Source organism: Curtobacterium sp. USHLN213 (genome assembly GCF_037144815.1).
GTDB lineage: Bacteria > Actinomycetota > Actinomycetes > Actinomycetales > Microbacteriaceae > Curtobacterium.
The window spans coordinates 1-56,470 of sequence record NZ_JBBCYQ010000007.1 but is presented as its reverse complement, the minus strand read 5'-3'; the positions used below and the strand labels follow the sequence as shown (position 1 = coordinate 56,470).

General features: G+C 71.4%; 56 protein-coding genes (2 of these 56 running past the window's edge). 30 read left to right on the top strand and 26 right to left on the bottom strand.

Going from position 1 to position 56,470, the window contains the following annotated elements:
* Positions 1-4: the start of a hypothetical protein gene (locus tag WFH25_RS11035; RefSeq protein WP_336697685.1), read on the bottom strand. 1,019 nt of this gene lie to the left of the window's left edge; only the first 4 of its 1,023 coding nucleotides appear in the window; its start codon is at positions 2-4; its stop codon lies beyond the left edge, outside the window.
* On the bottom strand, positions 1-311 hold the 5' portion of the coding sequence (locus WFH25_RS11030) for a hypothetical protein (protein ID WP_336697684.1). It extends 4 nt beyond the left edge of the window; 311 of the gene's 315 nt are visible here — the first part of the coding sequence; its start codon is at positions 309-311; its stop codon lies off the left edge, out of view. The genes WFH25_RS11035 and WFH25_RS11030 overlap by 8 nt, the downstream gene beginning before the upstream one ends.
* A complete protein-coding gene (locus WFH25_RS11025; RefSeq protein WP_336697683.1) occupies positions 304-897 on the bottom strand; it encodes a hypothetical protein in 594 nt (197 codons plus the stop codon). The genes WFH25_RS11030 and WFH25_RS11025 overlap by 8 nt, the downstream gene beginning before the upstream one ends.
* A gap of 408 nt (positions 898-1,305) precedes the next feature.
* Here WFH25_RS11025 and WFH25_RS11020 point away from each other — a divergent pair, with 408 nt between their 5' ends.
* Complete coding sequence (locus WFH25_RS11020) at positions 1,306-2,106, top strand: hypothetical protein (RefSeq protein ID WP_336697682.1); 801 nt, start codon at positions 1,306-1,308, stop codon at positions 2,104-2,106.
* A 122-nt stretch (positions 2,107-2,228) separates the two neighbouring features.
* On the opposite strand, the gene WFH25_RS11015 is transcribed toward WFH25_RS11020, so the two are convergent.
* The 3 genes from WFH25_RS11015 to WFH25_RS11005 all read right to left on the bottom strand — a co-directional run bounded on the left by WFH25_RS11015 (position 2,229) and on the right by WFH25_RS11005 (position 4,486).
* Positions 2,229-2,996 (bottom strand): YfbU family protein, encoded by a 768-nt coding sequence (locus WFH25_RS11015; RefSeq protein WP_336697681.1) that lies wholly within the window; start codon positions 2,994-2,996, stop codon positions 2,229-2,231.
* Between the two features lie 278 nt (positions 2,997-3,274).
* Positions 3,275-3,679, bottom strand: coding sequence for a hypothetical protein (locus WFH25_RS11010; RefSeq protein WP_336697680.1), 405 nt, complete (start codon positions 3,677-3,679; stop codon positions 3,275-3,277).
* A gap of 78 nt (positions 3,680-3,757) precedes the next feature.
* On the bottom strand, positions 3,758-4,486 hold the full coding sequence (locus tag WFH25_RS11005; protein ID WP_336697679.1) for a hypothetical protein: 729 nt from the start codon (positions 4,484-4,486) through the stop codon (positions 3,758-3,760).
* 180 nt (positions 4,487-4,666) lie between these two features.
* On the opposite strand from WFH25_RS11005, the gene WFH25_RS11000 reads away from it, so the two are divergent.
* The 3 genes from WFH25_RS11000 to WFH25_RS10990 all read left to right on the top strand — a co-directional run bounded on the left by WFH25_RS11000 (position 4,667) and on the right by WFH25_RS10990 (position 10,453).
* A complete protein-coding gene (locus WFH25_RS11000) occupies positions 4,667-6,565 on the top strand; it encodes a hypothetical protein (protein ID WP_336697678.1) in 1,899 nt (632 codons plus the stop codon).
* 253 nt (positions 6,566-6,818) lie between these two features.
* Positions 6,819-7,790 (top strand): HamA C-terminal domain-containing protein, encoded by a 972-nt coding sequence (locus tag WFH25_RS10995; protein ID WP_336697677.1) that lies wholly within the window; start codon positions 6,819-6,821, stop codon positions 7,788-7,790.
* Between the two features lie 65 nt (positions 7,791-7,855).
* The gene (locus WFH25_RS10990; protein ID WP_336697676.1) at positions 7,856-10,453 is read left to right on the top strand and encodes a DEAD/DEAH box helicase; all 2,598 of its coding nucleotides are present in this window, start codon (positions 7,856-7,858) and stop codon (positions 10,451-10,453) included.
* A 170-nt stretch (positions 10,454-10,623) separates the two neighbouring features.
* Here WFH25_RS10990 and WFH25_RS10985 read toward each other — a convergent pair whose 3' ends face one another.
* Entirely contained in the window at positions 10,624-11,004 is a 381-nt protein-coding gene (locus WFH25_RS10985) for a nuclear transport factor 2 family protein (RefSeq protein WP_071295117.1), read from the bottom strand.
* A gap of 145 nt (positions 11,005-11,149) precedes the next feature.
* Here WFH25_RS10985 and WFH25_RS10980 point away from each other — a divergent pair, with 145 nt between their 5' ends.
* From WFH25_RS10980 to WFH25_RS10965, 4 genes are all read left to right on the top strand, one after another.
* Positions 11,150-11,968: an enoyl-CoA hydratase/isomerase family protein gene (locus tag WFH25_RS10980; protein ID WP_071295118.1), complete on the top strand. Its 819-nt coding sequence runs from the start codon at positions 11,150-11,152 to the stop codon at positions 11,966-11,968.
* A 153-nt stretch (positions 11,969-12,121) separates the two neighbouring features.
* Entirely contained in the window at positions 12,122-12,577 is a 456-nt protein-coding gene (locus WFH25_RS10975; RefSeq protein ID WP_254790778.1) for a MarR family winged helix-turn-helix transcriptional regulator, read from the top strand.
* Positions 12,574-13,347, top strand: a complete 774-nt coding sequence (locus WFH25_RS10970; protein ID WP_336697675.1) for an SDR family oxidoreductase — start codon at positions 12,574-12,576, stop codon at positions 13,345-13,347. Before WFH25_RS10975 ends, WFH25_RS10970 begins: the two co-directional genes overlap by 4 nt.
* 11 nt (positions 13,348-13,358) lie before the next feature.
* Positions 13,359-14,636 (top strand): FAD-binding oxidoreductase, encoded by a 1,278-nt coding sequence (locus WFH25_RS10965; RefSeq protein WP_336697674.1) that lies wholly within the window; start codon positions 13,359-13,361, stop codon positions 14,634-14,636.
* Here the strand turns inward: WFH25_RS10965 and WFH25_RS10960 are convergent.
* Entirely contained in the window at positions 14,629-15,459 is an 831-nt protein-coding gene (locus WFH25_RS10960) for a helix-turn-helix transcriptional regulator (protein WP_175473757.1), read from the bottom strand. The two genes, WFH25_RS10965 and WFH25_RS10960, sit on opposite strands and share 8 nt — an antisense overlap.
* Positions 15,460-15,609: 150 nt before the next feature.
* On the opposite strand from WFH25_RS10960, the gene WFH25_RS10955 reads away from it, so the two are divergent.
* Both WFH25_RS10955 and WFH25_RS10950 read left to right on the top strand, forming a co-directional pair.
* A complete protein-coding gene (locus WFH25_RS10955) occupies positions 15,610-16,950 on the top strand; it encodes an MBL fold metallo-hydrolase (protein WP_336697673.1) in 1,341 nt (446 codons plus the stop codon).
* 42 nt (positions 16,951-16,992) lie between these two features.
* A complete protein-coding gene (locus WFH25_RS10950; RefSeq protein WP_336697672.1) occupies positions 16,993-19,194 on the top strand; it encodes a helix-turn-helix domain-containing protein in 2,202 nt (733 codons plus the stop codon).
* A 31-nt stretch (positions 19,195-19,225) separates the two neighbouring features.
* Here the strand turns inward: WFH25_RS10950 and WFH25_RS10945 are convergent, their stop codons facing one another.
* Positions 19,226-20,077, bottom strand: a complete 852-nt coding sequence (locus WFH25_RS10945; protein ID WP_336697671.1) for a helix-turn-helix domain-containing protein — start codon at positions 20,075-20,077, stop codon at positions 19,226-19,228.
* Positions 20,078-20,198: 121 nt separating this feature from the next.
* On the opposite strand from WFH25_RS10945, the gene WFH25_RS10940 reads away from it, so the two are divergent.
* Genes WFH25_RS10940 through WFH25_RS10925 form a run of 4 tightly spaced genes read left to right on the top strand, consistent with a single transcriptional unit; the run spans position 20,199 to position 27,306 of the window.
* A complete protein-coding gene (locus tag WFH25_RS10940; RefSeq protein WP_336697670.1) occupies positions 20,199-22,406 on the top strand; it encodes a helix-turn-helix domain-containing protein in 2,208 nt (735 codons plus the stop codon).
* Positions 22,407-22,466: 60 nt separating this feature from the next.
* A complete protein-coding gene (locus WFH25_RS10935; protein WP_336697669.1) occupies positions 22,467-23,210 on the top strand; it encodes an ABC transporter ATP-binding protein in 744 nt (247 codons plus the stop codon).
* The gene (locus WFH25_RS10930) at positions 23,207-24,541 is read left to right on the top strand and encodes a hypothetical protein (protein WP_336697668.1); all 1,335 of its coding nucleotides are present in this window, start codon (positions 23,207-23,209) and stop codon (positions 24,539-24,541) included. Before WFH25_RS10935 ends, WFH25_RS10930 begins: the two co-directional genes overlap by 4 nt.
* Positions 24,542-24,561: 20 nt before the next feature.
* The gene (locus WFH25_RS10925; protein ID WP_336697667.1) at positions 24,562-27,306 is read left to right on the top strand and encodes an ATP-binding protein; all 2,745 of its coding nucleotides are present in this window, start codon (positions 24,562-24,564) and stop codon (positions 27,304-27,306) included.
* Positions 27,307-27,322: 16 nt separating this feature from the next.
* Here WFH25_RS10925 and WFH25_RS10920 read toward each other — a convergent pair whose 3' ends face one another.
* On the bottom strand, positions 27,323-28,198 hold the full coding sequence (locus tag WFH25_RS10920; RefSeq protein ID WP_336697666.1) for a helix-turn-helix domain-containing protein: 876 nt from the start codon (positions 28,196-28,198) through the stop codon (positions 27,323-27,325).
* A gap of 182 nt (positions 28,199-28,380) precedes the next feature.
* Between WFH25_RS10920 and WFH25_RS10915 the strand changes: the two genes are divergently transcribed.
* On the top strand, positions 28,381-28,929 hold the full coding sequence (locus tag WFH25_RS10915) for an MmyB family transcriptional regulator (protein WP_139199477.1): 549 nt from the start codon (positions 28,381-28,383) through the stop codon (positions 28,927-28,929).
* A 96-nt stretch (positions 28,930-29,025) separates the two neighbouring features.
* On the opposite strand, the gene WFH25_RS10910 is transcribed toward WFH25_RS10915, so the two are convergent.
* Positions 29,026-30,060 carry a zinc-binding alcohol dehydrogenase family protein gene (locus tag WFH25_RS10910; protein ID WP_336697665.1) on the bottom strand — a complete coding sequence of 345 codons (1,035 nt, stop codon included), beginning with the start codon at positions 30,058-30,060 and terminating at the stop codon, positions 29,026-29,028.
* A 230-nt stretch (positions 30,061-30,290) separates the two neighbouring features.
* On the opposite strand from WFH25_RS10910, the gene WFH25_RS10905 reads away from it, so the two are divergent.
* Both WFH25_RS10905 and WFH25_RS10900 read left to right on the top strand, forming a co-directional pair.
* A complete protein-coding gene (locus WFH25_RS10905; protein ID WP_261645759.1) occupies positions 30,291-30,419 on the top strand; it encodes a hypothetical protein in 129 nt (42 codons plus the stop codon).
* A complete protein-coding gene (locus tag WFH25_RS10900) occupies positions 30,416-30,574 on the top strand; it encodes a hypothetical protein (RefSeq protein WP_175473759.1) in 159 nt (52 codons plus the stop codon). The genes WFH25_RS10905 and WFH25_RS10900 overlap by 4 nt, the downstream gene beginning before the upstream one ends.
* A gap of 59 nt (positions 30,575-30,633) precedes the next feature.
* Here the strand turns inward: WFH25_RS10900 and WFH25_RS10895 are convergent, their stop codons facing one another.
* From WFH25_RS10895 to WFH25_RS10885, 3 genes are all read right to left on the bottom strand, one after another.
* Complete coding sequence (locus WFH25_RS10895) at positions 30,634-31,512, bottom strand: aldo/keto reductase (RefSeq protein WP_336697664.1); 879 nt, start codon at positions 31,510-31,512, stop codon at positions 30,634-30,636.
* A 40-nt stretch (positions 31,513-31,552) separates the two neighbouring features.
* A complete protein-coding gene (locus tag WFH25_RS10890; protein WP_336697663.1) occupies positions 31,553-33,721 on the bottom strand; it encodes an MFS transporter in 2,169 nt (722 codons plus the stop codon).
* 122 nt (positions 33,722-33,843) lie between these two features.
* Complete coding sequence (locus WFH25_RS10885) at positions 33,844-34,662, bottom strand: alpha/beta fold hydrolase (RefSeq protein WP_071295132.1); 819 nt, start codon at positions 34,660-34,662, stop codon at positions 33,844-33,846.
* 204 nt (positions 34,663-34,866) lie between these two features.
* Here WFH25_RS10885 and WFH25_RS10880 point away from each other — a divergent pair, with 204 nt between their 5' ends.
* Positions 34,867-35,271: a GlcG/HbpS family heme-binding protein gene (locus WFH25_RS10880; RefSeq protein ID WP_071295133.1), complete on the top strand. Its 405-nt coding sequence runs from the start codon at positions 34,867-34,869 to the stop codon at positions 35,269-35,271.
* Positions 35,272-35,350: 79 nt separating this feature from the next.
* Positions 35,351-35,872, top strand: a complete 522-nt coding sequence (locus WFH25_RS10875; protein ID WP_336697662.1) for a hypothetical protein — start codon at positions 35,351-35,353, stop codon at positions 35,870-35,872.
* Positions 35,873-35,886: 14 nt separating this feature from the next.
* On the opposite strand, the gene WFH25_RS10870 is transcribed toward WFH25_RS10875, so the two are convergent.
* Positions 35,887-36,033, bottom strand: coding sequence for a hypothetical protein (locus WFH25_RS10870; RefSeq protein WP_175473760.1), 147 nt, complete (start codon positions 36,031-36,033; stop codon positions 35,887-35,889).
* Between the two features lie 68 nt (positions 36,034-36,101).
* Between WFH25_RS10870 and WFH25_RS10865 the strand changes: the two genes are divergently transcribed.
* The 5 genes from WFH25_RS10865 (at position 36,102) to WFH25_RS10845 (ending at position 40,847) form a co-directional block, all read left to right on the top strand.
* Positions 36,102-37,676: a cation:proton antiporter gene (locus WFH25_RS10865; protein WP_071303556.1), complete on the top strand. Its 1,575-nt coding sequence runs from the start codon at positions 36,102-36,104 to the stop codon at positions 37,674-37,676.
* Between the two features lie 126 nt (positions 37,677-37,802).
* Entirely contained in the window at positions 37,803-38,684 is an 882-nt protein-coding gene (locus tag WFH25_RS10860; RefSeq protein WP_071303557.1) for an alpha/beta fold hydrolase, read from the top strand.
* 12 nt (positions 38,685-38,696) lie between these two features.
* Positions 38,697-39,434 (top strand): hypothetical protein, encoded by a 738-nt coding sequence (locus WFH25_RS10855; protein WP_336697661.1) that lies wholly within the window; start codon positions 38,697-38,699, stop codon positions 39,432-39,434.
* A gap of 11 nt (positions 39,435-39,445) precedes the next feature.
* Complete coding sequence (locus WFH25_RS10850; protein ID WP_336697660.1) at positions 39,446-40,108, top strand: NAD(P)H-binding protein; 663 nt, start codon at positions 39,446-39,448, stop codon at positions 40,106-40,108.
* Between the two features lie 46 nt (positions 40,109-40,154).
* On the top strand, positions 40,155-40,847 hold the full coding sequence (locus tag WFH25_RS10845) for an SDR family oxidoreductase (RefSeq protein WP_261645752.1): 693 nt from the start codon (positions 40,155-40,157) through the stop codon (positions 40,845-40,847).
* 55 nt (positions 40,848-40,902) lie between these two features.
* Here the strand turns inward: WFH25_RS10845 and WFH25_RS10840 are convergent, their stop codons facing one another.
* Genes WFH25_RS10840 through WFH25_RS10825 form a run of 4 tightly spaced genes read right to left on the bottom strand, consistent with a single transcriptional unit; the run spans position 40,903 to position 43,410 of the window.
* Positions 40,903-41,196, bottom strand: a complete 294-nt coding sequence (locus WFH25_RS10840) for a putative quinol monooxygenase (protein WP_336697659.1) — start codon at positions 41,194-41,196, stop codon at positions 40,903-40,905.
* 15 nt (positions 41,197-41,211) lie between these two features.
* The gene (locus WFH25_RS10835; protein WP_336697658.1) at positions 41,212-41,931 is read right to left on the bottom strand and encodes an SDR family oxidoreductase; all 720 of its coding nucleotides are present in this window, start codon (positions 41,929-41,931) and stop codon (positions 41,212-41,214) included.
* Positions 41,928-42,335 carry a GlcG/HbpS family heme-binding protein gene (locus tag WFH25_RS10830; RefSeq protein ID WP_071295141.1) on the bottom strand — a complete coding sequence of 136 codons (408 nt, stop codon included), beginning with the start codon at positions 42,333-42,335 and terminating at the stop codon, positions 41,928-41,930. Before WFH25_RS10830 ends, WFH25_RS10835 begins: the two co-directional genes overlap by 4 nt.
* Positions 42,336-42,381: 46 nt before the next feature.
* Positions 42,382-43,410 carry a zinc-binding alcohol dehydrogenase family protein gene (locus WFH25_RS10825; RefSeq protein ID WP_336697657.1) on the bottom strand — a complete coding sequence of 343 codons (1,029 nt, stop codon included), beginning with the start codon at positions 43,408-43,410 and terminating at the stop codon, positions 42,382-42,384.
* 142 nt (positions 43,411-43,552) lie between these two features.
* On the opposite strand from WFH25_RS10825, the gene WFH25_RS10820 reads away from it, so the two are divergent.
* Positions 43,553-43,930: a winged helix-turn-helix transcriptional regulator gene (locus tag WFH25_RS10820; protein ID WP_336697656.1), complete on the top strand. Its 378-nt coding sequence runs from the start codon at positions 43,553-43,555 to the stop codon at positions 43,928-43,930.
* Positions 43,931-44,040: 110 nt separating this feature from the next.
* Here the strand turns inward: WFH25_RS10820 and WFH25_RS10815 are convergent, their stop codons facing one another.
* Entirely contained in the window at positions 44,041-45,492 is a 1,452-nt protein-coding gene (locus WFH25_RS10815; RefSeq protein WP_336697655.1) for an amidohydrolase family protein, read from the bottom strand.
* A complete protein-coding gene (locus WFH25_RS10810; protein WP_336697654.1) occupies positions 45,489-46,103 on the bottom strand; it encodes a nuclear transport factor 2 family protein in 615 nt (204 codons plus the stop codon). Before WFH25_RS10810 ends, WFH25_RS10815 begins: the two co-directional genes overlap by 4 nt.
* A 101-nt stretch (positions 46,104-46,204) precedes the next feature.
* Here WFH25_RS10810 and WFH25_RS10805 point away from each other — a divergent pair, with 101 nt between their 5' ends.
* From WFH25_RS10805 to WFH25_RS10790, 4 genes are all read left to right on the top strand, one after another.
* Positions 46,205-46,948, top strand: coding sequence for an IclR family transcriptional regulator (locus tag WFH25_RS10805; RefSeq protein WP_229086713.1), 744 nt, complete (start codon positions 46,205-46,207; stop codon positions 46,946-46,948).
* A gap of 122 nt (positions 46,949-47,070) precedes the next feature.
* A complete protein-coding gene (locus WFH25_RS10800) occupies positions 47,071-49,794 on the top strand; it encodes a LuxR family transcriptional regulator (protein ID WP_336697653.1) in 2,724 nt (907 codons plus the stop codon).
* Positions 49,795-49,932: 138 nt separating this feature from the next.
* Positions 49,933-50,649 carry an alpha/beta fold hydrolase gene (locus WFH25_RS10795; protein ID WP_071295148.1) on the top strand — a complete coding sequence of 239 codons (717 nt, stop codon included), beginning with the start codon at positions 49,933-49,935 and terminating at the stop codon, positions 50,647-50,649.
* 56 nt (positions 50,650-50,705) lie between these two features.
* Positions 50,706-51,542, top strand: a complete 837-nt coding sequence (locus tag WFH25_RS10790) for an alpha/beta fold hydrolase (protein WP_336697652.1) — start codon at positions 50,706-50,708, stop codon at positions 51,540-51,542.
* Between the two features lie 116 nt (positions 51,543-51,658).
* Here WFH25_RS10790 and WFH25_RS10785 read toward each other — a convergent pair whose 3' ends face one another.
* The 5 genes from WFH25_RS10785 to ppk2 all read right to left on the bottom strand — a co-directional run bounded on the left by WFH25_RS10785 (position 51,659) and on the right by ppk2 (position 55,771).
* The gene (locus tag WFH25_RS10785) at positions 51,659-52,423 is read right to left on the bottom strand and encodes a carboxymuconolactone decarboxylase family protein (protein WP_336697651.1); all 765 of its coding nucleotides are present in this window, start codon (positions 52,421-52,423) and stop codon (positions 51,659-51,661) included.
* Positions 52,424-52,521: 98 nt separating this feature from the next.
* Positions 52,522-53,145 (bottom strand): hypothetical protein, encoded by a 624-nt coding sequence (locus WFH25_RS10780; RefSeq protein WP_336697650.1) that lies wholly within the window; start codon positions 53,143-53,145, stop codon positions 52,522-52,524.
* Positions 53,142-53,978 carry an endonuclease/exonuclease/phosphatase family protein gene (locus WFH25_RS10775; protein WP_336697649.1) on the bottom strand — a complete coding sequence of 279 codons (837 nt, stop codon included), beginning with the start codon at positions 53,976-53,978 and terminating at the stop codon, positions 53,142-53,144. The genes WFH25_RS10780 and WFH25_RS10775 overlap by 4 nt, the downstream gene beginning before the upstream one ends.
* Positions 53,975-54,790 (bottom strand): glycosyltransferase family 2 protein, encoded by an 816-nt coding sequence (locus WFH25_RS10770; protein WP_336697648.1) that lies wholly within the window; start codon positions 54,788-54,790, stop codon positions 53,975-53,977. The genes WFH25_RS10775 and WFH25_RS10770 overlap by 4 nt, the downstream gene beginning before the upstream one ends.
* A gap of 72 nt (positions 54,791-54,862) precedes the next feature.
* Entirely contained in the window at positions 54,863-55,771 is a 909-nt protein-coding gene (gene ppk2, locus WFH25_RS10765; RefSeq protein ID WP_070416884.1) for a polyphosphate kinase 2, read from the bottom strand.
* Between the two features lie 141 nt (positions 55,772-55,912).
* Here ppk2 and WFH25_RS10760 point away from each other — a divergent pair, with 141 nt between their 5' ends.
* Entirely contained in the window at positions 55,913-56,317 is a 405-nt protein-coding gene (locus WFH25_RS10760) for a hypothetical protein (protein ID WP_336697647.1), read from the top strand.
* Positions 56,318-56,470 lie beyond the last annotated feature (153 nt).

Sequence of the window (56,470 nt, the reverse complement as noted above, 5' to 3'; positions counted from 1 at the left end):
ACATCCGCAGGCCCCGCCGCTTCGACCCCGCGGCCCACCGCACGAAGCTCGGACAGCACCCCCAGCACCTGCGTCGCTGCGCCGAGTAGCGGGTCAGCAGGGTCAGTCAACGGCGTCCCATTGGGTAGCGTGAACGCCCACCCATCCTCCGTCGTGCGGACGTTGACGGTCCGTTGCAGGATCCGGGACCCGGTCGAGTTCGTGAACGTCATCCCCGCCAACGTCGGCCAGATGACGGCATCGAACTGCGCCGACAACGACAGCAGCCGCAACGGCACCGGCTCGAACCGCGGCGCCCGGCGATCAGGCATCAGCGACCAACCTCGGGTCGTCCTCCGACAGCCGCTCCAAGCCGAGGCCGGACGCGTCGAGGATCGCGTTCTCGGACTCCTCGGTGGCGACGAACGACCCGATCTGCGCGTTGACCGCGACAAGAGTCCCGATCCGACTCCGCGCATCCAGCACCACCGAGGCGACCTCCTCGTCGGTGCAGTTGGAGGTGAGTTCCGGCTTCGACGGGTGCAGGGCAGGGAACTCGAGCTGCTGCACCGGCGGATGCCACTGCACCCCGACTCGCAGCACACGGCCGTCAGCGTCGTTGCGGTAGAACATCGACCCGAACGGATGACCTTGGTCAAGAGTGAGATCCGCGCCGTGTAGAGTCCACCCCGCTGCGGCGTACGCCGGGTCCCAGCGCTGGACGGTGAGGGCGCCGAGCCCCATCTTCAAGCCCGGAATCAGCGCCTGGCCGTCCTGCACTTCGGTGTAAAGGGCCTGCAGGTCCGGGGGACTCTGGTCGCGCAGGTCCGCCAACGGGATGCGTGCAATGCCTCGAATCCCGGCGAGCTGCCGACGCTGCGTCGCAGTCAACTCCAAATCGTCGGGACCGCCGCTCACGAAGCAGACCCGTCACCGGTCTCGGCAGTCCTCTCGGGACGCCCGGTCGGACTAGTGGTGGCGCTGCTGTTGTGGCTGGCTAGGCGATGCATGTTGCGCACGCTACGAGGCCCGCGCCACTCATGGGGCCGTTCGAACGGCGCCGAGTCCACCAGCAGGAAAACCTGTCGCCGTCATGCGCTTCAGCAACTCCCGAGTGCCGGTCCGGACCCCCGGCCCGGACTCCTCACTCCGGGGGTCAGAAAACGCCGAATAGGTAACGTTTTGGCCCACGAACGAGGGTCAATACGGCTTGGAGAGTCCCAAATCAGGTCCGCGAACAGTGTCGGCGCCCCGCTCGCAAGCACGAGCTCGCATAGGGGTGTCACAAGCGAGCAACCGCCTCGCTCCGACCTGAAGGACACCACCGTGGACCGCAACCTCACCCTCAGCAACACCCCCATCGCGACCTGCACGCAGACGACCCATCACATCCACAGCATCGAGGAGCTGCAGCAGCTGCGCATCGCCCTCCGCCGAGCCGGCCGCCGAGGCCGGCAGGAGTTCACCTGCCCGATAATCCGTGCATGGCGTCGTCAGTTCGTCGACACCTACGCGGTGGACGCCACCTTCACCCCGAGCGATGCGTCGCAGTCGGACGAGACGGACCTGCGAGGCAGCCGCGTGCTGGAGGCCGACACCCAGGTCGGCAACGTCCTGGTGCGCTGGCACTGCGACGGATGGCCTGTCGCCACGCCCCGCACCGCGGGGGAGACCAACCTGGACGGAGATGCGCTGCAGCCGGCCCCGACGCCCGCGCCGAACGACCCGAACTGCTTCGGGTACGCGCACCGTGTCCCTGCCGCGATGCTTCCGCCCACCCGCCAGTACGACCACCTCGAGGGTGCCCAGCAGCGCTCCACGCGGAACCTCATCGAGCAGCAGAACGCCGACCAGCAGAGCGTTGACCACTGGGCCATGGACGCGACTACGCCGAGTCAGTGGAGCTACCTGCCGGGTGTCAGCCAGCGCGTCGAGCTCGGCGCGACCCCGTCGCACGCTGCGGACAACTCGGCCGACTCCCGCGAGTCAAACTACAGGCCCGGCTGGTACGACAAGCGACCGTCGAAGGCGTTCCGACACGCGCCCTGGATCATCGAGCTGATCGTCATGAAGCGCGACGCGTCCGAGTCTGAGCCGAGCCTCCTCGACCCTGACCTCCTCGACTGAGTGTCCTCGACAGCGGCAGCCGCTTGCGTTAGACGTGTGGCCGTTATTGGACAGCCGCGTCGGGGCCATCGAAGCGCCGCCCACCCACTGGTGGGCGGCGCTTTCGCCGTCGGCGAGGTTCGTCAGGAGGCGGAGGGCGAGGCGCTCGCGTCTGCGATAGCCGCGAGCTGCGACAGGGTGAGCGGCAGGTCCTCGTCCACGCCGTGACCGTCAGTGAGTCGATCGAACGTCGCGAGCATCCGGAAGTACTCCTCCGCGCGCTCGGTCTCGCCCGCCCACGGGAACTCGCCGGTCACGTCGTCATCGACGACCCCCGCAAAGCGGCGGACCACCGCGTGATGCTTATCGTCGACGATCAGATGCTCGGCGTAGTCCGCGAGGCGGCGCTCGCTCCGCCATCCGAAGCCACGGAACCGCAACGTCGCAACCCGAGGCCGGCCGAGCGCCTCGTAGTCCTCCGTAGGCAACGCGTCGAGCGCGAACGTGATGTCTCCGAACATCGACAATGTGTTCTTCACGAACGCGCACACGTGGACCGGCAGCTCGGGCTTCAACTTCGCGAACACGCGGTCGTACTGAGCTGTCCACCCATTGCGAAGGATCTCGGCGAGTTGCACGTGCTCGTCGTAGGTGTCCTCGAGCACATCCCGCTCACCGTCGACCTCCGGCAGCGTCGTGTACACGTACCCGAAAAGGTCGTGCTGCACGGCGAGCTGTTCGCGCTGGAACACCGTCAACGTCTCGGGCGTGACATCGACCGCGAGGATCGAATCGGACGCCGGTGCCGGAAAGGTCGCGAAGCGGACCAGGTCGCTGACCGATGAGCCGGTCCGTTCGGCGAGTCTTTCGAGGAAGACGAACGTCGCGTCGTCGATCGAGATGTCAGGCATCCGACAAGTCGTACAGGGTGCTGAACCGCATCGGCAAGTCGGTGAGCGGGTGGTCGGGCTCACTGCCGCTCAGCGAGGCCGCCTGAAGGCAACCTCGCGCAGACGGGCGAACGTGCGTCTCGAATACAGGTCAGTGATCCCGGTCTCACGCCGTGCCTCCCAGACGCGGAATCGTCGAGCTCCGAGTACGACCGCGCGCGTCCAGCAGAGGACACCACCTGCGGCCAGCACCCATGATTCACCGGCGGTGAAGCCGGATACGGGCCGGCCCACGGAGGTCACGTAGAAGCCGGCCATGAGCGGGAACGCGCCGTAAAGCGTCCACCCCACGACGGCTGCGGTGGACGTTGCGGAACCGAACCGACCCGACGCGCGGCGCGGAACGCGAACTGTTGGTGCAGCCGAATTTCCTCATCGAGCTGCTCGAGGAACGCCCAATGCTGCTGAACGGCGCGCAGGTCATCCGAGGCACGCGGCCCTCGCGATCGAGCATCCTCCTCCATCGTGATGAGCTGCTCGAGACGTTTCGCAGCCCGTTCCGCGCGTCCACTGGACCACGAAAGGAACAGGCCAACGTCGCCGACGACCCCACCGACCACGCCTACTGCGATCGACAGGGGGTCGCTCGAGCCTGATGCAGTGTTCTCTGCCGCAGTGATCATGTTCGGAAGGACGAGTGCCACAGGTCAACGGTACGGTCCCCGCCGACTTCACTCAGCGCTGGGCGGCGCCATTCGCCCCAACGAGAGAGCGAACCGCTCTCAAGATGTCGGAGAGGCGCGCCCGGGGCGCCGACGGATGTCGTCCCAACCTGGGATGTTGGCGTCCAGCCATCGCCGTTGGTCGGCGCTTCGTGGTCGGTCCTTCTGCAATCGCAGCCACTGCATCGCATTGACGCCACAGACAACAACGGTGCGATCAGGGCGGCGTCCGTCATGCCGCTCCATCCATGCCGCGACTTCGTCAGCAATCTCAGCCCACGTAGCTCTCGTTCCCGCTACGTTCCATCCAGGCACGTGCTCGTCGAGCCATTGGCCCCGCTCGATCGGCATGGCGCCGCCGTCCCGCTTCTGGTCTAGCTCGCGTTGGAAGACGAGCCAGCGGCCGAGGGGATACCCGTCGACTACTTCACGGGTGTGCGGAAAGCGGTCGTTCGCGAGAACGAACTTCTGCAGGGCTTCGGCCTGACGGTTCCACAGTTGCTCACTGGGGGAGAGTTCCCATTCCGGCACCCACGTTTCGAGATAGTACCGCCGAGCTGGATGCAGGGTTTCGCCTGTCCGGGCCTGGCCGAGCCGCCGCTGCTTGTCGAGCCATGTGCCAATCTGCAACCCCCGCGACACGGTGGTATGTGGCGGAAGAAGCTTCTTCATCTCGACGTAGTCGCGGACTTCCTCCGCGTATTCGAACCACGTGTGTCCGAACTCCTCGGGGCCGTCCCAATCCTCACGAGGGATCTCATCTCGGTTCCGCGGCCGTTCGTTACGCATATGACGAGTGTTTCGAAGAAGCGTCACAGGTAGGAACTCAACCCGCCCGATGTCCCCCGTACTGGGTCAACGAGACCAGTGCGCCGGCGCATCGCTACAAGTCGTTGTCACACGCGGACGCTAGCCTTTCTGTCGGCCAGGAGGCTGACTTGCGCCAGCCTTGAGAGGGAAGGACGGCACGTGACCGACGTCATGCAAAGAATCAGTAGTCGCGTGCACGTCGACGGGGCGCCTTCTCCGGTATCGGGTCGGAACACGCGCGGAGGAACCCCACGCTTCAGTGGAGATCTCCTTGTGCAGGGCCTCACGATCAAAACGCTGCGGACGACCGGCGAGAGCTGGTTCACGAGCTGGCGGCGTCGCCAACAGGGGTTCCCAGACGGACAATTCCGCCTCGTACCCGAAGAAGGCAACCCTGCAGACGCGACGGCAGTAGGGGTGTGGCTCGACGGAGAGCAAGTTGCCTACATCTTCGGCGATGACGCGGAGCGTTACACGGCGGCGCTGACTCACGTCGGACGCAACCTCCTGGTCGATGCGTCGCAAACGGAGGACGGGTTCGAGCTTCGAGTCCAGGCGCCGGCGCCTCGGGCGCTGAAGAAGCTCCTCCGCACCGCCGACCCGTCAACCTTCGAGCGCTTGCCGTCGCCATCACCGCTCGTCACTGACTCTCGTGTGGCGCGCGACACGCGTCGTTACCCCGCGCCCGCGGGGGACTACAGGCTGCCGCCGTCGATTTGGTGGCCGATCACTGGCGGCCGTCGCTCAAACGGCAAGTCGGCAGACAGTCCGGCACGCTTCCCTACCTGCCCGCTGTGCCGGAACCCGATGGACCCGGAGACGGCGCGACGAGTCAATGCCACTCGGAACACGGCTGCTGCCCGGATGATCTGCCCAGAGTGCTTCATCGAGATCGGCCCCGGCGAACGACCCAGAGGTGTCGAACTGACGCGGGACCAGATCATCTCCAGCATGAAGCAGTTTCACGCGGTCACCGGCGCTATCCCTCGCCAGGACGGTCCGGGCTACGGGTTTATCGATGAGTACCCGAGGAGCGCGTCCTCCGAGGAGTTACTTGCTTTCCTTCGCCTCCTCTGGGACTGGCCAGACCGCTCCACAGTCAGCGAGCTGTTCGGCACTTGGCACGGAGCGCTCGCAGCATCTGGCGTACTCGGCGACGGAACCGAACGCATGAGCCGCGGGGTGCGATCCATCGCAGAGGACGGACACCTCTGCCTGTCCTACGGCGAACGAACGATCGACGACTGGCTCCATAAGCAGGGCATCGCCCACACCCGCGAACCTCCCTACCCCGGCACGAACTACCGCGGTGACTTCCTCGTCGGCGATCTCATCATCGAGTATCTGGGGCTACACGGAAAGCCCGACTACGACGCACGCTCCGCCGCGAAACGAAGGGCAGCCGAACGAGCAGGTCTGGAGGTTTTCGAGATCACACCGCGCACGCTTGGCGACTGGGACGCGCTCGCAACCCGGCTCGCCCGACGGCCAGCGCGCTGGACGCCAACCGCAACGCCTCGTTCCTCCACTCCCACTGCCAGGCAGCCCATGGCGGCGCCCGAAGGACCGACCAGTGCTCCTGCATGGCGGACCGACCCGCTCGACGCTTCCGGGCGGCGGTACTTCGACGGCTCCGGCTGGACCCATCACACGTTGAGCCCGTCAGACGAGTGGCGTGCACACAGCCCCCTCGGCGACGCCGCTCGTGACGCGGCGCAGGAGTGGGTACGGCGCGAACGACCCATGCGAGAAGCGCCACAGGCCGCGCTCGGGAAGCTCGGCACGCATCCCGACGGGCTCGCGTTCTGGCTTGCGGCGATCGACGAGCACGAGAACGGCGGCCAGGCACGAGCTGCCGACTCTGCGATGGCGCCCGCATATCGGGGCTTCATCCGCTACCTCGAGTCGGACGGCGCGGCGATGATGGCAGCGCTGGACCGATGTGCGCGATTCGACCGAGCCGGCAGCCGAACGCTCACCGACCGTGTGCTGCACCTCTTCTACCAAGCTGGCGTCCGCCCCGACTGCGCTGCCGCCGGGCTGACCTTTCACGCCTGACACCAGAGCTCGTCGATCGGACGCAATGCGCGTTATCGGCGCCACCAGTAACCGACCAGGGGCAGTGACCTGTCCACAAGCCTTGCCCTTGGCAGCAGAGAACGAGACCAAGTCCCCATGGCCGGTGCTTAGCGGCGAAGCCTGAGACACCTGGCACCGAACGCACAGTACGTGCGCGTCTGTGCTTGAAGACGCGCGATCGTCATCTAGGCTACGAAGAGTTGAGGATCGAACGGCTTTAGGGGCGAGGCACGTGCAACTGGGTGACTACCTTCCGATGACGTTGAAGCTCAAAGATGACTTCCTCGCTCTCTTCAACGCGGCGGACCCGCTCGCTATCTCGAAGAGAACACAGTGCCACTTGCACATCCTCAAGATGTCTGGCGGAAGCCCGGATCTTCACGGAATGTACAGCCTGCTCAATCAAGCCGCGCTCCGCTACGCGCTTTCTCGACGTAATGCTACCGCGGCTTTCGCGGATCCGGAGCGGATTGCGGCAGCGGTTAACCAGGCTCAAGCTCGCTTCAGGACTCCGGATCCACTCAATGGCGAAGGAGGCGAGCTACTGCTTTACGGATTCTTGGAGGGGCATCTTGGTGCACCCAAGGTTCTTACCAAGATGGAACTGAAGACCTCTGGTAACGATTACGTCAAAGGCGCGGATGGGTTGCACCTCCTTCAGCGAGACGACGATACTTTCGAGCTGATATTCGGTGAGTCAAAGATGTACGGCGACGGCAAGGCGGGGCCCGGCACAAGCTTGAAAAGCGCTATACGCGCAGCCTTCGCGTCGATGGCGAAAGTGGCCAAAGGTGGGTTTGCGTTTGAGGCCTGGTTGATCAATAGCGAATTGCTCAAGGAAGTCGCGGATGATGAAGCACTCAAAGCTATCAGCGCGATCCTCCTCCCCGAACTTGCGGCCACGGTGCAGCGCGCAAATTCTTTTGGGGTGATGATTGGCTACGAGATCGATGTCACGACCTGGGGTGTGGAGGATTTAAGCGACGACGAGCTAGCTTCGCGCATTGATCGGGAAGCAGCAGACCTCTTGGCGAGTCAGGTCCCGCACATCAAGGCTCGGATAGCAAAGCATGGTCTCAAGCACTACGACTTCCACATTTACGCTGTTCCCTTCCTTGTAGATCTCGACGCGGACGAACCACGGGGTATAGAGGCTGTGCGGATGGACTTGGCCCATGCAATCAAGAATGGGGCTGCAGCTTGACCGGGGCAACAATCGCGACCAGGCTCTCCGAGGTGATCGTCGCGCAACCAGCATATGTTCAGCTGATGGCAGCCTTCGACCTGCAGGCTGCAACGCGACTCCTCGGCTTGCCAACGACCTACAATCCTGCGACATCGACCAACATACGCCGGATGCTTCGATATGCAGACGTGTTGTCTCAGTCAGAAAGCCAACGTCATCGAGCGGAGGCTTTGCGACTCGTTACTCACCTAGTTGACCACTCCGCAAGGGTGCGAAACCAGAAGAAGAAGCTTGCAGCGCAGATCGCCGCCACCGTGGAAGCGGTCTTGTTGCAGCTGGGGAATTTCCCTGGGCTTCAAACGCTCTCCAAAAGCGCACTTCCCGAATCAACGCTGCCCATCGACCGCGAACTCCATAGAGCTTGGAAAGCGGAGCGAAATCGTACACGGCCGGGTGCGCGGGTGCTAACCGATGCGCAATGGCAAATTGCTTCCCAGATTCGAAATTCTCCGCGATTTAGCTTCTCCGGTCCGACCTCACTCGGAAAATCCTTCCTCCTGCGAGAACTCATTCGTGATGCGGTCGATGCGGCTAGGCAGGATCCGCTGCCGGCCGAGCAGTTCACTGCGATAGTTCTCGTGCCAACGGTTGCGTTGATATCTCAAGTTGAAAGAGACTTGCGCACCGAGCTGGGAGAGGGTGTTTCGGTCTCGTCTCATCCCGTGATTCCAAGACTCATACGAGAAAACGCAGAAGCAGTAGTTTCAGTTCTCACACCTGAGCGGATGCTCCGCTTCCTAGCAAGTGACCCCCTAATGCTGAGTCATGTGTTTGTCGACGAGGCTCACCGTGCAGTCCAGGATGGGGATGACCGAGCCCCCATATATTACCAAGCGCTGACCGAGGCGCTGCGGCGTTTTCAGCCGGTGGTCGGATTTTCATCGCCGAACGTGTCTAATCCTGAGATCTTGGGTGAGGTCTTCGGGGTTGAGACCACGTCGGTGCAAGTCGTGGAACGGGCAGTCCTTCAGCGCCGAATGGTTGTCGACCTTGTCGAGGGAAATGTCCAGGTATTCAGTGGCGACGGTACTGTGACGCAACTGCAACACGGCTCGGTGGAATCGGCGGCGGAGTTCATTGTGCGCGTAGCGGCTGGCGAGAAGACTATCGTCTACATCAATTCTGCCGCGGGAGCGGTTGAGTTTGCGCGTGAACTCGCGGGCCTGCGAGCGCCGGTCAATACGTCCCAGGTAACGGAGATGAGAACGTTCCTGCGCGAGTCCGTTCATCGTGACTACTACATGCGCGAAACGGTTCGGCATGGCGTCGTTTTCCACCACGGCGTCATCCCGGCTGAAGTGCGGGATCGAGTTGAAGCAATCTTTTCAGACTCATCGTCTGGAGTGAACTTCGTAGTTTGTACTTCGACGCTTCTCGAGGGTGTCAACATGCCGGCGAAGAACATTGTTGTACTGCATGACACCCAGGGCACTTCAGCTCTCAAGGCGTTCGACTTCAATAACCTGATCGGGCGTGCCGGGCGTCTTGCTCAAGAATTTTACGGTAATGTCATCGCGCTGCGCGACGTCAAGAACCGTTGGAACTCAGGAACTGTCGATCTGGTCGGGGAGTCGAAGTCGGAGGTCCTTCGCAATTTCCTTCTAGAGGAAGGGCGTCGGCGCGCCCCGTTCACCGATATGCAGAAGGTCCTCGAAGGAGAACGCTCGTCGAGCTGGACTCAGTCCAGGCGAATTACGGCGCAACGTTACGCATCTGTGCTCGCCGCCGAGCATATCGCGGGCACTCCAACCCTCCTGAGCGATAAGTTCATAGCGAAAGCTGCTAATGGTGAAAAGACGCTCGCTGCGCTGGCGACTCGCAACAACCTCCCGGTCGACATCATCCGCTCTTCTCCAGATATCCTGATCGAGTATCAGACTGCCGTCGCAGACCGTATTCGGACTGGAGGTGCGCGTGCAAGGTTGATTCCTATCGACGCGGATCTCTCAGACCTTGAGGTGTATTACCAGCTCCTTCGTGCGCTGGGGGAATCGTATCGTTGGGAAACTGAGGAACGCCAGGGGCGGGCGCCGCTCATACGGGGCAAGAGCGCTGAGGCGGTCGACGCAAATTACTGGTACTGGGCGCGCGTCATGCGGTCTTGGGTGCTCGGCGACTCCGTGAGCCAGGTAATCGCTTCGTCTATCGCTCATCACGCCTCGACGGGGAAGATCTGGGTTCGTGACTACAGTGCGCCGACCACGTTCAGGGTTGAGTCGTTCGACCGGTCATCGCCCGAGCACTTGAACGTTGTCATCGAGAACACGTTTCGGGATCTGGATGGTGGGCTGCGTCACACTGTGCTTCGCTACGCGCAGAACTATCATGAGCTGTCCGTAGCGGCCGTGGGCGTTGACGAGGCTGGTCCGAACGTGGCGTTGCTAGTTGAGTACGGGTCCACCAACCCGCTGGTGGTTGATCTGCAGCAGCTGGGCCTGTCCAGGACTGCGGCTCTCGAGTTGGCGCGGTCCGACGCCGAGTTGTTCGTCCAAGGAGATAACGGGGAGCTCATCGGCGTCAACGCTGCTAGTTTCGAGGTCGTTGCAGATGTGTCTGCAGAGGCGCTTCTCGAGTTCTGGAGCGTGGTGGGCGCGCTCGTGGGGCAGCAGGCGGAGGGGTAGCACCGCGTTACAGAGGTGCGGCAACGGCCAGCGTCCGCTCGAGCCGCGCCCGGTCTCGACGGTTCGTGGAACAGAATCCCGAAACCCGTGGAACGCGCGTCCTTACTGGGATCCGCGATCGGCGCCACTACTGGCATCCGCGAATAGACCGAACACCTCGCTCGGCTCGATCAGAACATCGTGTTCGCGTTGGCCGCTTGCTCCGGTACCTGCTGCATCACGTCCCAGTGCTCGACGATGCGTCCGTCCTCGAGTCGCCACAAGTCCGCGACGGCCATGCCGCGGTCGCCCGGTGCGAGGTGGAACGCACTGTGGGTGACAACGAGGTCGCCCTCGGCGACGGTCCGCTTGACGTCCACGTGGAGTCCGGGGAACCGTGTGCGCATGGAGTGCACGTAGGCGATGAATGCCTCCGCACCGTCAGGGGCCGAGGGGTTGTGCTGCACGTAGCTCGTGCCGAGGGCGCGCGATGCCGCGGCCTCGGGCTCGCCGTCGTTGAACGACTGCGTGTAGAAGCCCACGACGGTCTCGGTGTTCTCGGCGGTCGACATGGGTGTTCCTCTCCGCGGTGCGCCCTCTGCGTTCCGCTGACCAGATCTTCGCCGGTCGCGCGGCCCGGCAGCCTGCCCCCGACCGGGACACGCTCCCGGGCCGTCGCCTCCGTACGGTCGCTGGCACCAACCGAACGGAGATCCGATGCCCGCTGTGCAGTTCACCCGCGAGTCACCCGAGGTCGGACGCGTGGTCGTCTCCGATCCACCCGTCGGCCTGATGACGGGGGCGACCGTTCACGGCCTGGCCGACGTCGTCGCGGGGCTCGCGGGCGACTCGGACCTCAAGGTGCTCGTCTTCGAGAGCAGCACCGACGACTTCTTCCTCAACCACTTCGACCTCGCGCGGATCGACGACTTCCCCGGAGGTGCGGCCTGGCTCGATCTCGTCGTCGCGCTGTCGGAGGCCCGGTACATCACGATCGCGGTGATCCGTGGGCGCACGCGCGGCGGCGGCAACGAGCTCGCGCTCGCACTGGATCTGCGGTACGCGAGCCGGCAGCGCGCCCGCTTCGGACAGCCCGAGGTCGGCACGGCGGTCGTCCCTGGTGGTGGCGGGACGGAGCGACTACCCCGTCAGATCGGACGTGACCGCGCGCTGGAGGTCATCCTGACCAGCGCGGACTACGACGCAGACACCGCCGAGCGCTGGGGGTGGGTGACGCGTGCGCTCGACGACGACCAGCTCGACGAGTACGTGGCCGGCGTCATCGGGCGCCTCGCTTCCTTCGACGGCGACGCGCTCGCGACCGCGAAGGCGATGGTCAACCGTGCCACCCTCCCGCCGAAGGCCGACCTCGAGTCCGCCTACCGCACCTTCGAGGAACGCATGGCGAGCCCGTCGTACCGCGCACGGGCGGCGGCCGGTGCTGCGCGTCTCGACGACGACCAGCTGCTCGCCCTGGAACTCGAACTCGGTGAGTTCATCGGAGCGGCCGCTCGACGTCGGGTCGCCGACGCGTGAGACGGCGGACGGGAGGCGCGGTGCGGGCCCGACCCGCGCCTCCCGTCCGATCTGCGGTCGTGACGGGAATACCTGACGCGTCAGGTAGTTGTAGCCGCTGTGCAACAGCGACTGAGCGAGCGACAACTGGCCACGTGGCAACGGCTCCAGGTGGTGACGGAGCGGCTGCGCCGCCGTGTCGGCGCCGACCTGCGCGACGGAGCCGACCTGTCGGAGGCGGAGTTCACGGTGCTCGCGCACCTGGTCGACATGGGCGGCGACGCCCGGCCGACGACGTGCGCCGCGGCAATCGGCTGGGACTCCAGTCGCCTCGCCCACCAGCTGCGCCGGCTCGAGCGACGAGGACTGGTCGAACGGCGCGGAGGCCTCCGGGACGCGCGCGGATCGTCGATCGTGATCACCGACTCCGGGCGGTCCGCCCACCGGGCCGCCGTCGGGTCGCACCTCCGTGCTGCGGCGACGTGGTTCGGCGACGCGCTCGACGACGCAGCACTGGCAGGGCTCGACGGCGCACTGCGCGCGCTCGAGGAGCACATGCGCCGATTGGACGGCGACGGACCGGACGACGGACGTCCGGAAGCAGACGAACACGAGGAGCACGGACGATGAGCACCATCGACACATGGACGACACCCACTGCGGACCTGACAGGACGGACGGTCGTCGTGGTCGGCGGCAGCGGCGGCGTGGGGGAGGGCGTGGTCCGGTCGATGCTCGCCGCGGGCGCGACCGTGATCGCGACCGGACGGGACGGCGCGCGACTCGATGCCGTCGCGGCACGGCTCGCGACGGCCGGGCTCCCCGGCACCCTGCACACGAGGGTGCTCGACGCGATGAACCCCGGGCTGGACGACGACGTGACCGCGATGGCGCAGGAGTTCGGGGCGTTCGACGGCGTGGTCGTGTCGCTCGCATCCTGGGGCGACCAGGGCCGCAAGCCGGCGCTGGCGCTCGACGACGACGAGTGGCAGCGCCTGCTGGACGGCAACCTGACGAGTGTCTTCCGGGTCTTCCGGGCGTTCCTGCCGCGGATCACCGGGACCGGAGTGCTCATGCAGTTGAACGGCATGAGCGCGGACATCCCGTTCCCCGGGAGTGCCGGGGTCGCGCTGAGCGCCGCGGCGACGAAGTCCCTCTCCCTGACGCTGGACGCCGAGCTCGGCGGACGCGGTCCACGCGTCGCGCAGCTCGTGCTCGGGGTGGTCCGGACCCGCGCCCGGCAGGCCGCCGGGATCGACGACCCGCGGTGGATCGACGCGACCCAGGTCGGCGACCACGTCGCGCACCTGGTCGCCGGGAGCAGCCCGCTCGCCCGCACCGCCCTGCAGTACTTCACCGATCGAGCCGAGGGCCCGCGTCCCGGGTCCACCGTGCGCTGAACCGAGGAACCATGGACATCGTCCGACCCAGCGACACCGGGTACGCCGCACTGCAGCACGTCTACTCGAGCACCGGCCGACCGGGATCGATCCTGCTCCCGCGCACGACGACCGAGGTCGCCGAGGCGCTCGCGATCGTGCGCGCGTCGGGGCGCCCGTTCGCGGTGCGCAGCGGCGGGCACGGCATCAGCAGCATCGCCACCAACACCGGTGGCGACGTGATCGACCTCCGTGCCCTCGCGTCCGTCGAGCCCCGGGGCGGCCGGTCGGTCCGCGTCGGGCCCGGCGCGCGCTGGGGCGCCGTGGCGTGGGCGCTCGCCCCGCACGGCCTCGCGATCAGCTCCGGCGATTCCGGTGACGTCGGGGTCGGCGGCCTCGCCACGACCGGTGGCATCGGCCTGATGGGCCGTGCGCACGGCCTCACCATCGACCGCCTGCGAGGCGCGGAGATCGTCACGGCGGACGGGACCGCACGGCGCGTCTCCGGCGACGAGGAACCAGACCTGTTCTGGGCGATCCGTGGCGCCGGCGCGAACTTCGGGATCGTCACGGCGTTCGACTTCGAGGCCTCGGAGACCGCCGACGTCGTGCAGACCACCGCGGTGTACCAGCCGATCGACCTCGCTGCGTTCCTGCAAGCCTGGGGCCGGACGGTGGAGACCGCGGCGCGTCCGGTGTCAGCCTTCCTCTACCTGGGGGCGGGGCCGACGCCGTTCGCGCAGGCGACCATCGTGTACGCCGGCGACGACCTGGCGGCGGCGGCCCCGGAGATCGAACGCTTCCTGCGGATCCCGGGCCTGGCCGGGCAGCGGGCCGCCGTGACGCCGTACGCGGCGGTACCGCTGACGAGCGGTGCGCCGCACACCGGGCAGCAGCGTGCTGCCACCCACACCGGGCTGGCCGTGCACCTCGACCAAGACCTGTCCGACCGGATCGCGGTGTTGCTCCGCAGCGCCGGCGTGGACATGGTCCAGATCCGCTCGGTCGGCGGCGCGATCAACGACGTCGACCCGGCGGCGACCGCCTACGCGCACCGGCACCAGAACTTCTCGGTGACTGCGGTGTCGGTCCGGGGCGGCGACGCGTTCCACGACGCGTGGGAGTCCGTGCACCCTCGGATGGACGGCATGTACCTGAGCTTCGAGACCGATCACGCACCGAGCGCCGTGGCCGAGGCGTTCCCGCCGGCGACGCTCGCGCGGCTGCGGGACCTCAAGGCCCGGTGGGACCCCGACGACCTGTTCGACCAGAACTTCGACGTGTCGCGGACATCGGCGGAGCTCAGCTGAGGGCGACGGCGCCCGCGATGCGGTCCGCGAGGTCCGCGAGCGCGGCGGCGCTGTCGGACCCCGGCACGGCGTGGTACGCGCAGAGCAGGTACCCCGGTGTGTTCGGGACCACGAACGTCTGGTGGCGGAGCGTGATCTGTCCATACCCGTCGACCGAGGGCCGGACATCCCCGTCGTAGTACGGGTCGACCTCGTGGCGCTCCCAGAGCCGGCGGAACACCGGGTCCGCCTCGGCGAGCCTCGCCGCGGTCTCGTGGAGCCGGGGGTCGTACGGGTGCCCGTAGAACCGCATGCGGCGTGCGGTCCGGTCGGCGAGCGCCGGCCAGGTCGGCAGCGCTCGGACCTCCGGGAAGGTGAAGACCACCTCGGGGATGCTCCTGCCGACCTCGAGCCCGAGCGGGACCACCCACCGCGCGAGGGCGTTCGAGAGCACGACCTCGTGGCGGGAGTTGATGATGTACGCGGGTGTGTTCGGCCAGGAGTCGAGGATGGCGGACATCGCCTCGATCGAGACCGCGGCCTCGGCCGCCGCCACGTCCAGCGGCTGCACCGTGCTGAGCCGCAGCAGGTGCTGGACGCCGGCATCGTCGAGCCGCAGTGCCCGGGCCAACGCGTGGAGGACCTGTTCGGACGGTGCGCGGTCGCGACCCTGCTCCAGCCGCAGGTAGTACTCCTGGCTGATCCCCGCGAGCCCGGCGACCTCGTCGCGACGGAGCCCCGGGACCCGGCGGCGCGTGTGCGACCGTACGTCGACGTCCTCGGGGCGGGTCGCCGCCCGACGCGCTCGGAGGTAGTCGCCGAGCGGTGTCCCTGTCGCGATCACGACCCGTCCTCCCTCCCTGCCGGCGCGTCCGGCGCCGTGGTTCCTCCATCCTGGCGCATTCCCGGTCCCGGGATGCGCCAGGTGTCCCCGACGGGGACACCCTCGCGCCTGCTCGGACCCGTACCGTCGGCGCAGTGCGAAGGGAGTGTCGTGCACGATCCACCGGTCCGCCGGGCGCACGTCACCGTCGCCGCCCGTTTCGACTGCTCGCCGAGCGCGACGTGGTCCCGCTTCGTCGACTTCGCCGACGGGCACGTCGGTCCCGACGGTGCGACCGAGCTCCTCACGCCCGGTACGAGTCGCTGGATCCGGCGGCTCCCTGGCGACCTCGGCGTCGTCGAGGAGCGTTCCCGCACCGAGGACGGCGTCGTCGCCTATCGCGCTCGCGTCCCCGGCGGTTCGGCGGTCGACGACGTGGACGGCGTCGTCCGCGTGTCCCAGGAGGCAGAGGGGAGCCTCGTCACGTGGACGACCGAGGCGGTCACCGCCCCGTCCGCGTCCGAGCGCGAGCGCATCCGGCAGTGGCTGGCGGATCGGCTCCGGACCGCCGGGGGCACGGTCCTCGCCCCCCTCACCATGGACGTGTGGCTCGGAGGCTACCGGGACGTCGCCCGCACCGGTCTCGACGGCACGGGCACCGCGACGTGGTCGCCCACGACGGCGACCCTGGTCTCCGGCGAACACGACGCCGTCCTCGTCGACGCCCTGATGACGGCGGACGAGGCCGACGCCCTGGTCGAGTGGATCCGAGGCAGCGGGAAACGGCTCCGGACCGTCGTGGTCACCCAGGGCCAGGCAGACCACTTCTTCGGCCTCGGTCGCGTCCTGCGGGCGTTCCCCGACGCGGTCGCGACGGCCGTCGCCGACGTCGCCACGCGTGCGCTCGACCAGACGGCGCCCGCACACCGTTCCCGGTGGGAGTCGTTGTTCCCCGGACGGCTCCCCGGATCCCTCACCGCTCCGACCCCCGACCCGGCCGGGGTCGTCGACCTCGAGGGCCATGCACTGCAGCTGTTCGACGTGGGACGGATCGGCGACCGGCCGACGAGCCTGGTGTCGGTCCGGCACCTCGACGCGGTGATCGGCGGCGACCTCGTCTACAACCGCGTGCACCCGTGGCTCGTCGGCACGGACGCGGATTCCCGACGGAGCTGGGCGCGGGCACTCGACCTCGTCGAGGCGCTGCGTCCGGCATGGGTGATCGCGAGTCACCGGCACCCGGCTTCCCGTTCCGACGCCGCTCGACCGCAGGTCGCCGCGCTCCGCAGGTACCTCGGCGACGTCGAGACGGTGCTCGCGGACCACGGTGATGCCGGTGGGTTCGTCCGCGAGATGCTCCGGCGGTGGCCGCGGTTCGGCAACCGATCGACGTTGGAGGCCTCCGCGGTGGCCCTGTACACGATGGGCCCCCCGCCATCGGAGGCCGAGTTGCCAGACCTGCTCCCGCGTCGTCCGCAGGACGAGGCGGACGAGCCGACGGACCTCGTCTGAGACGCGACTCAGGTTACGCTGTCCCCGACCGGGAGGAGCGTCGTGGGCGACACGGACCTCGCAGCGCGGCTCCGGACACTCCGGCTCGCAGCCGGCATGACGCTCGAGACCCTCGCGGAACGATCGGGCGTGAGCGTCCGGGGCATCAGCGACATCGAGCGCGGCCGCAGTCGCCACCCGCAGCCCCGCACGATCGAGGCGCTGGTCTCCGGACTCGGGCTCGACGACGCGGCACGTCGATGGCTCCGGGCGCCGCTGGTGGGCGCGGGGCCGGACACCGGACGCACCGATTTCCGCCCGCCGCGCGTGGCGGACTTCACCGGGCGCTCGGGTGAACTCGACCGGCTCGTCGCGGACCTCGACCGGCCGTCGGGCCCGCCGGTCGTCGTCGTCTCCGGACCACCCGGCATCGGGAAGACCGCGCTCGTGACGGAGGCGATCGGACGAGCGTCCGCCGCCGAGCGCCGCGTGTTCGTGGACCTCGCCGGACACGGCCGACCGGCGACGACCGCGTTGGAGGTGCTCCAACGCGTCCTCCGACAGTGCGACCCGGACGATCCGCCCGGCACGTTGGCGGCAGCGAGGGCGCGGTGGTCGGAGCTGTGCTCGGCCGAACGGGTGCTGGTGCACCTCGACAACGTCTCAGGCGAGGACCAGGTCCGACCCGTGCTCGTCGAAGGACGGTCGACCGTCGTCGCGACCTCGCGTCGGACGCTCGCGGGTCTCGACGCGGACCGGATCGTCCTCGACGTGCTCGGACCGGAGGACGGTCGTCGCCTGCTCGAACGCATCGTGCCGGCCGAGCAGCGCGATCCTGCTGCGGTCGACGAGCTCATCGCGCTGTGCGACGGATTCCCCCTCGCGCTCCGCGTCGCCGCCAACCGCATCGCGAGCCGTCCGGCCACGAGCGTGGCGGACCTCGTCGCCCGCATGCGGTCGACCGATCGCCGGCTCACGCTGCTCGTGGCCGGCGACGTCTCGGTCGCGGCGGCGATCGCGGTTTCCTACGACGACCTCGACCCGGCGACGGCCGCCGTGTTCCGGGCGACCGCGGCACTCGACGGCGTCACGTTCGGCGCCGACGTCGTCGCGGCGGCGGTCGGCGCGAGCCCAGACGAGACCGAGGCCCGACTCGAGGGACTGGTCGACCTCGGCCTGGTCGAACCCCGGGGCACGCGGTACCGCGTGCACGACATCATCCGGCTGTTCGCGCTCGAGCGGCTCCGCGAAGACGCCCGGACCGAGGCAGCTGCACGCGAGCGGCTCACCCGGTGGTTGCTCGACCGGCTCCTCGCGGCCGGGTCCGCGTTCGTGGTGCCCGGCCGTGCCCCCGTCGCACAACCGGACGCCGATCAGGACGTCGCCCGCGACTGGATCATCGGAGAGGTCGACCACTGGTGGCCGGCCTTCCGTCGGGCCGCCGCGCTCGGGTGGCACGAGATCGTGGTCGCACTCACGACCGTGCTGCAGTGGTTCGGGAACCTCTGGCCGGACTGGGGACGGTGGTACGAGCTCGACCTCGTGGCACAGCGAGCAGCGGACGAGCTCGCGGACGATGCCGCGCGTTCACGAGTGGCGGGACATCTCGCCTGGGCCGCGCACGTCGAACGAGCCGACCACGGACTGGCCACGCAGCACGCGGACGAGGCGCTCGCCGCGGCGGAACGTACCGGTGCCGTCGATCTGATCGCATGGGGGCACTACCACGTCGCCTGGAGCGCACTCGACCGCGGGGATCCGGTCACCGCCGAAGTACACGCACTCGCTGCGGTCGCGGGGTTCGAGAGCGAGGACGACCCGGTCTTCCTGCACCAGGCGCGGGGCATGTTGGGCCTCGCCCTGCAGGCACAGGGTCGGTACGACGAAGCGGTCGCCGCGCTCCGAGCGGCGGTCGACGGCATCGTGGAGGGGCTCGACCCCGTCGACGAACGCGTTCGGTACGCGCAGGCGCTGGCCCGCGCGGCGCTCGCCAGCACGCTCCTCGAGTCCGGTGCGCCGAGCGAAGCGCTCGACGTCCTCGACGCCGGGCTCCGGACGCTGCCGGACGACACCGGGACGTCCATCGGGCTGCTGCTCCGTTCGCGGGCGGCGGTGCTGGTGGAGCTCGGACGACCCACCGAGGCGCTGGCCGACGTGGACCGCGCGCTCCGCGCCTTGCCGGCACGCGTTCGTCCTGCTCGCCTGGACGCCCTGCAACGGGAGTTGGCGGCGCTCCGCGACTCGCTCACCGGGCCGAGCGGTTGAGGGCCCGCGGGACGAGGGCGTCGCCCGGCGGTCAGACCTCGACGGCGCGTCGTCCACGAGCGGTCGTGACCTCGTCTCGCAGCGCCGCCAGCGCCCGCGCACCGTCCGTGCCGTCCGCCGCGTGGAAGGCGGTGAGCACGTACCGCTGCGGGCCCGGGACCTCGAGCGTCTGGCACGTGAGGGTCACCCGGCCGTGGCCGTGCACGTCCTGGTCGATCGAGCCGTTGAGGTACGGGCGGGCGTCGTGCCGTGCCCAGAGCCGCCGGAAATCCGGGTCCCGGACGGACAGGGTGCCGATGATCTCCTGCAGCCGCCGATCGCGGGGATCGCTCCCGTACCGCAGCGTCGCCGCGGTCCGGGCGGCGGCCTCCGGCCAGTCCTCCATCACCGCGCGGCCGAACGGCGAGAACACCGCCAGCGGCAGGTTCACCCCGGGTGTCAGCCCGCCGCCCGTCATCGCCCGTGCCAGCGGGTTCACGACCAGGACGTCCTGGTTGCCGTCCATGATGTACGCCGGCGTCCCGGTCCACTGGTCGAGGAGGCCGCTCAGCGTGTCCATGACGCGAGCCGGCGTCGTGTGGTCGTCGGAACGAGCCTCGCCGGTCTGGATCCGGACGAGGCGGTCCATGTGGTCCACCGCGTCCTGGTCCAGGCGGAGCGCACGGCCGAGGGCGTGCAGCACCTGGTCCGACGGTTGGCGGTCGCGGCCCTGCTCGAGTCGGAGGTAGTACTCCTGACTGATCCCGGCGCGGCGGGCCACTTCGTCCCGTCGCAGCCCGACGACCCGCCTCGGCGTCGACGACACGATGCCGACGTCCTGCGGCTGCACGAGTGCTCGTCGTGCGCGGAGGTACTCACCCAGAGGCGTGATCGCAGTCGGCATGGCATCGCTCCCGCTCGTCCTCGCTGCACCGTCGTGAACGGTGCTGCATGATGTCGGGTACCAGCCCACCAGGCACCCGGCGTCGGCACCATGCAGAACGCAGGCAGGAATCGAGGAGCACGTGCAGGAACGACCCGACGGCGAGCTCCTCCGGCGGCTGCGCACCACGGCGGGCCGGACGCTGGCCGACCTCGCCGACGCCGCCCACGTCGGCGTGCGGACCCTCAGCGACATCGAGCGAGGGGTCGCGCGGCGCCCGCAGCGCGCGACGATCGAGGCGATCGCGGCGGCACTCGGCGTGACGTCAGCGGAACGGGACGCGCTGCTGTCGATCGGTCGGGCCCGTCCGTCGACGGAGGCGAGCGCCCCGGACGTCGTCGGCGACTTCACCGGACGCGACCGCGAACTCGGCAGGGTGCTCGACCGTCTCCGGGGCGCCCACGCGGGTGCGGTGATCGTGTCCGGCGGCCCCGGGGTCGGCAAGAGCACTTTCGCTGCGGAGGCGCTCCGCGTCCGCGGTGTCCCGTGGATCCACGTCGACCTCGGCGGGCAGACGGCCGCCCCGCTGTCGGCGCTCGACGTCCTCCGCCGTCTCGTCTCCCTCGCCACCGACGGCACGGAAGAGGCACCGGTGATCTTCGACGCGGCGGCAGCACGGTGGCGCGAACTCAGCGCCGACCACCGGCACGCGGTCCTGCTCGACGATGCCGGCAGCGAGGCGCAGGTGCGTCCGGTGGTCGACGCGGCGGGACCGGGGGTGCCGGTGATCGTGACGAGCCGGAGTCCGCTGGCCGGACTCGACGCCGGACTCCGCCTCCAGGTCGAGCCGATGCCGCGCGCCGATGGCCTCGCGTTGCTCGAGCGGATCGTGCCCGACGCGGCGAGCGAGCCGGCTCTGGCGGCGGTGGCCGAGCACTGCGCGGGGATCCCGCTGGCGCTGCGGATCGCCGGAAGCCGCATCGCGGCACGGACGGACGACGTCGACGGCTTCCTCGGCGCCATGCGCGCCGAGGAGCAACGGCTCGGCGCCCTCCGGCACGGTGACCGCTCGGTCGAGGCCGCGTTCGCCGTCTCCTACGAGCGGCTCCCGTCCGTCACGGCGCAGGTGTTCCGCTCGCTCGCGGTGATCGACGGGACGAGCTTCGATGCACGGACCGGCGGCGCTCCCCTCGGGCTCGACGACGTGACCGCCGAGGACGCACTCGAGGAGCTGGTGGACCTCGGTCTCGTCGAGCCACGCGGTGGGAACCGGTACCACGTGCACGACCTGCTCCGGGCGTTCGGTGCCGACCGGATCGACGCCGAGGACGGTACCGGCGCGTCCCGAGCGCTGCGGGAGCGACTGCACCGATCGGTCCTCTCGCTCCTCGATCGAGCGGCACGGCGGTTCGCTCCCGAGACCGCCCGCCGTGACCAGGCCGATCCGGAGTTCGCCGACCCGGCAGCGGCGAAGCGGTGGATCACCGGTGAGGTCGACCACTGGTGGGCGGCGTTCCGCGCCGCAGTGTCGGGTGGGCTGCACGGCGACGTGATCCGGACCGCGACCGGTCTCGAGTGGTTCTCCAACCTGTGGCCGGCATGGGGGCACTGGTACGAGCTGTTCGGCGACGCGGTCGACGCCGCGCACGCGGCCGACGACCGAGCGTCGGCAGTGCGGCTCCTCGGTCTGCAGACGTGGGCTGCCCTGATGGAGCGCGGCGACCGGACCGGTGCGCTCGAGCTCGCCACCAGGGGTCTGACGGACGCCCGTGCGGCGGACGACGACGCCGTGTCCGCGAGCGCCGAGTACCACGTCGCGTGGGCACACCTGGCGCTCCGACAGCCGGATCTCGCGCTGCCGCACATCGATGCCGCGATCGACGGGAACACGAGGACCGGGGACGACGCCGCGCTCGTCCAGTGTCGCTCGATGGCGGGCGCAGCACTCCACCTGCTCGGCCGGCACGCCGAGGCGATCGCGTCCTTCCGAGCGGTCCTCCGCGACCTCGAGCGGGTCGGGGAGGGCGACCCCGGGGCGGTGTTCACCCGGGTGGTCGCGCTGGAGGAGATCGCGAAGTCGGCCAACGCGCTGGGGCGATGGGACGAAGCCCGGGACGCGGCGGACGCGGGGTTCGGTGCGGCGTCGGCACTGTCGTGGGACACGGGTGCTGCTCGCGCGCTCCGACAGCGTGCCGAGGCGCTGCTCGGTTCCGGGGAGGCCGACGGAGCCCGACGCGACGCCGAGCGCGGGATCGCCCTGGTCGACGCCGATCGGGCGGACGCCCAGGCGGCGGTGGTGCTCGGCGAGCTCCGCGCGCTGCTCGAGCGGATCGACGGCCGCGCGCCCTGAGCGGAGACTGTCCCCGGCAGAGACAGGCGCACGGCCTTCCTCGCTGGCTAGCCTGCGACGGTGCAGCGAGACCCTGACGACCGACCCATCGTGCGCGCCCGCGACGTCGAGTACGCCTATCCCGGTCGCGCGGCCGAGCCGGTCCTGCGCGGGGTGTCGCTCGACGTCCAGCGCGGCGAGATGCTGGCGGTCGTCGGCCCGAGCGGCTCCGGCAAGAGCACGCTGCTCGCGTGCCTGTCCGGTCTGGAACGCCCGCTCCGGGGCACCGTGGAGATCGACGGCACCGACATCGGCCCGCTCTCGCGGCAGCGGTCGGCCCGGTTCCGACGCGGTCGGGTCGGCTTCGTCTTCCAGTCGTACAACCTGCTCCCGGCACTCACCGCCCGGGAGAACGTGGCGCTGCCGGCACGCCTGGCGAAACGCCCCGCTGATCGCCGGACGGTCGACGCCGCACTGGACGCCGTCGGGATGCTCGACTCCGCACACCGGTACCCGGATTCGATGTCCGGCGGACAGCAGCAGCGCGTGGCGATCGCCCGGACGCTCGTCGCACGGCCGCAGGTGGTGTTCGCCGACGAACCGACCGGGGCGCTCGACACGGTGGCCGGCGGCGCGGTGCTCGACCTGCTGCGGCACACCGCCTCGGGGCAGCGTTCGGTCGTCATGGTGACGCACGACCTCGCGGCCGCGGCGCGGGCCGACCGCGCGATCGTCCTGCGGGACGGCGTCCTCCACGCGGAGCTTGTCGCACCGGACGTCGACGCGCTCTTCGACTCGATCGAGCGTGCGTCGGTACGCGCATGATCCTCGTCCGCCTGGCGGCAGCCGATCTCCGCGCGTCGTGGCGCGTCTGGGCCGGCCTGTGCGCGGTGTCCGCGGTCGCCGCACTGGCAGGCAGCGTCCCCGGTGTGCTCGTGGTCGGCGGCCTGCGGACACCCGGGGTCCGGGGGCTGGCGCTGCTGTCCATCGCGGGCACGACCGCCGCGTTCGGGCTCATCGCGATCCTCGTGGTGGTGTCCGCCGTGGTGCGGCTCACCGCGGGGCTCCTGGAGCGGACGTACGCCCTCTGGCAGCTGGCCGGCGTCACTCCTCGAGGGGTCCGTGTGACGGTGCTCGTCCAGACCGCACTCGTCGCCGTGCTCGGCGCCGTGGTCGGAGCGGCCGCGGCTGGCGTCGTCGTCCCGGCCGCCGTCGACGCCGCCCTGGCCGGAGCCTCCGGACTCGACGGGGTCCGGGTGGCCGCTTCCTGGGCCGAGGCCGTCGTCGTCGTCGGGCTGACGGTCACCGCCGCGGTCGTCGCCGGGCTCTCGGGGAGCCGCCGCGCCGCCACGACCCCGCCGCTGCTCGGTGTCGGACCGGGTGTGCGCGGACGTCGACCGCCGATCCTCCGTGCCACGGTCGCGGCACTGCTGACGGCGCTCGCGGCGAGCATGCTCGCCGGACTCCCGGCGTCCGTACCGGACGGCGCGGCGTCGGCACTCCTCATCGGTCCGGTGCTGGTCGCGGCGGTCGCCGTCCTCGGCAGGTCGGTCGGTGCACCCGTCGTCCGGCTCTGGACGGCGGCGGTGCCGGCGAGCGCGTCGGTGTCCTTCGCTCTCGCGCGCGCAGCTGTCCGGCGGGCTGCGGCTCGGAGCGACACGACGCTCGCGGCGCTCCTGGTGGCCGTGGCCCTGCCGACGGCGCTCGTCGGGGGTCAGCGGACGGCGGCGACAGCGATCGGAGACGACGCGACCGGGAGCGGCTCAGCGGTGACGACCGTCCTCGTCCTCAGCGGCCCGGTCCTGCTCGCCGCCGTCGGGGCCGCGGCGACGGCGGCGATGGCCGCTCGGGACCGCGCGCAGGAGCGCGAGCAGCTCCTGGCCGTCGGCGCGACCCCGGCCCTGCCGGTGGCCGTCGCGGCACTCGAGGGTGTCGTCCTCGGGGTGAGCGGCACGCTCATCGCCGCGGCCACCGTGGGCGTCTCCGTCATCGCGGAGTGGGCGGTGCTCGTCGGGCGGTACCCGTCGACCAGGCCGATCGTCCCCGTCGATGTCCTGGTGGCGATCGGCGCGCTGTGCACGGCTCTCGTCGTGCTGTCGTCCCTCCTGCCGGCCGTGCCGGGGCGGACACGGAGGAGGACCTCGCCGGGCGACTGACGGCGACGTATGCTCACACCGTGCCCGAACGCGCCTCGCAACTGGTCGGCCGCGACGCCGAACTCCTCGTCTTGGACGGTGCCCTGGACCACGCCCGGCGGGGGCACGGTACCGCGGTCCTGGTCGACGGCGATCCCGGCATCGGCAAGAGCGCCCTGCTCGAGACCGTCGCCGCGGACGCCACCGCGGACGTCCGGTTCGTCCTCCGTGCCCGTGGTGTCCGCAGCGGGACCGAGATCCCGTTCGGCGGCCTGCACGAACTGCTCCACCCACTCCTGCCCTTCGCGGCCGCCCTCCCCGATCGTCAGGCTTCGGCCCTCGACGTCGCCTTCGGCCGTCGTGACGGACCGGCCCCCGACCGGCTCCTGCTCGGCATCGCCGTGCTCGGGCTGCTCGAGGAGGCGGGCAGCCACGGGACGGTGGTGGCACTCGTCGACGATCTGCACTGGACGGACCGGACCTCGCTCGAGGCGCTCGTCTTCGTCGCATCGCGGGTCCGCGGACTCCCCGTCCTCCTCGTCGCGACGACCCGGAGCGGTACCCCTGTCGGTGACCACGAGGACGCGTTCCCGACCGTGCTCCACGTCGGTCCGCTCGACGACGCCGCGGCGGACCGACTGCTCACCGACGTCGCGGACCACCTGCCGACCGGGGAACGGGCACGGGTGCGTCGGGAGTCGTACGGCAACCCGCTCGCCCTGCTCGAGTTCTCCGCGCCCGTCGCCGGCACTGCGCGCGGACCACTGTCCGAACGCATGTCCGCCCGACTCGAGCGGACGTTCCTCGCCGGTGTCCTGCTGCTCCCGGAGACGACCCAGCGGGCGTTGCTCGTCGCGGTCGCCGGAGAGGACGCCACCGCACGGGAGCTCGAGCAGGCACTCGTGGGTGTCGGACTCGGCGCAGGCGAGTTGGCGACCCTCGAGCGCGAGGGTCTGCTGCGGCGTGACGGCGACCGGTTCGTGCCACGGCACCCGCTGGTGGGGTCGGCGCACTACGACGCCGCCGATCCGGTCCGTCGGCGCGAGGTCCACCACGCCCTGGCACTGGCGGTCCGTTCGCCCAGTCGCCGTGCGATCCACCGGGCCGAGGCGACGACCGGCCTCGACGAGGCGGTCGCCGCCGAGCTCGACGCCGTGGCGAGTGCTGCGCTCCGGCAAGGCGCCCCCGCCGAGGCGGCATCGGCGTGGCGGCGAGCCGCCGACCTCTCGCCCGACCCGACCCAGCAGGCGAACCGGTTGGTGGAGGCCGCCGAGGCAGCCCGACGCGCCGGCGCCTCGGGTGAGGCGTCCGCCTTGCTCGACCGTGCGAAGCCGCTCACCGACCTGTCGGACGGACGCGCACAGCACCGGTTCGCGCGCGCGGAGTGGATGCTGAGCATGACCGCGGACCACCGTGGTCGGACGGCCGAGGAGCTCGTGGCGTTCGCGACGACCCGGGCAGATCCGACCGAGCGTGCCGAGGTCCTGCTGTGGGCGGCGGCGAAGTGCTACATCCACCAGGAGGCGGACGCCGTCCGAGCGCTCGTGGCCGCCACGGTGGAGGACGTCGACCACGCTCCGGTTGGACGCGGGGACGCCGACGACGCGGTGCTCGCCGAGGTGGCACTCGCCCTCGTCCGTCCCGGGCAGCGTCTCGACGAGCGCACCGTGGACCGGTTCCTCGCCCGTGCACAGGCGACCGACGGCGTCATCGTGAACTGCCTGGCGTTCGCCGCCGAGGAGTCCGGCGACATGGCCACGTCGGACCGGTGCTGGACCGCTGGGGTCCGGCTGTTCCACGACGCGGCACGCACGAGCGACGAGACCACCGCTCTGTGTGGACGTGCCTCACCCCGCGTCACGGCGGGCCACCTCACCGACGGACTCGCCGACGCCGATCGCGCGGAGCGTCTCAGCCGCGAGCTCGACCTCCCGGTGGTTGCCGGGATGGCGCTCTCCGAGGCGGCGCGGGCCCTCGTGCGGGCCGGGGACACGGCCACGGCCCGGACACGACTCGCGGCCCTGGACGAGATCCCGGTGGCCGGCGCCTTCGCGCGCATCGTCGCGACCGCCGCGTGGGCGGCGGCACTCATCGCGGTCGACGAGGGGCGCCACGAGGACGCCGTGGCACACCAGGTGCGCACGCGGGCGAACGGCGCGGTGGCGCTGTGGGCGGGCGCCGACGTGGTCGAGTCGGCGGTCCGCGCGGGCGACACCGACTCGGTCCGTGCCTGGCTGACGGATGCCGCCGCTGCGGCCGCCACGACCGGCTCGCCGCACCTCGCGCTGCTCGTCGAGCGGACGCGCGGTCTCCTCGCACCGGACGACGAGACGGCCCTCGGGCACCTCGCCGCGGCGGTCGACCTCGGTTCGGCGATCGACACACCGTTCGACCTCGCGGTCGCGCGACTGCACCTGGGTGAACGGCTGCGGCGCGTCCGCCGGATCATCGATGCACGTCAGCACCTGTCCGAGGCGGCCCGGCTGTTCGACCGCATCGGCGCCCGCAACTGGGCCGCGCGCGCCGCGTCCGAACTCCGGGCGACCGGTGGACAGTCGACGGACCGGACGTCGACGGACCGGGCGCCGGCTCGGCTCCTCACCGCGCAGGAGCTCCTCGTGTCGCGCATGGCGGCGACCGGGCGCACCAACAAGGAGATCGCGGACGAGGTCTACCTCTCGCACCGGACGGTCGCGGCGCACCTGTCCCGGGCGTTCACGAAGCTCGGCATCAGCAGACGGTCCCAGCTGGCCGGTGCGCTGCGGCCCTCGGACCGTTCCGACTGAGGGCGCGAGCAGACGGTCACGCCACGCGTCCGACCTCGCTGGCGGCCGAGTGAGCGCCGAGACCGCGGCGCATCGCGGTGAACCGCTGCAACGCCAGGGCCGCTGCCGTCCCCGGTTCGGCGGTCAGGGTCATCACCGACCGCCCGCTGCCGCCCGGGACGGCCAGCGAGTGGCACGTGAGCTCGACCGGTTCGGCGGTGGCGAGTCGGATCCGAGCGACCCACGTGACCTGCTGCTCGACGTCGTGCCGGGCCCACAGTTCCCGGAAGGTCGCGTCCCGGATCGCCAGGGTCCCGACGACCTCGCGGTGACGGGCGTTCCTCGGATCACCGTGGAACCGCAGGTTGGCGACCGCCCGTCGGGCGTCGTCCTCCCAGTCGATGACCTCGGCGCGCGCGCGGTCGGTGAACAGGTGGAACAGGAAGTTCGTCCCTGGCAGCAGCCGCGGCCTGATCGCCCGGGCCAACGTGTTCGATGCCAGGACGTCCTGCTCGGCGCTCATGAGCATCGCGGGCACGCCGGACAGTCCGTCGACGAGCTCGAGCAGTGCGGGCTCGACCGGTGCGGGCGGTCCCGCCCCGTCGTCGGTGGTGCTCCCGGTCGGGCCGCCCTCGTCGAGTCGGGCGAGCCGGTGCATGTGCTCGAGCGCGACGTCGTCGAGGCGCAGGGCCCGCACGATCGCGCCGAGCACCTGGTGCGAGGGCCTCCGGTCCCGGCCCTGCTCGAGTCGGAGGTAGTACTCCTGGCTGATCCCGGCCAGTCCCGCCACCTCGCTGCGGCGGAGTCCCGGCACCCGCCGAGCCCGTGAGGAGTCGATGCCCACGTCGGCCGGTCGGACGAGGGCCCGGCGTGCGCGGAGGTACTCGCCGAGGAAGGAGGTCTGAGCGGGCATCGTGTCTCCCGGGTCGTGGCGAGCGTTCCCGGGACGTCCGGCAACCGTGCTCCACGTTGCCGCTGGTCGTCCCCTCCGGGCATCGGTCGAATGACCACATGTCGGCGGGTCGACCAGATCGCGCCGACGGTGTCCCCGCCGGGGACACGATGCCGTCGACACCCGGGCCGTACGCTCCGTCCGTGAGCACGGACGACGGGGTCGACCACCCACGAGCACTGCTCGGCAGGCTCGTGCTGCCGTGGCGGACGGTCCCCGCGGTCGTCTACGACCGACACCTGACCGTCCGGGTGGCGAACGCGTTGGCCGGGGCCGTGCACCCGACGTTCCGGTCCGGTGCGAACCTCGCGCGGGCGACGTTCCTGCGGCCTGAGGGCGACGAGGCCTTCCGCGCGTCGTCGGAGACGGCGGAGGCGGTGCCGCTCGGCGCCCGCGTCGTCGCGGAGCTGCGGCGCTCCCTCGACGAGCACGAGGAGGACCGCGGGTACGTCGAACTGGTCGGGGAGCTCGCGGCCCGGAGCGAGGCCTTCGCTCGACTCTGGGCTGGGCCGGACGCTGCGGATCCGGACGGGGTCGTCGGTTTCGACAACCCCGTGGTCGGTCACCTGGCCCTCGCCTACCACCGGTTCGCGGTGCCCGGCCCGGACGGCGACACGCTGCTGCTGTGGCGTGGTGCGGACGAGCCGTCCGCCCGCCGCCTCTCGAGCCTCGCCGACAGCCTCGCCGACTGACAGCCTCGCCGACTGACAGTCCCCGCCGCGGCCACCCCACCCGGCCCGGCTGACCGGTCCCGTCCGGCCGGCCGGACCCGGCCCACCGCACACGCCTCAGCGCGCGACGACGACCTTTCCGATCGCGGTCCCGCCCGCCACCTGACGGTGCGCCTCGCGGAGGCCGGCCGGGTCGAGCCCCCGGACGACCGACGTCGCGGTGGTCCGCACGCGACCCGCGTCCACGAGGTCCGCCAGCGCATCGAGGAGCAGGCCCTGCTCGCCCATGTCCGGCGTCCCGAACGCCGATCGGGTGAACATGAGCTCCCAGTGCCAGGCGATCGACTTCCGCTTGAGCGGGTAGAGGTCGAGTCCGCGCGGGTCGTCGATCGCGGTGATCTGGCCGAACGGGCGGACCAGATCGGCGAAGGCGGTGACGTTGCCCGCCGAGTGCGCGGTGAAGACGTAGTCGACCCCGTCCGGCGCGACCGCCCGCACGCCGCCGACGAGGTCGTGGTGGTCCACGACGTGGTCGGCTCCCATGGACGACACCCAGTCGCGGCTCTCGGAGCGGCCGGCGGTCCCGAGCAACGTGAGGCCGGTGCGCGCCTTCGCGAGCTGGACGAGCACCGACCCGACACCGCCGGGTGCTCCGACGACGAGCAGGGTGCCGGTACTCGACTCCGTCAGGCGGAACCGGTCGAACAGCGTCTCCCAGGCGGTGATCCCCGTGAGCGGGAGCGCCGCGGCCTCGGCGTGGTCCAGCGTCGCGGGGCGGCGACCGACGAGGCGTTCGTCGACGAGGTGCAGCTCGGCGTTCGTCCCCGGGCGGTCGAGGGTGCCGGCGTACCACACGGCGTCACCGACGGAGAACCGGGTGACCTCCGAGCCGACCGCCTCGACGACGCCGGAGGCGTCCCAGCCCAGTTGCTTCGTCCCGGACCGCAGGCCCTGCCGGGTCTTCGTGTCCACCGGGTTCACCGACACCGCCTCGACCCGGACGAGCAGGTCGCGCGGGCGGATCGGGTGGAGGGGGACGTCGCGGACGACGAACGCGTCCTCGTCGCGGACCGAGCGTCCGCCCTGGGCGAGGAACGCACGGGTCGTGGTCGGGACGTCCCGTCCGGTTCGGTGTGTGGCGGTGTCGGTCATGGCGGTCCTCCGTGCGGGTCGCGTCGGCGGGTGACCGACCGGAGGCGCGGATCGCCTCGTGCTGGCACGGTACGTCCGCACGTGGCCGGTCGGCGTGGCTCCGTCGGGGACACACTCGCGCCGCCTGTCCCTGCGAGGGGATGGTCCTCGGGGGGACACGTGCGGAGCACCCCACCGGCCGTAGCGTCCTCGGTGTCGCGACGACGTGACCCCGACCGAGGAGACCTGCGATGACGATCTCGTTCCCGCCCCTGCCCGCCGTGCTGCACGTGGGAGCGGGAGCCGCCACCCCTGCCGTGCAGACCCTGCTCCTGCCCGTGCCGACGCCCGCGACCGAACGGCCGGGAGTCCGGCGGTGAACCCGCTGCGGGCGGTCCTGCACGTGCTCAGGGCGGACCCGGACCAGTGGCGTCGACGCGGACTCCGGTCCCCGCGCGAGATCGCCGTGCTGGTGGCGGAGCGGTCGCTCCCCGACGATCCGTCGTACCGGGACTTCTTCGTCCCGTCCCCGTGACCCGGGCGCACGGCGGACGGCCCGGCCCCGAGGGGCCGGGCCGTCCGACGTACCGGGCGTCAGGCTGCGCCGTCGAGCACCGCGACGTCCCTCGGGGACAGGACGACCGACGCCGCCGCGACGTTCTCCTCGAGGTGGTCCACGCTGGACGTCCCGGGGATCGGCAGCACGTTCGGAGCGTGCTGCAGCAACCACGCGAGGGCCACCTGCGACGGTGAGGCGCCGGCCCGTGCCGCCATCGCCCCGAGTGCTCCGGCGCCGCGCGTGAGGCCGCCGGTCGCCAACGGGAACCACGGGATGAAGCCGATGCCGAGTTCCGCGGTGACCCGGACCAGGTCCTCGGAGGAACGCTCGACCAGGTTGTACAGGTTCTGCACCGTGGCGATCGGCAGGATCCGGTGCGCGGCGAGGAGCTCCGGGACGCTCACCTCGCTGAGGCCGACGTGCCGGATGAGTCCCTCGGCGCGGAGTGCCGCGAGGGTCCCGAGCTGCTCGTCGAGCGGCACCCGATGGTCGATGCGGTGCAACTGGTACAGGTCGATCCGCTCGAGTCGCAGTCGGCGGAGGCTGCCCTGCACGGCGGCTCGCAGGTGCTCCGGGCGACCGTCGACGACCCATTCGCCCCGTGGTCCCCGGACGAACCCGCCCTTCGTCGCGATGACGACGTCCGATCGGTACGGGGCCAGCGCCTCGCCGATGAGTCCTTCCGCCACCTCGGGGCCGTAGGCGTCCGCGGTGTCGACGAGCGTCACGCCCAGCTCGACGGCGCGCCGGAGCACGGCGCGGGCGCCCTCCGGGTCGCGGGACGGGCCGAAGGCGTTCCGGCCGGCGAGCTGCATCGAGCCGAACCCGAGTCGGGCGACGGGCAGGTCCCCGCCGATCAGGAAGGTACCGGCGGCGGCGGCTGAGACGCCGTGGAGATCGGTGGTGGTGGTCATGGTGGTCCTGTTCGTTTCCGTGGAGTGATCGGGAGGGGGGTCACGCGGTGTGGACTGCCGCGCGCTCCCTGCGGGACCGCGCGGTCAGACCGATCCCGGCGGCGACGGCCGCGATCGCCACGAGCGCGGCGTACGCGGCGCCGACGCCCGCGAGTCCGACGGCGCCGGTGAAGAACCCGGCGACGAGCACCGGGATCCCGTAGGCGGCGTACGCGACGAGGTAGACGGCGGCGAAGAGGCCGCCGCGGGTCGCGTTGTCGGCGAGTGGTCCGAGGATCCGCAGGGAGGAGCCGAACGCGGCGCCCTGGCCCGACCCGCCGACGACGGCGGCCACGACGAGCAGCGGGAGGTCCGCGGAGAGGATCGCCGACCCGGCGCCGATCGCGCCGAGCAGCAGCAGCGCGGCGCCGACCGCGGTCGCGATCCGGGCGGTGGCGCGTGAGAAGAGCATGCCGGCCACCGCGGCGGCCGCCGGTTGCAGCGCGACGACGGCCGCGCTGGCGGTCCCGCCGTCGATGCCGAACACGCCGTCGTCGAGACGTGGGCCGAGTCCGAGGAACAGCCCGGAGAACATCCAGCCGGCGACCGTCAGCGGGGCGAGCACGGCGAACCACGCTCGCGCTGCACCGGGCACCGCGAGCACCGGCCGCAGGGACATGAGTGCGCCGGCGTGCCGGTCGGCGGTCTCGTCGGCCGCGAGGACCGCGGCGATGCCGACGAGCAGGACGACCCCGAGGGTCAGGAAGACGGCGGCGGTGGGGTCCGGGGCGAACTGTGCCGCGATCCCGCCTCCGAACGCCCCGAGCGCGAGCCCGCCGACGGGAGCGGCACTCGTCAGCACGGTCATCGTGCGACGGTGTCGTTCGCTCGACAGCTCGATGATGGCCGCCGTGAACGTACTGGTGGCGGCTCCCGTCGCGATCCCCTGCACGGCCCGCGCGGCGATCACCCACCCGATCGAGTCGGCGAGCAGGAACAGGACGCTCGCGATGAGCATGAGCACGAGCGCCCCGATGAGGACGGGCCGACGCCCGATGTGGTCGGACAGCCGTCCGGCCACGAGGAGTGTCCCGAGCAGGGTGACCGCGTACACCGTGAACGCCGTCGTCAGCTGCCAGTCGGGGAAGCCCCACGCCGACTGGTACACGACGAACAGCGGACTGCCGGCACCCGCTCCGAACGCCACCGCGACGGACGCGACGACGACGCCGATCAGGGCGAGGCGTCGGTACGGGGCCGAGGTGCGGCGGGAGCCACTCGACTCGGACCTGCGGAGCAGCCCCAGCGAGCGGACCGCGATGCTGCCGACGATGCCGGTCGCGACCGCGACGACGACCCAGGCGAGGACGGTCCCCAGGGTGCCCAGGCCGGCGGTGGAGAGCAGTCGCACCGCGTACGTGGCGCTCGCCGCCGTCGTGAACGTCATCGCCCAGAACCCGATCGCGAACCCGCTCCGGACGTACCGGCGCACGAGGAACGCGTGTGGGAGCAGGAAGGCGACCATCGTGCCCGCGAGGGCGGTGTCGACGACGGAACCCGCGCCTCCCGTCATGGTCCACCAGGCGTTGCCGGCGACCGCCGGCGGCGCGGACAGGATGGCGAGCGTCGGCAGGAGCGGCGGCGGTACGGCGGGGCCGGTGGCGAACCGTGCGATGAGCACCGCGCCCACGAGCAACCAGAACAGCACCCCGGTCGCGAAGTACCCCATCGCCAGGTCGGGGTGTCCGATCACGGCGAGTGACTGCGCACTGAGCAGCGAGCCGGCCACGGTCGGGAGCAGGTAGCCGCCGTGCAGGGTGGCGGCTTCGCGGGGAGACGTGAGGAGATCGGTGACGAACCAGGCGCCGAAGGCGGTCGTGAGCGCCAGCATCGTCCAGACGCCGACGGCACCGGCGACCGGCGCCCAGGTCGCGAGGTGGGCGGCGAGCAGCGAGCCGACCGCGGGGACGAGCGCGGCGAACGGCCCGAGCACGGGGTGTCGGAGGTCGGCGCCGATGGCACGGAGCCCGCCGGGGCGGTGGAGGTACCGGACGATCGTGACGGCCCAGGCGATCGCGGCGGCGGCCCACAGGACCTCGCCGATCGCCGTGGGCGCACCGAGCAGGCTGCCGGCGGCCGTCCAGGTACCGGCGAGTCCGGCGGTGCCGAACGCGATGCCGAAGGTGTTCAGGGGGAGCCGGGGGTGGTGCGTGGCCGTGGTGTTCATCATGCCTCCTGTGGCGGTGCCGCTGTAACCATCCAGAGCGGTTGCGTATTCCGGGGCGCGAGCGGTGACGGACTGGAGGCGCGGTGCGGGCTGGCGCCGCGCCTCCAGTCCGGTGGTGGGTCGCGTCAGCCCTTGATCCAGGCGAGGACGTCCTGCTGCAGGACCGCGCGGTAGTCGCCGTGGATGCCGTGGGGGGCGCCGGGGTAGGTCTTGAGGGTGCCGTCGGCGACGAGCTCGATGGCCTTGCGTGCGGCGTCGTCGATGGGGACGATCTGGTCGTCCTCGCCGTGGTTGATGAGGATCGGCACGGTGAGCGCCCTCAGGTCCTCGCTCTGCTCGGTCTCGGAGAAGGCCTTGACGCAGTCGTACGCGGCGGACAGGTTCACGTTCTGGCCCTGGCGCCAGAAGTCGAGCTTCGCGCCGTACGAGACGTCGCGGCCGTGGTTGGCGCCGAAGAAGCTCTCGGAGAGGTCGAGCCAGAACTGCGACGCGTCCTCGAGCACGCCGGCACGGATGCCGTCGAACACGTCGATCGGGGAGCCCTCGGGGTTGCTGTCGGACTTCACCATGATCGGCGGGATCGCGCCGGCCGTGACGACCTTCGCGACGCGGCCGTTCGCGTACTGCGCGGCGTAACGGACGACCTCGCCGCCGCCGGTGGAGTGTCCGAAGACGATCACGTCGTGCAGGTCGAGGTGCTCGATGAGCGCGGCGAGGTCCTTCGCGTACTGGTCGATGGTGTGGCCGACGGCGGTCTTCTCGGAACGGCCGTGGCCGCGGCGGTCGTGGGCGATGGTGCGGTAGCCGTTGTCGCTGAAGAACTTCAGTTCCGGCTGCCAGGCGTCGGAGCTGAGCGGCCAGCCGTGCGCGAAGACGATGGGCTGTCCCTCGCCCTGCTCGGTGTAGTACATCTCGATGCCGTCGGGAGTGGTGAACGTGGGCATTGCAGGCTCCTTGCGTCGTGGTCTGGTGCCGGACGAAGGTCGTCGGCGATCGTCACGCTAGGAGCGGTGCGCACGGCAGGGCGTGTCCCCGTCGGGACCACCCACGGTCTCCGGTGCGACCGCACGGGTGACCTGGGCGGGGACACGCTGCGACGGTGCGCGGTCCCTAGCGTCGGCTGCGTCCACGACGAAGGGAACCAGCCCATGACCGATCTCACCCTCACCCAGGCGCACGCCGCCATCGCCGCCGCCGAGGCGAAGGCCGCCGAACTCGGCGTCCCCTCGACCGTCACCGTCCTGGACCGGGGCGCACGCGTCGTCGCGGTCGCCCGGCAGGACGGCGCACCGCTGGTGTCCGTCGACGCCAGTGCCGCGAAGGCCCGCACCGCGGTGTCGTTCGGCGCCGCGTCCGGCGACCTGGCCGGCGCGGTCCAGCCCGGTGCACCGCTCTACTCGCTCGGGGCGGCCAGCCACGAGCCGCTCACGTTCGTCGCGGGCGGTGTCCCGGTGACCGACGCAGCCGGTTCCGTCATCGGTGCCGTGGGGTCGAGCGGTGGGTCTCCGGACCAGGACCTCGTGATCGCGGAAGCCGCGGTCGCCGCGCTCTGAACCACCGGTGTCCCCGCCCGCGCTGACTGGCCCGGGCGGGGACACGCACGTCCGGGGGCGGCCGATCTACCGTCCCGACATGCACACCGAGATCACCGAGTACACCGCCGACCGATTCTCCATCCCCATGGCGCAGCCCTTCGACGAGGTCGTCGCGGCGTTCGAGCTGGCCGTGCCGCCGCTCGACCAGACGAGCCTGACCGAAGCACTGGCGCGGCACCGCGACTGGGACACGGTCGAGACCTGGACCGAGCAGCACGCACCCCGTGGCTTCATCCGGTACTGGCGGAACGAACCGACCGCGTTGATGGCCATCGCCGGGCACCGGTCGTCGTGTGTCTCGTACCTGGTGGGGAACCACGTCGTCGCGGAACGGATGTACCGGTTCGACCCGCGCGTGCTGGGGCTCGCGCCGTTCCGCGTGACCATCTCGCAGCGGCCCGGGGACCCGGTCCTGCTCACCGCCGACGTGCCGAGCGCGTCGTTCGGCTCCTTCGGTGACGGGCGCATCACCGCCGTGGCCCACGGTCTGGACCGCGAGTTCGCGGAGCTGCTCATCGCACTCGGCGCTCCGGTCCCCGAAGTCTTGGCGGAGCTGTGACGGCGTGCCCGTCGTCAGCGGACCTGCTCGACGACGCTCTCGCCGTGCGGTTCCCCGATCCGGACGACGGGATCCGCGAGGATCCGGGCGAGGGGGATCGACACCAGCCCGGTCGCGGGCGGCGTGTCCGGGGCGGAGGGGTCGCGACGGCGGCTGCGCATGGAGGAAGGCTAGGCACCCGCCGTGCCGGGCCGCGTGGCCGCGCCACGGTCACCCTGGAGCCGGCGCCATGAGCATCGACGAGACCCTCACCTGGGTCGTCGCGTTCCTCGTCGTGACGGTCGCCGTCAGTGCAGCCGCACGGCGCGTGGGGTGGTCGGCCCCGCTGGCCCTCGTCGTCATCGGGGTCGCCGTGTCCTACGTGCCGGGTGTGCCGCGCGTGGACGTCGAACCGGACTTCGTCCTGTCGGTCCTGCTCCCGCCCCTGCTGTTCGCGGCGGCGCTGCAGACCTCGCTGTCGGACGTCCGTGCCCGGCGGGAATCGCTGTTGCTGCTGTCCGTCGGGCTCGTCGCGTTCACCACGCTGGTCGTCGGCGTCGTGACGTGGGCCGTGGTCCCGACGCTGACGCTGGCGGCGGCGTTCGCCTTCGGTGCCGTCGTGGCGCCGACCGACGCGGTGGCCGTCTCAGCCGTCACCCGGCGCGCACCGCTGCCGAGGCTGCTCGCCTCGGTCCTGGACGGGGAGAGCCTGCTCAACGACGCGACGGCGCTCGTCGCGTTGAACACCGCAGTGGTGGCCATCGTCGCGGTGTTCGACCCGGTCCGCGCCGCGGGCGAATTCGTCCTCGCGGTGGTCGGCGGCATCGGCATCGGGTTGTCGGTCGCGTTCGTCATGGGCGCCGTCCGGAGGCGGCTCTCCGTCGCGGTGCTCGACACGAGTCTGTCCCTCGTCACGCCCTACGTCGCGTTCCTGCTCGCGCACGGCATCGGTGCATCGGGTCCACTCGCCGTCGTCGTCACCGGACTCTTCCTCGGGTACCGGGCGCCGGTCCTGCAGTCGGCCGAAGCCCGCCTGGCCGAGTCGCTCAACTGGCGCACCGTGCAGTTCCTGCTCGAGAACGCGGTGTTCCTGCTCATCGGACTCAGCCTGCCGGCGATCCTGCGCGGGGCCTTGTCGTCCGGGATCGGGCTGGGTCGCGCGCTGCTCGTGATCAGCGTGGTCCTCGTGACGCTGGTGGCCGCGCGGCTCGGCTGGAGCCTCGCCGTGACGGCGGTCTACCGATGGGGGCCGGCGCGGCTCCGACGCCGGAGCTGGCAGTGGCGCCTGGACCTGCCGGTCACCGTCGCGGGCGTCCGGGGGGTCGTCACCCTCGCCGCGGTGTTCCTGCTGCCCGAGCAGACGCCGCACCGGGCGTTCCTGCAGTTCCTCGCGTTCGTGGTCGTCGTCGCGACGCTCCTGCTCGGGCTCTCGCTGCCGTGGGTGATCCGCCGGGTCGCGCTGCCACCACCGAACCTCGACCAGGAACGGATGGAGACCCAGCTGCTCCTCGCCGAGGCCCGCGCCGAGAGCCTGCAGCTCGTCGACGGCCTCGACGACGGTGCCTACGACGACCGGGCCGTCGAACGCGTGCGGATCGACGCCGCCCTGCTGGGCGAGACGTTCGTCGGGGACGACGGGGTCCGAGCCGACCGCGCGGCCTCCTACGCGGAGCTGCGGATGCGCACGATCGCCGAAGAACGTCGAGCGGTCCTGCGCGCGCGCCGGGAGGGGCGCTACGCGGAGACCGCCGTCCGTGCGGTGCTGACCGTCCTCGACATCGAGGAAGCCGCGGTCCGCGCGACGCTCGCCGGCGACGTGGACTGACGGCCGGCCGGTGTCTGACCGTGTCCGGACCATGTCCCTGACGGGAGCACGCGGCGCTGTCCGCACCGCTCCTAGCGTCGACCTCGCCACCGACCACCCGGGTCGGTCGAACCCAGGGAGTCATCGATGAGCACCACGGAGACCACGGCCGGTCACACCGCCACCACCGTCCCGACCAGCACCGTGACCGCGGCGAACGGCACGACCTACGCCTACCGCCGGTTCGGGAGCAGCACCGACGGCGTCCCACTCGTCTTCCTCATGCACTTCCGCGGCAACCTCGACAACTGGGACCCGGCGCTCATCGACCCGATCGCGGCTCGGCGCGAGGTCGTCCTCGTGGACAACGCCGGCGTCGGCGCGTCGACCGGGACGGTCCCGACCACCGTGGGGCAGATGGCCACCGACCTGCTGGCCTTCACCGACGCCCTCGGCATCCGTCGGTTCGACGTCTTCGGGTTCTCGCTCGGCGGGTTCGTCGCCCAGGACCTCGCCCTCCTCCGACCGTGGGCGGTCCGCAGGCTCGTCCTCGCCGGGACGGGCCCCGCCGGTGCACCGTCGATGCACGGATGGCGGGAGGACATCGAGCGCGAATCACGGCACGACGTCCCCACGGCGGAGAGCCTCCTGTACATCTTCTTCGCGCACACGGACACGAGCCGGGCTCGTGGCGTCGACTTCCTCCGGCGGTTGGGCGCTCGGACCGAGGACCGCGATGCGCCGACCACCCCCGCTGTGCGCGACGCGCAGTACGACGCCGTGCTCGCCTGGGGCGTCCCGGACATCTCGAAGCTCGAGCGCTTGACCGGGATCCGGCAGCCGACGCTGGTGCTCCAGGGGGACGACGACCTGATGATCCGGACGCCCGGGAGCCACACGCTGGCCGGACTCATCCCGGACGCGCGCCTGCACGTGTTCCCCGACGCCGCCCACGCGTCGATCTTCCAGTACCCCGACGAGGCCGCTGCCATCGTCGAGGACTTCCTCACCGCGGCCACCGCCGCCTGACCCGGAGCGATCATGACCACCACCACGACCCTGCTGGACCGCATCCTCGACGCCCACGGCGGTAGCCGCTGGGCCGACGTCTCCACCATCTCGGCGAACCGACACTTCGGAGGCGCCTTCTGGGGCCTCAAGCAGGTTACGGGGATCGCCGAGGAAGGTCGGTTCACCGTCGACCTCCGCCGCCAGCGCACGTCGCTAGAACACTTCGGTGCCGACGACCTCCGTACGGAGTTCACCGGCGACCACGTCGCGGTCGTCCGCACGACCGCGCACGGCGACGAGGTCGTCGAGGAACTCGCCGATCCGCGATCGTCGTTCCGCGGCCACGTGCTCGAGACGCCGTGGAACCGGCTGCAGCTCGCCTACTTCACCGGCTACGCCATGTGGACGTACAACACCGAGCCGTGGTCGTTCACGTTCCCCGGCGTCCGCGTCGAGGAAGTCGGCCCGTGGACCGAGCCGGACGGAGCCACGTGGGACCGCCTGCGCGTCACCTACCCCGACAGCATCGCGACCCACACCCCCACGCAGACCCTCTACGCCGATGCGGACGGCGTCCTGCGCCGCCGTGACTACGAGGTCGACATCGCCGGTGCCTCGCCGAGCGTCGAGTACATGACCGGCCAGACCTGGGTCGACGGCCTCCTGCTCGCCACCGAGCGCAACATCTTCGTCCGCGACGGAGACGGCCACGCGCTCCCGGAGCCGCTCATCGTCTCCATCGGCATCGACGACGTCGTCGTCGGGTGACCGGGCCCACCATGCGAGTCGTCGTCGCCGGCGCACACGGCAAGGTCGCACGGCTGCTCTCCGCGCAGCTGCGCGCCGGCGGGCACGTGCCCGTCGGCCTCATCCGGAACGCCGACCAGCGCGGGGAGCTCGCACGTGCGGGCGTGATCCCGATCGTGCTGGACCTCGAACACGCCTCGGTCAGCGACGTCGCGGCGGTGCTCACCGGTGCGGACGCCGTCGTCTTCGCAGCGGGCTCCGGGGAGAACAGTCCCAGCAGCCGTTCGCTGTCGATGGACCGGGATGGAGCGATCCTCCTCGCCCAGGCCGCGGTGGTCGCCGGCGTCCGGCGGTTCGTGGTGCTCTCCGGCGCCGGTGCCGACGACTACGGACGCGGCTCCACCGAGCCGTTCCAGGTCTACCTGCGGGCCAAGGCGGACGCGGACGCCGCCGTCCGGACGCTCGACCTCGACTGGGTGATCCTCCGCCCCGACGCGCTGCACGACGGCGCCGGCACGGCACGGTTCTCGGCCGGAGTCCGGGTCGAGCGGCGCGGGATCGCTCGCGAGGACGTCGCGGCGGCGTTGTGCGACGTCGCCGTCGGCCAGGACCCGGGCCGGGTGCAGCTCGAGATCACCACCGGCGACCTGCCGCTCCGTGCCGCGCTCCGTGCCGCGGACGTCGCGGTCGGTTGATGCCCGCACACCCCCGATCGACGGCACGACGACAGGAAGGCCAGACATGACGGAGATCACAGGAGCAGTGGTCGTGGTGACCGGTGCGAACGGCGGCCTGGGACAGGAGTTCGTCCGACAACTGCTCGACCGCGGGGCGGCCACGGTGTACGCCGCAGCACGGACTCCACGCGCTCAGGTCGACGACCGCGTGGTCCCGATGCGGCTCGACGTGACGGATCCGGCATCGGTGCGGGCCGCCGCGGACGCGGCTCCGGACGCGACGATCGTCGTCAACAACGCCGGAGTGCTGCGCAGCGGATCCCTGGTGGACGGCGACATCGCCGCTGTCCGGGAGCAGATGGAGACCAACTTCTTCGGACCGGTGCAGGTCACCAGGGCGTTCGCGCCGGCACTGCGTCGCGCACACGGTGCGGTCGTGAACGTCGCGTCCGCGCTCAGCTGGCTCGCGATCGGCAACGGGTACAGCGCGTCCAAGGCCGCGCTGTGGTCGGCGACGGACTCCATGCGCCTGGACCTCGCCCCCGACGACGTCCAGGTGCTCGGCGCGTACCTGGCGTTCACGGACACGCCGATGACACCGGGGGACATGCCGAAGAACGACCCGGCAGACGTCGTCGCCGCGATCCTGGACGGCGTCGAGGCAGGGGCGCACGAGGTCCTCGCCGACGACCTCACGCGCGCGGCACGGTCATCCCTCGCTGCCCCGGTCCACGAACGCTACGACGCCCTCCGGTGAACGACGGAACGGCCCGCGGGGACCCTGATCGGGTCCGCGCGGGCCGTTCGTCGTCTCACACGTCCAGCGGTTGGAGCGTCCGGAGCGCGATGGGGACCGCCAGGCGCCCCTCGAGAGCCGAGCCGAGGGCCGCGAACGCGGCGCCCGCTGCGTGGCTCTCGAGGGCGGACTGTTCGGCCCAACGCTCGACCATCACGAACCGACCCGTTCGGGCGTCGTGGTGGAGGTCGTACTGTTCGCAGCCGAGATCCTCGGACCGGACCCGCGCGACCGCGGCGAGCAGGGCCTCCTCGACGGCCGGTTCGTTGTACGGCGCGGGTTCGATCTCCGCGATGACGACGATGCTCATGACTTCCTCCTCGACTCAGGCGACGCGCTGGCCACCGTCGACGTGCACGGTGGTCGCCGTCAGGAACGGGTTGGTGAGCGCGAACACGACCGCGTCCCCGATGTCCGACGGTGTTCCGACGCGCCGGGCGGGGTTCGTCCGGGCGACCTCGTCGAAGAACGCCGACTTGTCGTCCAGTCCGTCCCAGGACCCGGAGTCCACGACGCCGGGTGAGATCCCGACGACCCGGATCGGGGCGATGTCCACCGCGAGGGCCGGGACGAGTGCGTCCACCGCGCCGTTCGTCGTCGCCATGACGGCGAGCCCTCCCTGCGGCCGGGCGGAAACGTACCCGGAGAAGAGCACGAACGAGCCCCGCGGTGACATGCGCGGCGCGAAGTGCTTGGTCAGCAGGAGCGGGCCGAGGACCTTCGCCCGGAACGCCTCCTCGATGTCGGCTGCCGCCAGGGTCGTGACGGGGCCGTTGGCGTGGTCGGCCGCGACCGTCACGACGTGGTCCACCGGTCCGAGCACGTCGGCAGCGGCGATGATGCTCTCCTCGTCGCCGAGATCGAGGCGGACGGCCGCCGTCCCGCGTCCGACGATCTCGGCGACCTGCTCCGCGGTGTCGAGTCGTCGGCTGGCAGCGACGACCCGCGCGCCGGCACCCGCGGCCGCCTGCGCGATCGCGGTGCCGATGCCTGATCCGGCGCCCACGACGAGGACGGTCGTGCCGTCCAACCCCTGCGTGCTCATCGGATGGCGTCGAGGCCGGCCTGCGCGATGACGGCGTCCTCGTCGGGCGTACCGCCGCCGGAACCGACAGCACCGATGACGGTCCCGGTCGCGTCCGTGATGGGGAGTCCACCGGCGAGGAAGGCGAGGGGCTCGGTGCTCGCTGCGCCGAGCGTGTAGAGCGGGGCGCCGGGCTGGATCGCAGCTGCGAGGTCCCCGGTCGCCGCGCCACCGAAGTACACCGACGTCCGGGCCTTCGCGAAGCTCGAGTCGACGGACACGAGCGGGGCGCCGTCCTGGCGGACCGAGGCGACCATGCGGGCACCGCGATCGAGGACGGTGATCGACGACGGGACGCCGAGTTCGGTGGCCTTGGCGTCCGCGGCGGCGATGATCTCCTGTGCCTGCGCGAGAGTGATGGTCATGCTGGTTCCTTTCGTTGTTCCGTACTCGGTGGTGGGGGACTCGGGGTCAGAGCCCCGGCTCGTCGGTCACGACGACCTTGCCGATCACGCGACCGCTCTCGACGAGGGCGTGTGCCTCCCGCAGGGTCTCGGCCGAGATCGGTCGGAGCACGGTGGTCGCCGTGTGCCGGACCCGGCCGGCGTCGACGAGGTCCGCGACGGTGTCCAGGAGCTCGTGCTGACGATGCATGTCGGTGGCCTGGTGCAGCGAACGGGCGAACATGAACTCCCAGTGCCAGCTCAGTGCCTTCGACTTCAGTGCTACGACGTCGACCTGTTCGGGATCGTCGATCGCGACGATCTCCCCGAAGGGACGCAGCACGCGCTCGTACACGGGGAGCTGTCCTGCCGAGTTCGTGGTCAGGATCCACTCGATCCCGTCCGGCGCGACCTCGAGGACCTGTGCGGCCAGGTCCGCGTGGTGGTCGACGACGTCGTGTGCGCCGAGGTCCCGGACCCAGGACTCGCTCGCCGGACGTGACGCGGTCGCGATGACCCGCACGCCGGGCAGCAGCGTCCGGGCGAGCTGGATGGCCATCGAGCCGACGCCACCAGCGCCGCCGACGACGAGCAGGGTCCCGGTGGCGTCAGCACCGATGCGGAGCTTCTCGAACAGGCTCTCCCAGGCCGTGATCGCGGTGAGGGGAAGCGCTGCGGCCTCGGTGTGCGACAGGGTGCGGGGTCGCCGCCCGACGATGCGCTCGTCCACGACCTGCAGCTCGGCGTTGCTCCCGGGACGGTCGATGGCCCCGGCGTAGAACACGTCGTCGCCCGGAGCGAACAGGGTCACGGCGTCTCCGACGGCGCGGACCGTGCCGGATGCGTCGAAACCGAGCACACGGACGCCGCCGTCGGGTTCGGCACCGCCCCGGAGCTTCACGTCGACCGGGTTGACCGAGACGGCGCGGACCTCGACGAGCAGGTCGTGGGGCCCGGGAACCGGTTCGGGGATGGTCGTCGGCACCAGGCTGCGCGCGCTGGTCACCGGGAGAGCTGCGGTCTGTCCGATTGCTCGGACCTCGTTCGTCGTGGTCATGTCAGCACTCTGCACCCGGTGCTGTGGTTACCCGCAAGGGCCCCTGGTTACCCCGCGGTAACCATGGAATCCCTGATGGGCGGCAGTACCCATCGGGAATCGACCCCTTGTCGAAGGCCGCGGCGCGCGCTACCGTTCCGGTGTGACCTCCTCGACGAGCCACCCTCTCGAAGCGGCGCACGTGCTCGACGCCTGCGACCGGAACGACGTGTACGCAGCCGCTTGCCCCTGCCGCGAGATGCTCGACCTGCTCGCCAACAAGTGGACGGCGCTCGCGATCGGTGTGCTCGAGGACGGCCCGCAGCGGTTCGGGGAACTCCGGCGCCAGCTGCAGGGTGTGAGCCCGAAGGTCCTCTCGGCGTCCCTGAAGCGCATGGAGGAGGCCGGCCTGGTCGACCGCACCGTGTTCGCCGAGGTCCCGCTGCGGGTCGAGTACGCGCTCACACCGCTCGGTCGCGGTGCTGCCGCGCCGCTCGCGCACCTGCGCGACTGGGTGAACGAGAACGTGACGCGGCACTGAGACTCCTGACGGGCGATGCCATCACCCTGACGGAGCGCGCGCGTTGATGCGTGCCTCTGTCGGGGACACGCTTCGGCGGCCGCACGGCCGCACGGCCGTGCGGTGTCGGCTCAGCGTGCCCCCGGCGCCCCCGCCACCCGCTCGAGGATCCCGTCCAGCGCCGATCGATCCCAGAACGACCCCGCCCGGACCACCCCGTCGATGCGCCCCAGCGCCGTGTGACTCGCCATCGGATCGGCGGCGAGCAGCACCGCATCCGCCCGTGACCCGGGTGCCAGGCGTCCGGTCTCGGTCTCGAGCCCGAGGAACCGCGCCGCGTCGGACGTCGCCGTCCGGAGGATCTGCAGGGGTCCCAGACCGGCGTCGGCGAGGTACCCGAACTCGTCGTGGAGCGCGAAGCCCGGGATCACCCCCGCGGCACCGTCGGCATCCGTCCCGGCGAGCATCGGGACGCCCGCACCGGCCAGGAGCCCGACGAGGCGCAGTTGGGCCGCCCAGTGCGACTCGAGGGCGTCCCGGGTCGCCGTCGGGAGGCCGGCGAACTTCCGGCCGGACCGGTCCCACGAGCGGAGTTCCCCGGGTGCGATGTAGCGGCGACGGTCGTCGTGTCGGTGCTCGGGCGCGTTCGGGAACTGCTGCGTGTGCAGGCGGACCAGGGTCGGGCACTGCCAGGTCTCGTGCTCGACGAAGAGCGCTGCCAACTCCTGGGCGGCCTCCTCGTCGAACGAGTCGTCGGCGAGGGTGAGCGCGCGGGCGGACGAGTCCGAGGTCCTCGTGGCCGGGTTCACCACGATGCCGCGGATCACGCGACCGATGACGCGGTCCATGCCCGGCAGCCTGACGGTGGGGATCTTCGGCGTGCGAGCCGCTCCGACCGCGGATCGCACCTCGGCCTCGCGGGACGACGTCGCGGCGAACACGGTCGCGCCGGGCCCGAGGTGCTCGATCGCTCGCATGCCCCCACGTGACGCTTCGCGCGGGTCCACGTCGTTCGGGAGGTGTCCAGCGAGCGGGACACCGAGCCGACCTGCCTCAGCGAGTGCTGCGAGGAACGCATCGCGCCCGACGAGGGCCGCCTTGATGAAGTCGGCACCCTGGGCGTGCTGGTCACGGACGGTCGCGACGGCGGCCTCCGCGGTCGACGCGTTCACGGGGGTGAGGAGGTCTCCCGGCGTGGCGAGGAGCGCCGGAGCGCCGAGCGGTGCGGGCAGTGCACCCGCGGCACGGGCTGCCAGCAGGGCGGGCGAGCCGGACATCTGGCGGAACCCGACCACCCCGTTCGCGAGCATCAGTGCGTAGGCGCCGTCGACGTCGTCCGGGGAGTTGAGCGGGTGGGCGTGCATGTCCGCGAAGCCCGGCACCAAGAACCGGCCGCGTCCGTCGACGACGTGCTGGCCCGCGGCCGTCCCGGTCTGCGACGTGGCGGACACCGACGCGATGGTCGTGCCGGTGAACCGCACGTCCTGCCCGGCCGTGGCGGTCCCGTCGAGTGGGTCGACGACGGTGACGTCGCGGATGACGACGTCGTGGTCGGCGGTGGGTGCGGTGACGTAGCGGCTCATGCGCGGTCTCCGTCCCGGACGCCGCGATCGTGGCCGTCGAGCCAGTCCTGTTCGGCGGCTTCCACCGCCTCGACGGACCCGGGCCGGTCCGTGCCGGGCAGGTCGTCGGCGATGCGGTGACCGCTCGCCCCGAGGACCGTCGCGAGCCATCGGTACGACGGCCGACGGTCGTCGACCGCGACGGAGGACAGGTCCGGCACGGTGCCGGGAACGGTCGGTGTCACCGTGTCGGATTCGTAGACGCACGTCATCGCGGCCAGCCGCCAGCCGGTGCCGGTCCGGCGTGCGCGGTACAGCAGCCGGACGCGGGAGGCCAGGTCGACCTCGGCGCCGCCCAGTCCGGCGCGGACCTCGATGACCGCCGGTGCGGCGACGATCGCGCGGTCACCGAGGAGGTCGACGACCGGCGGGCTCATCCGGTGTGTGGCGGCCGTCCCACCGGCGGCCATCGCGATCGACCCCGCGACGAAGTCCCGCGCGCTGCCGTCGAACCAGCTGATGCGGACGCGGCCGTCCGGTTCCCACGCGTCACGCATGCGGTCCCACAGCCCGCGGTCCCGCCCCTGGCGTTCGCGCAGCACGAGCTGACTGATGTCGGTGACGTCGTCCATGATCTGCTCCTTCGTCCGGGGGCCGAGCGTAGGACGGCGCGAGAGCGGTTCGGCGAGGGTTTCCACTCAGCGGAAGACGGCGTCGGCGGTAGGGTGCAGCGGTGGGCGACACTCGCACGGGGACGGTCGGTCGGGCCTTCGCGATCCTGGGGTGCTTCGACGACCGCCACCCGACGCTGACGCTCAGCGAACTCGCGCGTCGCTGTGGCCTGCCCGTCAACTCGACGCTGCGGATCGCGCGGAGCCTGGTCGCCGAGGGCGCCCTCGAACGCCGGGCCGACGGCCGGTTCACGATCGGGCTGCGCCTGTACGAACTGTCGTCCCTCGCCCCGCGGGGCGTGGGGCTCCGCCAGGCCTCCCTGCCGTACCTCCAGGACCTGCACGACCTGACGGGACAGCACGCCATGCTCAGCGTCCGTGAGGGGGACGAGGCGGTCCTCGTCGAGCGCGTCTCGCCCAAGCGCGGGACCCGGAGCGTCGACTACCGGGTCGGCGGCCGGATGCCCCTCGCGGCGACCGGCGGCGGACTCGTCCTGCTCGCGTTCGCGCCCGACGAGGTCCAGGAGCGTGCGATCACGACGTTCGACGTGCGGACCTCGGTCGACGAGGTGACGTCGGCGGTCGAGCTCCGCCGGTACCTGTCGGCCGTCCGTCGGACGGGTGCCGCCGTCGGCTCGCAGCGGTCCCCGCGTGCCCTCGTCGCGGCGGGTGCGCCGATCCGGGACGCCTCGGGCGTCGTCGCGGCCCTCTCGATCGTGATGCCGGCCGGGCACGCCGAGCCGAGCACCGTCGTGCCCGCGTTGCACGCGTGCGCACGGGCGATCACGCGCGACGCGACGCGCTGACCCGCTCGCGCCGTGCCGTGGTCCGGCACCGCGTCGGACGGGAGGCGCGGTGCCGGCCCGCACCGCGCCTCCCGTCCGATGCCGACCCCTTCGCCGGCGCCCCCCGCTGCCATACTGGCGACATGACGATGGCGCAGCCCGTCATCGGGCGCGAGCAGGAGGGCTCCGCCCTGCGGGACGCCCTCCGCGACGTCCACGACGGCGGCTCCGCGTTCGTCATCGACGGTGAGGCCGGGATCGGCAAGTCGACGCTGGTCGCCGATCTGGTCCGCCACGCGACCGACCTCGGCGTCCGACGGCTCTCGACCGCGGGGACCCTCGCCGAGTCGGCCGAGCCCTACGCCGCGCTCCACCTGCTCCTGTACCCGTTGCGCAGCGGGATCGCCGACCTGCCCGCACCGCAGCGTCGTGCGCTCGAGGTCGCGTTCGGTCTCGCGACGGGGATCCAGCCGTCGCCGCTGCTCGCCGGGCTGGCGGCGCTGACGCTGGTCTCCGACGCCGCCTCGGAGGGCCCGATCCTGGTCGTCGCCGAGGACCTGCACTGGATGGACGCCGCGTCCGAGTGGGCGATCCGGATGATGGCCCGGCGGGTCGACCAGGACCCGATCGTCATGGTGATCACGACCCGGAACACCGAGACCGCGGACGACCCCGCGGTCCGGCGCCTCCACCTGACGCCGCTCGACGAGTCGGACGCCGGCCGCCTGCTCGACGCCGTCCCCGGGGCGCCGATGGGCCAGGCCCGACGCGACCTGGTGCTCCGCGCCGAGGGGAACCCGCTCGCGCTGCACGAACTCAGCCGCACGACACCGGGGGACCGGACGCGCGACCGTCCCGTGGTGGGCCGGGTGGAGCAGGAGTTCGCCGCGCGGTACGCGGAGCTGGACCACCCCGTCCGGCTGGCCATCCTCGCCGTCGCCCTGTCCGGCGGTACCGGCGCCGAGGAAGCCGCGCGGGTGGCCGCCCGGACGCTCGGGAGGTTCCCGCCGCCGACGTGGACGGAGCAGGCCTCGGCGTCGTCGCTGCTCGAGTGGGTGGCGCCCCGCGCGATCCGGTTCCGGCACCCGCTCGTGCAGTCGGCGGTCCTCACCGCCGCGTCGCCGACGGAGCGCACCGCGGTCCTGCGCTCCCTGGTCCTCGAGCACGACCACGACCCCGCGCGCACGGTCTGGTGGCGGGCCGAGCTGGCGACCGGCCACGACGACGACCTCGCGGACGAGATCGCCGCGATCGGCGACGAGCGGTCGGCGATGTCCGATCCGTTCGTCGCGAGCCGGGCGTACGAGCGCTCGGCCGAGCTGACCTCGGACGTCGCCCGACGCGTCGGCCGGCGGATCCTCGCGGCGGAGCACGCCGGGCTGTCCGGACGGCTCGCGGACGCCTCGCTCCTGGTGCAGCGAGCGTGTGACGAGGCACCCGACCGGCTCCTCGCAGCACGCGCGGCCTTCGTCGCCGAGACCCTGCCCACCGGTCGGACCGGGCTCGCGGTGGGCGACCTCGGGCCGGCCCTGCACGCCGTCTCCGAGATGCAGCAGGGCGGCGGGGTCGACCACGCCACCGCGGCGCTGCTGCACCTCGCCGCGATCGCCTGGGACCACACCGCCGAACCGGACCCCGGCGACCCGATGCTCGTCGTGGTCGAGGCGCTCGCCCTGCCGGACGACGACCCCCGCTCGATCCTGCTCGCGGCCCGGACCGAGCCGGTGGTGCGTGGCGACCGTGTGCTGGAACGCGCGCTCGCCGCCGCACCGACCGCCGAGGACGAGGGCTCCGCCTGGTACCTCGGGTACGCGCTCAACCTCGTCGGGGAGATCGAGACGGCTCGCGTCCTCCTCGACCGTGCCGTCCGGAGCATGCGGGCGCGTGGTGACCTGCGCACCTTCCCGCAGGCGCTCATGGGGACCTCGATGACCACGTTCCTCGGTGGGGACCTCGGGCGGGCGCGGGTCCTCGCCGAGGAGGCCTCCTCGCTCGGACGGGACCTCGGTGACGACGGCTTCACCGCCGCGACCCGGTGCGCGCTCGCGTGGTTCGACGCCCTCGACGGCAAGCAGCCGGACCCCGATCGGATCGCGGGCGGAACGGCTGCCGGGGCGCAGGTGCTCCGGTCGAGTGCGATGCGCGCGACCCTGCTCGGCGCCGCGGGGGCGGCATCCCTGGTGTCCGGTCGCGCGGCGGAGGCGCTCGAGTCCGTCCGGGCCCTGGCCGATCCCGACCACGACGCGTTCAACCCGACGTTCGCCGTCATCACCTCGCACGACTTCGTCGACGCCGCGCTGGAGTCGGGCAACCGCGCCGACGCCGAGCAGCGGGCGGCGGACCTCGAGCGGCTCCACGCCCGCTGGCACGCGCCGATCGTCCGCGCCGCCCTCGACCACGCGCGGCTCGCATTCGTCCCCGACGCCGACCTCGAACCGGCGTGGGCGTCCGTGCAGCACGAACGGTGGCCGGTGCCGTACGTGCAGGCCCGTGCGCTGCTCCGCCTCGGCGGCCGCCTGCGCCGGGCGGGTCGGCGGGACACGGCCCGTGCCGCCCTGCACGCCGCCCTCGAGCTGTTCGAGTCGATGCCCGCGCCGGCGTGGGCGGACCGGACGCGTGACGCCATCCGGGCGACCGGGCAGCGGGTGGCACCGGCGGGGCACGGCGGCGTCGAACTGCTCACGCCGCAGGAGCTCCGGGTCTGCACGCTCGCGGCACGAGGACTGAGCAACCGAGCGATCGGCGAGCACCTGTTCGTCTCCCCGCGGACGGTGGGGGCCCACCTGTACGCGGCGTTCCAGAAGCTCGGGATCTCGGCCCGGCAGGAGCTCGCCGCGGCCCTGGCGGCCGGCTCGTCCGGCGACTAGGTCATCCGGCAACGCATCTCGGTCACCGTGACCGATGTGCACCTCCACCGCGCGCCCCTAGCGTCGTCAGCGCCACCAGGCACCGCCCTCGACGAAGCAGGTCCGCGCCTCCCGCTGCGGACCCGGAAGGACCGCACCATGCCCGGATCACCCACCATCGTCCTCGTCCACGGAGCATTCGCCGACGCCTCCAGCTGGGCCCCGGTGACGAGGCTCCTCCTCGACCAGGGTCACCACGTCCTCGTCCCGCCCGTCTTCAACCGCAGCCTCTCCGGCGACGCGGCCTACATCCGGTCCTTCGTCGAGCAGATCGACGGACCGGTCCTGCTCGCCGGGCACTCGTACGGCGGCGCGATCCTGACCGTGGCCGGTGTCGCCGAGAACGTCGTCGGCCTCGTCTTCGTCGCCGCGTACGCGCTCGAGGAGGGCGAGAGCCTCGGGGCCCTGCAGGGCGGCTTCCCGGACAGCGACCTCGCCGCGAACCTCGTGTACGCGCCCTACCCCGTGGACGGCGGCGAGCCCGGCACGGACGTCTCCGTCGCCGTCGACGCCTTCCCCGCCGTCTTCGCGGACGGGCTCGCACTGGCCGAGGCGCAGGTGCTCGCGGTGTCGCAACGTCCGCTCTCCGCCGTCGCGTTCGGCGAGCCGGCATCGGCGGCCGCGTGGAAGACCAAGCCGTCCTGGGGCATCGTCTCCAGCGCCGACCACACCATCAACCCCGACGTCGAGCGCTTCGGGTACCAGCGCGCCGGCGTCCGCGAGGTCGTCGAGATCGACGCCCCCCACCTCGTGATGCAGACCCACCCCGCCGAGGTCGCCGCGGTCATCACCACCGCCCTCGCCGCGGTCAGCTGACCCCGGCCCCTCGACCGACCGACCGAGAACCACCGAACAACCACAGGGAGACCACCATGGGATACGTGACCACCGACGACGGTGCAGAGATCTACTTCAAGGACTGGGGGAGCCACGACGCGCAGCCGATCGTGTTCCACCACGGCTGGCCGCTGTCCTCGGACGACTGGGACGCGCAGATGCTGTACTTCCTGGCCGAGGGCTACCGCGTCATCGCCAGCGACCGCCGCGGCCACGGACGTTCGTCGCAGATCGGCACCGGCCACGACATGGACCACTACGCGAGCGACGTCTCCGCCGTGGTCGAACACCTCGACCTGCACGACGCGATCCACATCGGCCACTCGACCGGTGGCGGCCAGGTCGCCCGGTACGTCGCCCAGTACGGCCAGCCGCAGGGCCGGGTCGCCAAGGCCGTCCTCGTCGCGGCGGTGCCGCCGCTCATGGTCACGACCGAGGCGAACCCCGACGGTACCGACATCTCGGTCTTCGACGGGTTCCGTCAGGCGCTCGCCGCCAACCGTGCCGAGTTCTTCCAGGCCGTCGCCTCCGGCCCGTTCTACGGCTTCAACCGTGACGGTGCGACGCCGTCGGAGCCGGTCATCGCGAACTGGTGGCGTCAGGGCATGACGGGCAGCGCGCTCGCACACCACGAGGGCATCAAGGCGTTCTCGGAGACCGACCAGACGGAGGACCTCAAGGCCATCACCGTTCCGGTCCTCGTCCTGCAGGGCGACGACGACCAGGTCGTGCCGTACCGGGACGCGTCGCTGAAGCAGGCGGAGCTCCTCGCCGACGCCACGCTCAAGATCTACGAGGGGTACCCGCACGGCATGCTGACGACCCACGCCGACGTCGTCAACCCGGACATCCTCGCGTTCCTCCGGAGCTGAGCGCACCGACGCTGCGGACGCAGCGTCCCGGGCGGGGGGGGGGGGGGGGGGGGGGGGGGGGGGGGGGGGGGGGGGCGCCCCCCCCCCCCCCCCCCCCCCCCCCCGCCTCCAGTCCGTCACCGGTCCGTCGCGGGCGCCGCGTCGTCGACGACCGCGAGGCCGTTGAGGGTGCGGGGGTACCCGATGAACGGCACCAGGACGGTGAGCACGTCGAGCAGGTCCCGGCGGTGGTTGCCGACGGCGAGGTTGCCGGCGACGTGCCCGCGGACCTGCGCGTCGGCGCCCCCGAGGGCGACGAGCATCGCGAAGGTGACGAGCTCGCGGGTCCGGAGGTCCAGCCCGCCGCGGGCCACCGTGTCGCCGAAGCAGTTGCCGGAGAGGAACCGCTGGAAGTGCACCGTGTCGGGCGACGCCGCGTCGTACATCCGGTCGACCCGGTCGGCGCCGACGATCCGTCCCTGCACCTCGCGCCCGCGGGCCAGTCGCGTGTCGGGGTCGGTCGTGCGCTGATCAGGCAGGGGGAGCGCGACGCCGCGGGCGACGAGCGCGTCGTGGGTGATCGTGAGGAAGTCGACGGTGCGGGCGAAGCCGACGTAGGCGACGGCCTGGTACACGACCTCCTTCGCCTCGACGGGGGTGACCTCGTTCGCGAGCGCGGCTTCGAGGAGGACCGCGAACTCGGTGTGCGCACCGACGGCGATCGACGCGCCGAGCTGGACGAGGAGACGGTCGTGCCGGGTGATCGCGACGTCGCGCAGGGTCTCGTCGAGGGCGAAGTCGGCGAAGGACGCCGCGAACCCCGGGTCGGTCTCGGCGAGGGTCGAGGTGTGGTCCGGGAAGAGCTGGGCGTGCTCGCGCTGGGCTGCTGGGTTCGCTGGCATGCCCTCGACGCTAGGACCGGCGTCGCCTCCGTGGGAGGGGACGCTGGGACACCCTCCGACAGGGCACCCCTCCGCGAGCGCGAGCGGTCCGGATGGGCTCAGGACGACGGTCCGGCGACGACCCGACGGTCGCGCACGGCCCAGGGCAGCAGGAGCCCGGCGAGCACCCCGCCCCCGAGGTCGGCGGCCAGGTCCCCGATGGTGTCCTCGTAGCCGACGTAGATGGTCGGGTCGAGGTAGGTGTGCCCGAGGAACTCGAACATCTCCCAGACGGACCCGATCGCGAGCGACAGCACGCCGGCGACGACGACCGCCTGGGCCCGACCGACCCGGTCGCCCGCGCGCAGGACCCCGGTGTCGCTCGCGATCACCCAGAGCACCGCGGTCAACGCGGCGAGCAGCACGAAGTGCACGACCTTGTCCCACAGGAACACCGAGGTGTACCAGCCGAGGACGCTGCTCCACCCGGCGACGAGGGCCAGCGCGCACACGGCGGTGTCGACGGCGGGTCGGAGTCCGAGCACGCGGGGGACGACGACCCCGAGCAGTGCGAGCAGGAGCACGGCGAACGCGATCCAGCCCCACCCGATCGTGGCGACCGGCAGGCTCAGCAGCGTCACCGCACGGACGGCATCGGCGACGACCTCGGCGCCGCGGGGTCGGCGGAGGAACGTCGCACCGAGCCGGTCGATCACGCGGTGGTCCGCGGTGGTCGTGGTCACGCCGCCTCCCACCGGAGCACGGCCTGCACGGCGGCGTGGTCGGACGGCCACACCCCGCTCGGTCGGCGCGTCGACACGGCCGCCGCCGACACGGAGGCACGCACCCCGTCGGCACCGCGGGCCAGGATCCAGTCGATCCGGCGTCCGCCCCGCCGGGGAGCGCGGTACCCGAGGTGCGTGCCCCACTGCTCGGACGCGTGCGAGGCCGCCGCCGTCCAGGTGTCCGCGAGCCCCGCGTCGGTGAGGACCCGGTGCGGAGCACTGTCGGCGGGGGCGTTCGCGTCGCCGAGCACGACGACCGGGAGCCCGGCCTCGTCCGCCCACCGGACGAGGAGCTCCGCCGACCGCCGACGTGCCAGGGGCGATGCGACGTCGAGGTGCACGGACACGGCGAGGAAGCGCGTGCCGGTGACGCGGTCCTCGAGCTGGAGGCCGACGGCGATCCGGGGGAACAGGGTGCCCCAGGACCGGCTCCCGATCCGCTCCGGCCGTCGGGACAGCGCCCGGACGTGCTCACCGGTGACCCGCAGACGGTCGGTGTCGACGAGCATCCCGACGCGCTCCCCGTCGCCACGGCGCCCGCGACCCCGGAGCACCGCGGTCCACCGGGGCTGCAACCGTTCCGTGAGCCAGCGCTCCTGGTCGGGCAGGACCTCCTGCAGGGCGGCGAGGTGCGGGGACTCGGACCCGAGCAGCTCAAGCACGGCATCGCGCCGGTGCGTCCAGGCGTCGGGGTGGTCGGTCCGACGGTGCGGGACGCGTCGGCGGACGTTGAGGGTCAGGACGTGCAGGTCCGGGGCGGACCGCGGCCCGACGAGCGGGGAGTCGCTCACGACGCCGGCACCTCCTCGAGCGGTTCCACGACGTCCGGCCCGGGGACGCGCTCGGCCACGGCACCGGGCACGGCACGGGGCGTCGCCCAGCAGCGCCGCACGGCCCGGACGACCGGAAGGATCCGGAACCCGCCGAGCGCCAGTGTCCGGAGCGCCTTCCGCGTGCGCACGACCAGGCCGGGCAGGTCGCGGACGGGCTCGCCCGACACGGACATCACGAGGGAACGGTCGAGCACCACCGGCCACGCGGGATCGAGCTGCACGGACAGGTCGACGTCGTCGTGGACGTCGGCGTCGTACCGGTGCACGCGGGACCGGACGGCCTCCCAGGCGTGGCGCCGGATGACCAGGTTCGAACCGAACAACGGCGGCCGCCACAGTGCCGCCGTCATCAGGGCGAAGTAGGCGCGCATGTACGCCACGTGCCAGAACGCCCGCTCCAGACGACCGAGCCCGCGGAACTCGCCCGGTCCGGTCACCGCCACGACGCGGTCGTCGTCGAAGTGCCGGAGCGCCCGCTCGAGCCAGTCCGGACCCGGGCAGGAGTCCGAGTCCAGCCGGGCGATCAGGGTGCCCGTCGCCGCGTCGTAGCCCCGGGACGCCGCCGCGGCGATCGCCCGGACGGGTTCGTGCAGCACGCGGGCACCGGCCTGGGAAGCGACGGCCGCGCTGTCGTCCGAGCTGCCGTTGTCGACGACGACCACCTCGTCGGGCAGCCGCGTCTGGCGAGCCAACGCCGCGAGGCACCGGCGGAGCTGGTCCGCGTCGTCGAGGACCGGCACGACGACGGTGACGGTGTCGGGGCGGCGCATGCGACCACCCAACCAGGCCGCGCTCCGACCGCGCCCAGCGCTGCGGGCCGGCACCGCGCCTCCTGGCCGCCCCTACTCCACGTCGACGTCCCGCTTCCCGCGCCGGACGATGAGCGGATCGGGCCGGCCGATCACGTCCACCGCCTTGTCCGGGTAGTCGAACTGCGTCAGGAAGTACCGCATCGCGTTCAGGCGAGCGCGCTTCTTGTCGTTCGACCGGACGATCGTCCACGGTGCGTACCGCTTGCTCGTGCGGGCGAACATGGCGGTCTTCGCCTCGGTGTACTCGTCCCACCGGTCGAGCGAGAGCAGGTCGATGTCGGACAGCTTCCACCGCCGCACGGGGTCGAGCTGTCGGATCGCGAACCGGGTGCGCTGCTCGCGGCGGGTGACCGAGAACCAGAACTTCGTGAGGTGGATGCCGGAGTCGACGAGCATCCGCTCGAACTGCGGTACCTGCGTCATGAAGGACTCGTACTCGTCGTCGGAGCAGAACCCCATCACCCGCTCGACGCCGGCACGGTTGTACCAGGAGCGGTCGAACAGGACCATCTCGCCCGCCGACGGCAGGTACTGCACGTAGCGCTGGAAGTACCACTCGCCGCGCTCGCGTTCGCTCGGCTTGCTCAGCGCGACGACGCGGGAGGTCCGGGGGTTGAGGTGCTCCGTGAACCGCTTGATGGTGCCGCCCTTGCCCGCGGCGTCGCGACCCTCGAAGAGCACGACGGCCTTCTGCCCGGTGTCCTCGAGCCAGTACTGGCACTTCAGCAGCTCGATCTGCAGGTGGTACTTCTGGTATTCGTACTCCTCGCGGCCGAGGCGTTCGTCGTACGGGTAGTCGTCGCGCCAGGTCAGGACCGGGTTGCCGTACGGGTCGATGAGGTCCGGGTCGGCGGTGTGCCCGTCGGCGACGCTGTAGCCCTCGGTCCGGAGCTGCTCGATGTACTCCCGGATGGGCTGCGAGTACTGGGCCTTGTCCACGGGTCCTCCTCGTCGGTGTGCTGCACCCCCATCCTGGCGTGCGCTTCCCGGCCGCGTCCGCAGGGACACCGGACAAACTTCCGTCAGGGCTGTACGTTCACAGTGAGGTCGCTGGACGCGATCGCGGCAGAAGGAGCAAGTATGTCAGGAACAACCCCGTCGGGACGTCCGACCACCGTCACCGTCTCGTTCATCATCTGGCTGATCGTGGTCCTCGCGAACATCATCAGCGGCATCGTCGTGCTCGTCGCGGGCGGCGGTGGCGCGGCCGCAGCGAACGCCGTCGGGACCGGGCCGGTGGTCGCTGGCGCGATCATCAGCTTCATCATCGCCATCGTCGAGCTCATCATCGTCTTCAAGATGCGCGACGGCCGCAACTGGGCGCGCATCGTCCTGCTCGTGCTCGCGATCCTGCAGGTCCTCAACGTCGGTGTCGGCGCGGCGTCCGGTTCGAACGCCTTCGGCTGGATCGGTGGCATCGCGGTCATCGTCGCGACCATCCTCATGTTCGTCGGTGGCGCGAACGGCTACTTCCGCCGTCGCTGACGACCGGAGTGCGGGTCGCGACGCGACCCGATGACGGACGGGAGGCGCGGGGGCGGCGGGCACCCCGCCGCCCCGCCCGCTGCGGGGCGGGGCGGTAGCGGGCGCGGCCGTTAGCGGGGGCGTCCCTCTTCGGGCCCGGGCCGTCGCGGTCGG

Bases quoted from the DNA above. Each gene is read 5' to 3' on its own strand.
- WFH25_RS11015 (WP_336697681.1), bottom strand. From the start codon at position 2,996: ATGCCTGACATCTCGATCGACGACGCGACGTTCGTCTTCCTCGAAAGA.
- WFH25_RS11005 (WP_336697679.1), bottom strand. From the start codon at position 4,486: ATGCGTAACGAACGGCCGCGGAACCGAGATGAGATCCCTCGTGAGGAT.
- WFH25_RS10990 (WP_336697676.1), top strand. From the start codon at position 7,856: ATGGCAGCCTTCGACCTGCAGGCTGCAACGCGACTCCTCGGCTTGCCA.
- WFH25_RS10985 (WP_071295117.1), bottom strand. From the start codon at position 11,004: ATGTCGACCGCCGAGAACACCGAGACCGTCGTGGGCTTCTACACGCAG.
- WFH25_RS10980 (WP_071295118.1), top strand. From the start codon at position 11,150: ATGCCCGCTGTGCAGTTCACCCGCGAGTCACCCGAGGTCGGACGCGTG.
- WFH25_RS10970 (WP_336697675.1), top strand. From the start codon at position 12,574: ATGAGCACCATCGACACATGGACGACACCCACTGCGGACCTGACAGGA.
- WFH25_RS10965 (WP_336697674.1), top strand. From the start codon at position 13,359: ATGGACATCGTCCGACCCAGCGACACCGGGTACGCCGCACTGCAGCAC.
- WFH25_RS10945 (WP_336697671.1), bottom strand. From the start codon at position 20,077: ATGCCGACTGCGATCACGCCTCTGGGTGAGTACCTCCGCGCACGACGA.
- WFH25_RS10930 (WP_336697668.1), top strand. From the start codon at position 23,207: ATGATCCTCGTCCGCCTGGCGGCAGCCGATCTCCGCGCGTCGTGGCGC.
- WFH25_RS10920 (WP_336697666.1), bottom strand. From the start codon at position 28,198: ATGCCCGCTCAGACCTCCTTCCTCGGCGAGTACCTCCGCGCACGCCGG.
- WFH25_RS10910 (WP_336697665.1), bottom strand. From the start codon at position 30,060: ATGACCGACACCGCCACACACCGAACCGGACGGGACGTCCCGACCACG.
- WFH25_RS10905 (WP_261645759.1), top strand. From the start codon at position 30,291: ATGACGATCTCGTTCCCGCCCCTGCCCGCCGTGCTGCACGTGGGAGCG.
- WFH25_RS10895 (WP_336697664.1), bottom strand. From the start codon at position 31,512: ATGACCACCACCACCGATCTCCACGGCGTCTCAGCCGCCGCCGCCGGT.
- WFH25_RS10890 (WP_336697663.1), bottom strand. From the start codon at position 33,721: ATGATGAACACCACGGCCACGCACCACCCCCGGCTCCCCCTGAACACC.
- WFH25_RS10885 (WP_071295132.1), bottom strand. From the start codon at position 34,662: ATGCCCACGTTCACCACTCCCGACGGCATCGAGATGTACTACACCGAG.
- WFH25_RS10880 (WP_071295133.1), top strand. From the start codon at position 34,867: ATGACCGATCTCACCCTCACCCAGGCGCACGCCGCCATCGCCGCCGCC.
- WFH25_RS10875 (WP_336697662.1), top strand. From the start codon at position 35,351: ATGCACACCGAGATCACCGAGTACACCGCCGACCGATTCTCCATCCCC.
- WFH25_RS10870 (WP_175473760.1), bottom strand. From the start codon at position 36,033: ATGCGCAGCCGCCGTCGCGACCCCTCCGCCCCGGACACGCCGCCCGCG.
- WFH25_RS10865 (WP_071303556.1), top strand. From the start codon at position 36,102: ATGAGCATCGACGAGACCCTCACCTGGGTCGTCGCGTTCCTCGTCGTG.
- WFH25_RS10860 (WP_071303557.1), top strand. From the start codon at position 37,803: ATGAGCACCACGGAGACCACGGCCGGTCACACCGCCACCACCGTCCCG.
- WFH25_RS10855 (WP_336697661.1), top strand. From the start codon at position 38,697: ATGACCACCACCACGACCCTGCTGGACCGCATCCTCGACGCCCACGGC.
- WFH25_RS10850 (WP_336697660.1), top strand. From the start codon at position 39,446: ATGCGAGTCGTCGTCGCCGGCGCACACGGCAAGGTCGCACGGCTGCTC.
- WFH25_RS10845 (WP_261645752.1), top strand. From the start codon at position 40,155: ATGACGGAGATCACAGGAGCAGTGGTCGTGGTGACCGGTGCGAACGGC.
- WFH25_RS10840 (WP_336697659.1), bottom strand. From the start codon at position 41,196: ATGAGCATCGTCGTCATCGCGGAGATCGAACCCGCGCCGTACAACGAA.
- WFH25_RS10835 (WP_336697658.1), bottom strand. From the start codon at position 41,931: ATGAGCACGCAGGGGTTGGACGGCACGACCGTCCTCGTCGTGGGCGCC.
- WFH25_RS10830 (WP_071295141.1), bottom strand. From the start codon at position 42,335: ATGACCATCACTCTCGCGCAGGCACAGGAGATCATCGCCGCCGCGGAC.
- WFH25_RS10825 (WP_336697657.1), bottom strand. From the start codon at position 43,410: ATGACCACGACGAACGAGGTCCGAGCAATCGGACAGACCGCAGCTCTC.
- WFH25_RS10815 (WP_336697655.1), bottom strand. From the start codon at position 45,492: ATGAGCCGCTACGTCACCGCACCCACCGCCGACCACGACGTCGTCATC.
- WFH25_RS10810 (WP_336697654.1), bottom strand. From the start codon at position 46,103: ATGGACGACGTCACCGACATCAGTCAGCTCGTGCTGCGCGAACGCCAG.
- WFH25_RS10800 (WP_336697653.1), top strand. From the start codon at position 47,071: ATGACGATGGCGCAGCCCGTCATCGGGCGCGAGCAGGAGGGCTCCGCC.
- WFH25_RS10795 (WP_071295148.1), top strand. From the start codon at position 49,933: ATGCCCGGATCACCCACCATCGTCCTCGTCCACGGAGCATTCGCCGAC.
- WFH25_RS10790 (WP_336697652.1), top strand. From the start codon at position 50,706: ATGGGATACGTGACCACCGACGACGGTGCAGAGATCTACTTCAAGGAC.
- WFH25_RS10785 (WP_336697651.1), bottom strand. From the start codon at position 52,423: ATGCCAGCGAACCCAGCAGCCCAGCGCGAGCACGCCCAGCTCTTCCCG.
- WFH25_RS10770 (WP_336697648.1), bottom strand. From the start codon at position 54,790: ATGCGCCGCCCCGACACCGTCACCGTCGTCGTGCCGGTCCTCGACGAC.
- WFH25_RS10760 (WP_336697647.1), top strand. From the start codon at position 55,913: ATGTCAGGAACAACCCCGTCGGGACGTCCGACCACCGTCACCGTCTCG.